Genomic DNA, 56321 nt, shown 5'->3' on the forward strand with positions numbered 1-56321 from the left:
TCGTATAGGCGTGCTGCGGATTGTCGAACACCGCTGCCCGGGGGCCGATCTCAACGATCTCGCCGAGATACATGACGGCAACACGGTGGCTGACCCGCTCGACCACGGCCATGTCGTGGGAGATGAACAGGAAGGCCAGATTGAGGCTCTGCTGCAGGTCCAGCAGAAGGTTACAGACCTGAGCCTTGATCGAAACATCGAGCGCTGAAACGGCTTCGTCTGCGACGATGACTTTCGGGTCGAGCATAAGGGCGCGCGCGATCGCCACGCGTTGCCTTTGTCCGCCCGAAAACTCGTGCGGATAGCGCTTCATCATTTCGGTCGAAAGGCCGACCTTTTCCAGAAGTGATGCCGCCTTGTCGCGTGCCTGCGCCTTGCTTCCAAGCCCATGCTGAATGAACGGTTCCATGAGGGCGGATCCGATATTCATACGCGGGTTGAGCGATGCGTATGGATCCTGAAAGATCATCTGGATCGACTGGCGCACCTTGCGTAGCGCGCGCTGATCAAGCTTCATCATCTCGTGGCCGTCGACGGTGACCCTGCCACTCGTCGGATCCGTCAGACGTGTAATCGACCGGCCCGTCGTGGACTTGCCGCATCCTGACTCACCGACGAGCGACAGGGTCTCGCCCTCGTAAAGATTGAACGACACTTTCTCGACAGCGTGCACTGCAGCGGTCGTGCGTCCGAGAATTCCGGAGCGTATCCCGAACCTGGTGATCAGATCCTTGACCTCGACGATCGGCGCCTTGTCCTTTGCGACCGTGTCGCGAACCTCGATCATAGGCTTCAGCTCACCGCTTTCCGGATCGACGATCGGAAAGCGCATTGGAAGACGGCTCTCGCCCATCTCTCCAAGCTTGGGGACCGCCGAGAGCAGGGCGCGCGTGTAGGGATGCTTACCGCGATGGAAAATCTGCTCGGTTGGACCGCTTTCCACCTGATCGCCGCGATACATCACGATCGTCCGGTCGGCGATCTCAGCGACGACCCCCATGTCGTGGGTGATGAAGAGGACCGACATTCCCTCTTCGTCCTGAAGCTCTTTGATGAGATCAAGGATCTGCCCCTGAATCGTTACGTCGAGAGCCGTTGTCGGCTCATCGGCGATCAGCAGCTTGGGGCGCGACGCGAGCGCCATGGCGATCATGACGCGCTGGCGCATGCCGCCGGAAAATTGATGCGGATACTCGTCGAAGCGGCCGTTTGCGTTTGGAATCCGCACCTTGTCGAGGAGCGCGAGAACCTTTCGCTTGGCGTCTTCTGCGGAAATATTCTGATGCACAGTCAAGGCTTCAGCGATCTGCTTCCCAACCGGAAGGATCGGGTTAAGCGAGGTCATCGGCTCCTGGAAGATCATCGAGATCTCATTGCCGCGAACCTGCCGCATCTGTTCTTCCGGCAGGGAAAGAAGATCCTTTCCGCAAAGCAGTACCTGGCCTTCGATCCGGCTCGATGCTTCAGACAGCAGGCGCATGATCGAAAGCGAGGTAACGGATTTTCCCGATCCAGACTCGCCGACAATCGCGACGGTTTCTTTGGGCGCTATATCAAACGATATATTGCGAACGACGGGATTCCATTTATCTTCGGCGCGAAAGGAGGTCGTGAGGTTTCTGACCGAAAGGATCGCCGCGCCGGAAGCGTCGTTCTGATTAAATTCATCGGCAATCTGGTTCATCGCTCATTCCTCGTTTTCGGATCGATCGCGTCGCGCAAGGCGTCACCCAGAAGGTTCAGCGCGAGGACCGTGAGAAGGATCGCAAAGGACGGGAAGACAACGAGCCACCAGGCACTGAGGATGTTTTCGAACCCCTCCCGGATCATTCCGCCCCAGGTTGCCGTCGGCGGAGCGACGCCGAGCCCGATGAACGCCAGCGACGCCTCGGTGCGGATCGCGGATGCCATCCAAAGCGATGCCACGACGACGATGTCGGACAGGATATTCGGAAGGATGTGCACGCCCATGATCCTGACAGGCGTGAAGCCGAGGGACTTGCCGGCGTCGATAAAATCGCGCCGCTTTACAGCGATGGTCGGTCCGCGTGCGACACGGGCAAAAGGCGCCGTCTCAGTGATCGCGATGGCGATTATGAGGTTCTCGAAGCTTGCTCCAAGCATGGCCGCGACCATCAGGCCGAGAAGCAACGTCGGAAAAGACAGCATGACGTCTACAAGACCCATGACGATCTGGTCGAACAGTCCGCCGATATAGCCGGCGAGAATTCCGAGTGCCGAACCGACCACCATTGCGATCATCACGGAAAGGAAGCCGATTGCGAGTGAAATCCGGGCGCCATAGAGCAGGCGCGAGAGCACGTCGCGACCGAAACTGTCGGTTCCGAGCCAGAACTGTGCGGAGGGCCCGCTCAGGCGGTGTATGATGTTTTGCTTCAGCGGATCGTAAGGGGCGATCATCGGAGCGAATGCGGCCGCCAGCACGATCAGCAGAAGCAGTCCGACACCGACCCAGGACAGGCGGTTACGGCGAAGCGCGGTTAGCACCGGATTGGGCGCCTTCTCAGACTTGGCGGATGCCAGGGTGATATCGGTCATTTCGCGTAACTCACTCTTGGGTCGGCAGTGGCGTAGATTACGTCGGTCAAAATATTGACGAGGACGACGAAGGTCGCAAATACGACCATCAGGCCCTGCAGCATGGTGTAGTCGCGTGACTGAAGAGCTCCGAGAATGAGCTTGCCGAGACCAGGCCGCGTGAAGACGATTTCGACAAGAACCGAGTTTCCGATCATTGTCCCGAAGTTCAGCCCGACCACAGTCACGATCGGGATAAGAGCGTTGCCGAGGGCATGCCGGATGATGATGCTCTTGGTCTTGACGCCTTTCGCGCGCGCGGTCCGAATGTAGTCCTCACCCATTACGTCCAGCATCGAGGAGCGGGTGACCCGGGCGATATAGGCCGTCATGATCAGGCCGAGATTGAGTGCGGGCAACGCCAGGCTTCGCAGATGATCGATCGGATTGGCGGTGGGCCGGCTCATGACCGGGAACCACTGTAGCCAGACCGCGAATGCGAGCAGCATCAGGATTGCCGAGACGAAGCCTGGAAACGAGAGGCCGACGAGTGAAAGAAGCCGGCTTGTATAGTCCGGCCATTTGTTGCGGCGAATAGCTGCCACAACGCCGAGGGGGATGCCAAACGCGACACCGATGATCATCGCGGCCGCAGTAAGCTCGAGTGTATAAGGCAAGACTATGGCGACTTCGGAAAGCACCGTTCGGCCGCTGACGGCGGAAAGCCCGAAATTACCCGTCACCATGTCACTCATGAAGCGGAGGTATTGAACGGGTAATGGCTGGTCGAGGCCAAGCTGCACGCGCAGTGCGGCGAGCGCTTCGGCACTGGCACGATCTCCAAGCATCGCGACGGCGGCATCGCCAGGCACGAGCCGAACGAGGACGAACACCACCGTCAGCATTGCGAGCAAAGTCGGTATTGCCAAAAGCAGTCTTCGGATTACATAGGTTGTCATATGGCAGCCCTTTCAGCATCGATGCAGCTCACCAAGGGGTCACCAAGGTTTTTGAAAATTGAGCCCGCGTCGATCGAGCCATGGTGATCGCTGGTCGAGGAGGCGAAGAAGCGGAACGTCAGCCCGTGAAGACGCGGCATGGCGCGCGCAGAGCCTGAGCCTGGCGCTGTCCGGCCGACACGTCTGCAATTCAGAAAAGCAAGTGAGATATTGGCAACGGCCAACGCACACCACCCAGAGTCACGGGTACGCGGGCGGTCACTAATTGAGTGATGACGTCGCATTATCATTGCGACCTCACCAACGCCTGTTCTAGGCGGGAGAAGTTCGAGAGGCACGGCAGTAGTTCCCCATATTATTATTGTAACTTCAAACCCTCAGGGGTAGAAAGTCAAAGTCGAAAACTTTGTCTTCATATTCGCGTGGGTTATAGGTATGAGAAATCCAAGCCTTAGGCAGCTGGAAGGGTTAATTGCAGTTGTTGAAACCGGAACGGTTAGCCGCGCTTCGGAAGTCCTCAGGATATCGCAACCCGCTGCGAGCAAGCTCATCCAGGATCTCGAACTGGACAGCGGACTGAAGCTTTTCGAACGAGAGAGCGGCCGGCTTGTCCCCACGGACCGTGGGATGCGGCTTTACGAAGAGATCAAGCGCATCTTCGGTGGTGTCAATCAGGTCGCTCGCGCGGTCGAGGCAATGCGGAGAGAAGAATCCGGCCATCTTGTCATTGGCGTGATGCCTAGTCTGTCGGGGCCTTTTCTCGGTCGGGTCGTGGGGTCGTTTCGCGCCCGCTATCCGGATGTGTTCGTTGAGGTTGAAACGCAAGCCTCCCAGTTCCTGACGGAATCGGTGCTTCTGGGGCGTATCGATCTCGCGCTGGTCAAGAGCGGCCTGGAGCATCCGACAATCATCGTCGAACCGATAGAGAGTCCACCCATGGCCGCTATCCTGCCTCTCGGGCACCATTTGCTCGAAAAGGCTGAGCTCACTCCGGTAGAGTTGGCGTCAGAACCGTTTGTCGCTTTTGGCGATTCAAGCCGATCGCGCACAAAGGTCGATGCGGCATTCGAGGCGCATGGTTTGAAACCAAAAATCACCATGGAAGCAGCGACAGCACCGAATGTCGCGGAGTTCGTTGCTGCGGGCTTGGGAGTGACAGTGTCGGATCCGATTTCGATGGAATGCGCAAAGGGACGTGTTGCGTTGCGTCCGTTTATCCCGAGCATTGATGCTGAGTACAGGCTTTATCGCCCGGCACGGGCTCGGCACACGGATCTGGTGCTGGAATTCTCCAGACAGGTGCATCTGGCGGCAGCCAACAGCACTCTCTCCGTCTGAAACAAGACCCCGGCCAGTAACGTTCCAAGAGGAGGAAGCGCGGGCCGGGGTAAGGTGGGGAGGATTGATCTCGGTTACTGCTTGAGCGTCGTATTTTCCGTAATGGGAGGCGCCAGGTTCAAGGCGCCCTTGAGCTCGTACCCGTAGTCGAGCTGGTTCGTACGGACCCAGACCTGCATCAAGTTGAAGAGTGGGATCCCGCACACCTGATCATATATCTTGTGCTGCGCTTCAGACCATGCCTTCAAACGTTCAGGATCCGCTGCTGCCTTGCGGCCAGCTTCGATTTCCGCATCAGCGGCATCGCAATGCGAGAAATTGGTGACTGCCGTCGGCTTTCCGATCGAGGAGCTAGAGTGATAGAACTGGCTAAGATAGCTGTCGGCAACAGGGTAACGCGCAGCTCCATAGAAAACAATGTCGCTGAGGTCTTTGCGCGATTGCTCTTGATAGGTTGCGTGATCGACAATCTGCATATCCATATTAATGCCGACCTCCGACAGTTGTCCCTGCACGACCTGCATAATGGGCTGTTGCGCGGTGATTGATGAAACGATGGCCTTGATCGTCATTCCCTTACTAAAGCCGGCCTCAGCCAGAAGCTTCTTTGACAGGTCCGGATCGAATTTATATGTCCAGGCGCAGTCCTCGCCAAGAAAACCAGGAGGCACGACCGAGCAGCCCTTTTGGGCAACGGCGGCACCGACAAACTCAACAATTTGATCGACGTTTATAGCATGTGCGATTGCCTGGCGCACTTTGACGTTGTCGAGCGGCTTGTGGGCCTGATTTAGGAACAGAGTGCGGTATTCACCCGGCGCGAAGATATCGATCGTTGAACCGTCCCATGTCTTGGCCTGTTCGACCCAGCGCTGTTCGCGCTTGCCATTGATGAGATCGAGCTCACCTGAGCGAAACGCCAGTTCGCGGCTCGCGTCTGATGGAATAAGATTGTACTGGATGCCATCCAGTTTCGGCTTGCCGCGGAAGTAGTCGGGGAACGCTTTCAGCGTTACTGATTGTTGCGTGACCGCGCTCTCGAACATGAATGGCCCAGTTCCGATCGGACGAAGCTTGAAATCGGCTCCAAGCTTCTCGGCGGCCTTCTTACTGATAATGTTGCCGCCATGATAGTTTGCAATCAGACCCAAGAAACCGGGAACAGGGCTATTCAACGTAATTTTCACGGTCAGCGGGTCGATCGCTTGGATCGATTTGACTTCGCTGAAGTCGTTCGAGAAGGAAGAGGTTTTCGGATTTTTTGCCCGTTCCAGAGAGTAGACGACATCCTCGGAGCTAACCGTCCCATAGTCACCATGGAACTTCACATCCTTTCTCAGACGGAACGTCCAGACCAACCCATCTGCCGATGCTTCCCATTTCTCGGCAAGATCCGGCTCGATCTTCGTCGGATCCGCGCTGCCCGGCGGAAAGCGAACAAGACCGTTGAACATCCACGAGACGATACCGACGTCGACCGTCGCAGTGGCTCTGGTCGGATCGAGGGAGGCGACATTCTCAGCTGCAGCGCCGACTCGAAGAGTGGCGGACTGTGCGGCTTCTGGAAGGACGACGCTCGAAAGAAAGATAGCGGTGAATGCGGAAAGTCTTGATATCCCAGTTTTGTTAGTCATGTTCGCCTCCTTTGTTATTGCGATCACTAAATTTCAAGGTGGTATACGTGTCAAAGTCGCATATTTTCGTGCGGTATTCGTAGAGGTTATACAGATAAGTCCGTGGGGCAGCGCCGTCACCCATCGGGCTTGTATTCAGGCTCCGGATAGCACTGGCAAGCTTCAACGCCGATTCTGCGCGGCGGGCCAGCGTCACTTGGTCGCCGCTCAGCGGAGGCCTGCTCACTGGCAAGTATCACCGGGGAGAGATCGGCCGGAAGGAGGCCATGGGCGGTAACACCTTCCAGCAAGAGAACTCGCCGCAGCCTACGGCGATCTTCGACACCCTGATCGAAGTCGTCAATGAGGCAGGTGGCGCTTCTGGCAAGGTCGCCATCGCGTGCGTAGCCTCGAAAGGCACCCTGCCGTTCATCTGCCCGCACCATCGAGCACCTCAACTCCAACCGGGCGGCCGCGAAGGTCACCCTGTCGGCCGAGCAGATCGTCCGTGCCAGGCCTTCCGAGAATTGCTCGGCTCTTGAGCCTAATGATTCAGAAGGGGCGGTTGGAACGTCACCGAGGGATGATCACAACAGATACTCCAGCGCCGGACCAGTAGACGTGCGTGAAACACGAGTTGTTTGATTTATCGCAGAGACAAAGTACGGACGCTGCCCCAGAGTGATTACGTGACGTCAAGTCATCCCGGATGTGGCAAACTGTCGGCCGTGGATGAATTGACAGAGGGAAATGTGCAGCGAATTTCGGATCTATTAGCGAGAGGATTCCGATAATGATCGCGAAGGCGGCGACATGGCAGAAGGGGGTGCGCATTTTGTGCGCGCTCGCCCTTTTTACCATTGGTTTCGCGCATCGAGTGCCGGTAGCCGGGGTCGGTTTCGCCGAGACTGAAATTTCCGCCTATATGATGCCGGACGGCAGCCTGCCGAATCTTTGCCATACGCTTGATCACGACGGGGAAAAGCCGCATCCCGACCGCCATGCCCTGACACTCGTATGCGAGGTCTGCCGCATCGTTGCGGGCATCCTTTTGCCGCAGCCGGCCGATCTGACGGGCGTAGCGCTGGTCATCAAGACTGCCGAGGGTTTCGTGGCGGATAACACCGCCTCCAGGCCGCCCGTTCTTCTGGCGGCTGCCGCACCCCGGGCTCCGCCCTTTTCCGTCTGACCGCATGAAAAACGTGTCCCTGCGATAGCCCTGGGCCTGCGGATTGGCAGACGGGTTTCTCTCCTTCCCTCACCGATCTCCGCCAAAGGCTAGCCATGGCAGCCGTTTTTCCGGAACAGCGCCGGGATTGGCTGGGCTCGCAGGCGACACGCATATTCCAGCCATTGGCAGCATCATCGATTGCCTCACCGGTACCGGGCGGCGCTTCGGGATCGGCTGCCTGCTCAAAGGACCAGACAATGCATAAATTTCTCTGGCTGGCGTTCGCCGGCCTGCTTTCCGGGCTCGCCTTTCCGGCATTGGCCGATATCACCGTAAAAGACCTGCGCGACCGCGAAGTGACAATCCACGAGCCGGCAAGGCGCATCCTCCTCGGCTTCAACTACGAGGATTACATCGCCGTTGCCGGGACAGGGGCGATGGAGAGGGTCGTGGCGCTCTCGCTAACGCCGTGGAAAGACTGGCGGCCCGAACAATATGCGGCCTATGTGAAAGCCATTCCCTCCATTTCCAGCCTGACCGATGTCGGCGACACTGAAACCGGCACATTCTCGGTGGAGAGGGCGATTGCGGCAAGGCCCGATCTCGTCATTCTGGCGGCCTGGCAATATGACGCTCTGGGAGCCAATGCGGACCAGCTGGAAGCTGCCGGCATTCCCGTTGTCGTTATCGACTACAATGCGCAGACCGTCGACAAACATGTGCGCTCCACCCTGCTTCTCGGCAAGGTGACGGGGCAGGAGGAGCGGGCAAAGGAGCTTGCCAACGGCTACCGCGCCGCCATGGACGATATTCTCGCGCGGGCGGCGAAGGCGGGACCCTCCCCGAAAAAAATCTACGTGGAACTCGGCAAGAAAGGCCCGAACGAGATCGGCAACACCTATGGCAAGGGCATGTGGGGTGGTGTGATCGACATGCTCGGCGGCGTCAATATCGCCAAGGGGCAGATCGAGAACTGGGGGCCTCTCAGCCCGGAATATACGCTTTCGGCAAAGCCGGACATCGTCGTTATCGCCGGCTCGGAATGGACAGGCTCGCCCGCCGCCGTGCTTCTCGGTTTTAACGCAGACAAAACACTGGCGAACGACCGTCTCGGCGCCTACTTCAAGCGGCCGGGTTGGGCCGATCTGCCTGCGGTCAAAAACGATGAGGTCCATGCCATCTATCACGGCGGGACGCGCACACTGTCCGACTTCATCTATGTGCAATATATCGCCAAGCTCCTTTATCCAGAGGCCTTCAGCGACATCGACCCCGGTGGGGAGATCGAACGGTTTTATGAAAAATGGCTGCCGGTTCGCGCCGAAGGCGTGTTTGTGCTGCGACATCAACCGGCGGGACAATGATCATGGCCGCGACGATGACAGGGGAAGGGCCTCACCCCGCTTATGCGCGCGAAACAAGACGGCGGCTGGCAGCAGCCGTCGGCTGCGCCGCAGGCCTTGCGCTTCTCGTCATACTGGACCTGACAAGCGGCCCGTCCGGAATGCCGCTTGCCGATCTCTGGCGCGCGCTGATGGCAGGGCCTTTCGGCGAGGACCGCATGGCGGCCACCATTCTTTGGCAATTGCGTATGCCGCAAACCGTCATGGGCATGCTTGTCGGCATGTGCCTCGGCCTTGCCGGCCTACAGATGCAGACCATCCTCGCCAACCCGCTCGCCAGCCCCTTCACGCTCGGCTTTTCCGCCGCGGCGGGTTTCGGGGCGGCCCTTGCCATCATGTTCGGCGCGTGGATTCCCGCGCCGGGATTTCTAATCACCCCAATCTCGGCTTTCCTCATGACGCTGCTGGCCTGCGGACTGGTTTATTCCATCGCGATTCTGCGCGGTTCACGGCCGGAAATCCTGGTGCTGGCCGGCATTGCCGTCCTGTTCTTCTTCCAGTCCATGCAGTCGCTGATGCAGTTTATGGCCTCGCCTGAGGTGCTGCAGCAGATTGTCTTCTGGCTGTTCGGCAGCCTGCTAAAGGCGACCTGGACCAGCGTGCTGGTGGTCTCGATCATCCTTCTCGGCTGCCTGCCGCTCCTGATGCGCGACGCCTGGCATCTGACGACGCTGCGCCTTGGTGATGCCAATGCCGCCAGCCTCGGCATGAATGTCGACAGGTTTCGCCGCCGTAGCTTCATGCTTGTAGCGGTGCTAACCGCAGCCGCCGTCTCCTTCGTCGGCACCATCGGCTTTGTGGGGCTGATCGCCCCGCACGCCGCCCGCGCCCTGGTCGGTGAGGATCACCGTTTCTCCCTCCCCGTCTCGGCAATGACCGGTGCAATCATCCTCATCGGCGCTTCGGTCTTCGGCAAGATCATCTCGCCGGCGGCGGTCATTCCCGTTGGCATCATCACGGCAGTGGCCGGTGTGCCGATCCTGTTTGCGGTCATCGCAAGGCGCAGTAACGGAGACCTGAAATGACGGAAGGACTTGTTCTGGCAGCGGTTGGTGTCCACCGTGGAGGAACGCAGATCATTCATTCGGTATCCGCCACCATCGCGCGCGGACAGATCGCAGCCCTGATCGGACCGAACGGCACCGGCAAATCAACCCTGCTCGGCGCTGTTGCCGGTCACATCGCCTTCACCGGCGCCATTACATGGCACGGCAACCGAACAGATGGCAACAGGGTCGGCTTCATGCCGCAATATTGCACCGTACAATCCTCGCTTTCAGTACTGGAAGTGCTGTTGCTGGGCAGGCGCGAAAAACTCGGCTGGCATGTGAACCGGCGTGATCTCGACGCCGCTTCCGCCATGCTCGACTCCTTCGGCCTGCATTCCCTCGCCAACCGGCCGATGAACGCGCTTTCCGGCGGCCAGCAGCAGCTTGTCCTTCTGGCGCAGCGCCTGATGCGCGAACCGGAATTGCTAATCCTCGATGAAGCCACCAGCGCGCTAGACCTGCGCCATCAGATGCGCGTGCTGGAAATGCTAACGGGCTACGTGGAAAAAACCGGCGCGCTCGTTATCATGGCCATGCACGACCTCAATCTCGCCGCGCGCCACGCGCAAAGTCTGCTTCTGCTGGAAAACGGCAGGCTGGTGGCCTGTGGATCGCATGACGTGGTGCTCAGCGGCGAAAACATCCGCAACACCTACCGCATAGAGGCGACTATCGTCCATTCGGACGGCTTCCCCGTCATCGTACCAATTGCGGCGCGGTAAAACCGACGACAACTATCTGCGCGCTCAAACGCGCAGATAGACCTGTACATCGCGCAACGAACGGCGTAGCGTCTCGATCTGCGGCTCATCCATCAGGCTAAAGGCGGTCGACAGGGCGTCGGCAGTCGCCGCATCGTCAGCCACCACAGACATACGGGCATAACGGCGAGCCGTCAGGCCGGTGCGCGGATCGAGAATATGGCTGAAATGCCCGGCTCGGTCGAAATGGAAGCCCGCGCCCGCCGAAGTGGCCACCGCCCGGTCGATGATATCAAGAACCATATCGGGTCGGGTGGCATCTTCCGATTGCGCAAGGCCGATACGCCATGGCGCACCCTGCGCATTGGCGCCGATAGCGCGATTTTCTCCCATGTCCACCAGGCTGCTCGTCACGCCCGCATCGCGCAGCAGTGCGACAATCCTGTCTGTCACATATCCCTGGGCGACACCATTCAGCGTCAAACCCATGCCGCGCTGCGGCAGCGAGATGCGGTTCCGGTCGAAATGCACCCTGTCGAAACCCACCAGCGCCAGCGCCTTGCGCCTATCCCTTGCCGACGGGCCGGCGGGATCGGCACCATCGCGTGAAAAATGCCGGGCATGCAGCAGCCAGAGCGGCTGTATCGTCGGATCGAACGCGCCCTCCGCGAGCCCGTGGAACCTGCGGCACAGGTCCAGCAGTTCCACCATCTCGGAAGGTGGCGCGGCCAGCACGCCGGTGCGGTTGAGTTCAGCCAGCGCCGACCCTTCGCGGAACAGGCTGAAAATATCTTCGAGACGCAAAACCTCGGCCACAACCCGGCGCAGCAGGCGCCCGGCTTCGGCGCGGTCCTCATGGTTCAGCACCAGCGTTGCCGGCGCGCCAAGCGCCTGCCCCCGCCAGATGACCGGCGATGCCCCGGTAAACCCCTTGCCGGGCAGAAGCGGCAGACCGGCGAAGGCGGCCATGAGCGTGATGAAGCGGCGACGGCCCGGCCTGCCATTCCCGTATCCGTCATGATGTCTGTCATCCATGGTCATGCGCTCCCCCGGCCGGCGCATCATCCGCCGCCTCACCGCCCGCACCGAGAATGTAGCTCTCCGGCAGATCGTCAAATTTCACCACTTCGCCACCATTGCTGCCGGCAAAGTCCCTGGCGGCGGCCTCTTCGGAAAAGGGCACGGCTTCCTCCGCGCCCATGCCACCGCGACGCGCGCTGCCGATCACGAAGAAGGCCTTGCGGGCATCGACCCAGTTCTCCGCACCGGGCTTGTCCCAGCTTGGAGCCCGCCCCATGTCCGAGACATAGATTGCCGCGATCTCCTTCGGCTCGTCCGGCAGCATGGTGAAGGCCACCGTGTCGCGCGCCGAGGAGAACCATATGGCTTCCGGTATCTGCCGCAGGATGATCTGCCCTTTCGGCCCGGCATGTTCCAACACATTCATGCCGCAATATCGACCCATGGCCTCGGCGGTGAGCGAAAATGGCGGCGGCATTTCCGCCTGCTGTTCATTTTCGCAGGCCGCAAGCAGCAGCGAAGCCACAAAAACAAGGGCAAAACGGACCGTTTTCATACGTCCCTCCTTGAGAAAAGCAGCGAAGCGAGGCCGAGCGGAACAACCGTCCAGGCGCAAAGGGCGGCAAGCAGCACGCCACTGGTGAGGATGGAGTTTTTGGCAAGCCCGCCCATGCCGGAAAGGGCCGCCGCCCCGCCACTGCCGAGATTGAGGAGCCGGTAGGCATCCGTCGGATTGGCGAGCAGCAGGAAATCCAGTAATCCGCCGGGCAGAGAACGGCCCTGTGCCGCCACCAGTCCGCCAAGCAGAGCCATGTCGTAGATCAGCACGAAGAACAGCCAGATGCCAATCGTCACGCCGCCGGCCGTGCTGCGCTCCGAAGATAGCGCACTGACGAGATAACCGATGGCGACAAAGACCGCACCAAGCAGCACGGACGATGCCGTCATGGAAATAAACGACAGCCAGCCCCCAAGACCGGTGGCGCCACCCATCAGCGCCAGCGCAAGCGCCGCCGTGCCATATCCGCAGGTGGTGGCGAAGCAGAGGATGGCGATGTGGCCGAGAAACTTGCCCAGAACGATCTGGCTGCGCCCCACCGGATAGGCGAGCAGCAGCAGCATGGTGCCACGCTCCACCTCACCCACGATGGCATCATGGGAAATCAGCAGCGCAATCAGTGGCACAAGGAAGATCGTCAGGCTGGAGAGACTGACGATGACCACATCCATGCGGCTGGCGCCGACATTGCCGGTCGGCGCGCTGCCGAGAAACGTCAGCGTCAGGGCCAGCATTGCCAGCAGCAATGTCGTGGCCAGCACCCAGCGATTGCGCATGCCTTCGCGAATTTCCTTCCCCGCAATGATCAGGATATTGTTCACGACGCGGCCTCCTGGCTGTTCAGGAAATGGGCATAGAGATCATCGAGCGTCGGCTCGATAAGGCTCAGGGCTTCGATACCGGCGGCAGCCGCAGTGAGGCGGTGCAGCAGTGGCAGCCTTGCGGCATGCGCCACCTCCGTCTCGTAAGCGCCGTCTCCGGTCGGTGTCCATTGCACCGCGGGATCGGCGGGTGCTGAGGCTCCACCCCCGCCAGTCGGGCGGATACGGATACGCGACGGCAGGCTGGCAATCCGTCTGAGATCATCCAGCGTGCCATCGGCAATGCGCACACCACGATTGACAATGATGACGCGTCCGGCCCGGTCTTCCAGTTCCCCCAGCGCATGGGACGACAGGAGGATCGTCGCGCCGCCTGCCCGCAATTCATCAACGAGGTTGTAGAAATTGCGCCGCAGGGCCGGGTCGAGGCCGCTGGTCGGTTCATCGAGCAGCAGAACCCTTGGTGCACCGAGCAATGCCTGGGCAAGGCCAAGCCTTTGCCGCATACCCTTGGAATAGGTGCGAATGGGCCTGTCGGCGGCCGCGGCGGCAAGGCCGACACGCTCGAACAGGCTGTCGGCGGATTGCATGGGCACGCGTTTGAGGCGGGCGTAAAAGGCAAGCGTTTCCCGCCCCGTCAACGCCAGATGGAAAGACACGCTTTCCGGCAGATAGCCGAGCGCCTGACGCACGGCGAAATCGCCATTCGCCGGGTTCTCGCCCAGCACCTCCACATGCCCCGACGTCGGGCGTATAAGCCCGAGCAGCAATTTGATCAGCGTGGTTTTTCCCGCGCCATTATGGCCAACCAGCGCCACGGTCTCCCCTTCATGGAGATCGAAGCTCAGCTCGCGCAGGGCATTGACCTTGCCGCCATAGGTCTTGGTTACATCGTGAACGCTTACGGTCGGGCTCATGAGCGTGGCTCCCTGGGAGGCTGCGGCGGCGACATCAAGGGATGACTGTCGGTGACCCCGCCGGGCAGAAGGGCTGGAAACCGCGCCTGCGCCCAGCGCACCACCTGCACCGCCGGACTGCTGGTCAGCACGCGCGCCTGCGGCGCGGTCCACAGCACGCGGTCAATCAGGTCGTTCGGGCGATAGGGATTATCGGCGATGCCGTCGCCATCCAAATCGAAGGCGGGATTATCGCTCCAGTAATTGCCGCGCCCCTTTTCCGACCAGTCGACATAACGTGTGCCGACATATTTGACCTGATTGCGGTTCGCGATGAAAGCATTGCCGCTCATCATGTTGCCTTCCGAACCGGCGGTGAAATGAATGCCGATATCGCACCCTTCGAAACGATTGTCGCGCAGGCGGTTGCGGTTGGCATTGTAGATGAAGACGCATTTTTCCGGGCCGGGCCGCATTCCCGAGGTATCCGCGGCGGTCTCGTCATCGGCGGCCGGCACACCATGTTCCTGTGAGCGGATGCCGCGTTCGCTCCAGCGCGATGCGGGCTGCATATGGCCGCGCACCGTATTGCCGGTGATGGTGGAACTGTTGGCGTAATTCAGCAGCAGGCCGTGATCCCGGTCGCCATCGGAGACGTTGCCGGTGATCTTCAGGCGGCTGGAAAACATGATGGCATATCCCACCGAATTGCCGGTGGAGACATTGTCGCTGATCTCGCTGTCGTCGGTATACATATAATGGATGGCAAATCGGAGATTGCTGAACCTGTTGCCGCTGAACACGTTGCGTTTGCTGGCATTGGTGGCGATGCCGTCGCGGCCGAAGCTGATATCGTTGCCGGTGACGCGCGCGCCGGGGGCATTCCAGACCGTCACGCCATTGCCGGTTTCGCTGAGCCGGCCTTCACCGGTGCCGATGATGACGTTGTCGCGCGCCATGGAATCGTCGGCGCCATGCAGATAAATTCCGTAGAGATTGCCTTCGATGCGGTTCTTCTCGACGATTGCCCGTTTTGCGGTGCGGGCAACGAACACGCCGGAATTCATGTCCTCGAGCGACCCACCGGCCCCGGTGACGGTCATGCCGCTGAAGATCACATCCTCGGCCGTAATCGTGACGACGCTGCCCTGACCGTTGCCGCGGATCGCCGCTTCCGGCTTGCCGCGCATGGCGATGGAGGTGCCGACGGTGATCGGGCCTGAAAATTCGCCGCTTTCCAGAACCAGTTCGTCACCCGGCCGGGCATGGTCAATGACCTGTTGAAGCGAGGGGGTCGCGGCGGCGGCAAGACGGATGGTTTCGGCATCCGCCAGGCTGGGGATGGCGGCGACAACCGCCACCATCCCCCATCTCGCCGCATCTTTTGGATGCCTCATGCCTTTTTCGGCTCCACCAGCATACGGCCCTTCATTTCCATGTGCATGGCATGGCAGAACCACGAGCAATAATACCACCACACACCGGGCTTATCGGCCTTGAAGGTGACGGATGCCGTGGCCTGCGGCGCCACTTCCATGTTGATGCCGTAATTGATGATCGAGAAACCGTGAGTCAGGTCTTCCACCTCGTCGATGTTGGTGACGTAAATCGTTACCTCGTCGCCCTGCTTGACGGTGAAACTCTCCAGACCAAAGGCAGGCGCCGCCGAGGTCATGTAGACGCGGACCTTGTCGCCATCGCGAATGACCTCCGAGTCGATCAGCAGGTCGATGTTGTCGGCTTTCGCCTGCGTCACCGCATCGGCGAAGAAGCTGTCGTCGCGGCTCCAGATGCTGACCGGGTTGATCTTGGAATTATGGACGATGGTTGCGTCATGCGGTTCGGCAAAGGTGGGGTTGTCGTGCACCAGCACCATCTCGTCGCCGGAAATATCGATCAGTTGATCGTTTTCGGGCTTCAGCGGACCGACATTCAGATAGCGGTCCTTCGAGAACTTGTTGAGCGAGATGAGCCACTTGCCATCGGCGTCCTTGGTCTGGCCCATGGATGTGTGGTTGTGGCCGGGCTGATACTGGACATCCAGCTTCTGGCGGATGGGATTGACCTTCTCGCCCTTGTAGGCGCGTTTGGCATCCTCAAGGTTCCACTTGCAGATCTGGCTGTCGATGAACAGGGTCGTATAGCAATTGCCGCGACCGTCATAGGCGGTGTGAAGCGGGCCAAGACCGAGTTCGGGTTCGGCCACGACGGTATCGCGTGGCTTGATCTTGTCGTCGAAGAGATCGTCGAACAGGCGCACGTCGAAGACCGTGACGGTTGGCGAGAGCTTGCCGTTAGCGACGATATGGATGCCGTCGGGCGCGGTGTTCATGCCGTGCGGGCCGTTCGACACGGGAATATAGCGAGTGAACTTCGAGCCGTGGCGACCATCAAGCACCGGCACGCCGCCCATTTCCTTGAATTCGCCCTTGGTGACCGCTTCCTCGATGCGCTTCAGATTGAACACGACGATCCAGTCCTGATCCTTCGCCATCATCTCCTGGAGGTTCACGCCTTCCTCGGAATTGTAGCAGGTGGCGAAGGCATATTTGCCCTGATAGTCGGCATCGACATTGTCGAGATTGCCGTCGACCATCACCTGCCAGGCAACCTTCATCGTGTCGCCGTCAATGGCCGAGAAGATGGCATGATACTGCTTGTGATCATCGAGAACCGAACCGTCATTGGGGATCGGCACCCGGTCCTCGCCATTGGCGAAGACATAACCGGTGCGCGGATATTTCTGCACGCGCAGGCCATGAACCGTGTGCTGGTTGGGCAGCTGGATGATCTTGTCGCATTTCATGACATCGAGGCGAATGCGGCAGACGCGCGTATTGGCCTTGTCGTTGGCGAAAAGATAACGCCCGTCATAGGTGCCTTCCGTGAACGAAAGATGCGGATGGTGCAGGTCGCCATTGAGATAGATTCCGCCCTTGTCTTTCAGATATTCCGTGGTTTCGGGTAACAACCCTTCCGTCAGGATTTTACGGCTCTCATTGGTCTGGCCCCAGCCCGTCGCACTGTCCCGGTTAAACACGGGAATGCGCATCAGCTCGCGCATCGATGGCAGACCGACAATACGGATCTCCCCGCTCTGTCCGCCCGAAAAAAATACGTAATATTCATCCAGTTCCCCGGGCTTTACCTCGAAGGCTTGCCCACCTGCAGCGAGCGCAGGTGCGGCAGTAATACTGGAAATCGTAACGGCGCCTCCGCCGACTGTCACTGCTCCTGCCAGCGCGGCAGCCGCGGTGGAACCGAAAAGCTGGCGTCTGCTGAGGCCAGTTTCGATATTTCGATCCGACATGTGTTCTCTCCTTTGATGGTGGCTCAGGCCTGTTCGCCCGCCACCCCTTCATCTGTGCCGATCGGTTTGCCCTTGTGGGTAACCACGGTTTTCGGACGCTCTTTTCCCTTTTCCGGAGGGGTGGAGAGCGCCACGAATTTCTCCCGCTTCAGCCGCACCTGAATCATGTGCGGACAGCGGTGGTCGTCCTGATAAAGTTCCTGGCAATGCATGCAGTAGATGCACTCGTTGACGTTGATCTGCCCTTCCGGGTGGATCGACTGCACGGGACATTCCTTGGCACAGCGCTGGCAGGGCGAACCACATTCCGGCCAGCGCTTCAGCCATTCGAACATTCTGATACGGCCGGGAATGGCGAGTGCGGCGCCGAGTGGGCAGAGATACCGGCAATAAAAGCGCTCGACGAAAAGGCCGGCGGCGAGCAGCGTCAGCGCGAAGATCACAAAGGGCCATTCGCGGGCGAATTTCAGGATGATCGCCGTCTTGAAGGGCTCGATTTCGGCAAAGGTCTCCGCCAGCGCCAGCGAATAGAGCGACAGACCGAACAGGCCGAGGAAGATGATGTATTTGACGGGCCAGAGGCGCTCATGCAGGCCCCATGGCAGCTTGACCTGCGGCACCTTCAGCCATTTGGCGACGCCGTTGGTGAGTTCCTGCAGCGCGCCGAAGGGGCAGAGCCAACCGCAGAAAGGTCCGCGTCCCCAAAATAGCAACCCGGCAGCAACAGACGCCCAGAGAATGAAGATCAGCGGCGCCGACAGGAAGAAGTCCCAGTGGAAACCGGAGATCAGCGCATTGATGAAGGTCAGGACATTGACCACCGAAAGCTGCGCATTGGCATACCAGCCGAGCCAGACCAGCGCAAAGAGCAGATAGCCGCGCCGGACCCAGCCGAACAGTTTCGGGTGTTTGACCAGCCAGTCCTGAAAGAAGAAGATGGCGGTGAGAACCAGAAGCCCGGCAAAGGTGATGGCGACGGAGACGCGGTTCATCTCCCAGATGCTGACCCAGAGCGGCGCGCTTTCCTCCCCGAAAACAACGGCGTCCGGCGTCGTTGCGGCCGCCGGCACGGGCGCAGCCGGTACTGCCGCGGCAGGCATCTCGACGCTCACATAGGCGTCCGGCAGCGTATAAACTAGATCATAGGGCATCGTCGCCTTGTCGCGAACGCCGGTGGTGCGCTGCACCAGAAGCTGCAGGTCCCACGGTTCGGTCATGTCGAAGGCGAAGCTGTCGGGGACGACGTAAAGCGCGATTTCCCGCAGATGCGGCGCACCGGCCGCAGCGATCTGCGTCAGCCGTGTATGGTCCCGGTCGCGAAAACGGATGCCCTGCCCGTCCTGGAGAAGCTCGATACGGTCGAAAATGCCGCCGCGCACATAACCCGATCCCTTGAAGGAATAGGCGCCGTCGCCCGCCACCAGAATAGCCGACTGGCCGGGCTTCAGGCGTTTCGCCAGCCGCGCGTAGCCCTCTTCGCCCAGAAGGCTGCGGCCAATGGCCGGCACGCTGACGGGCGCGACGTAGAGATCGATGAACGTATCCTGCGGATCGGGCGTTTCCGGTGTCCGGGCCGCATCCGGCTGTCCGGCTTTGGCGAAAGCGTCCGATACCTCGCCCACCGTCAGGCGCAGGCTGCGGATGGAACCGTCGCCAAGCAGCGTCTGCCAGTCGGATATGTCCTGTTTCGAAAGATCGAGTTTTCTCACCACCTGCGGTGCTGCGGCCACGCCCCCCGCCGCCGTACCGTCTCCGAGCCTGCCGCTGCGAATGAGCTTAACCGCCGAGCGGACCACGCTGTCGCCCATCACCAGCACCGTCACCGTCGCGCCGCTGACGATATCGACCTGGGGCGGGCGTTCCGTGCCATTGGCAACCTTCGCCAAATCGCGGCCGATCACCGAATTCAGCGCCGCCACCACCCGGGCTTCGGGTATGCCGATCAGCACGATCGGTTCCTTGTGATCGACAAGTTTCAGACCGCGTACAACGCCGGCCTTGTCGATACCAACGACGATGTGGATCGGCTTGCCGGAATAGCCGGTCGAATTGGTGAAATCGGAATTGAGATAGGCGTAACCGGCAATATCCTTGCCCTTGTAGACGGGCACGATGGCCGGCTCACCCACCGGCTCACCGAAGCGGTCGGCCGCCGCAAACAGCTCCGTCGGCTGAACCTTCGCGAGATAATCGGAAAGACTGCCGGCTGCGAATGCCTGGCCCGCCAGGATGAAAAGCGCGATCAGAAAAGAAAGAAAAACAGCCAGACCTTGTTTCCCGATATGAGTATTTTTCGGCATTAGGCATTCCATCGGGGTGCGACATGACTTTTTTCCACCCCAGGCCCTGTCGCATCGGTCCGGCTCAGGGGAGCAAGGGCAAAATAATCGCGCCTCCGGAAGCCTCATTGATCCAGGACAAATACGCCGTGGTTTGATGTGGCAGGCTAGGGCCGGAAATCGAAGAGAGCCCCATGCCGAAACTGAATGCCGAACCGCCTGTTCTCACAACCATGCAAGCCGTGCTGGAGACCGCAGCCCGCATGGAGCAGGAAGCAATCGATGGCTATCTGGCTCTTAGACAGCGGATGCTGGATGAAAACCAGCCGGCGCTGGCAGCCGTCTTTGAAAGGCTGATCGCCGAGGAGACATCGCATTTGCACCAGGTTGAAGCATGGGCTGCCGAAACCCTGACTTCCGTTAAGGCGGCTGCCATCGCCCCACCGGATATGTCTCCTATGTTCGATGCCGAAGACGCCGATCTGGTGCCACCGGAAACACTGGATGCCTATCGCGCCTTCTCAACCGCGGTCAGAAACGAAGAAAAGGCTTTTGTTTTCTGGAGCTATGTTGCCGCGCAGGCGCCCGCGCCCGAAGTGCAAAAAGCGGCGGAAAGGATGGCGCGCGAGGAACTCGGCCACGTCGCGACGATGCGTCGGGAAAGGCGTCAGGCGTTTCATTTAGCAAGGGCCGCGGCACCGCCGGGGGACGCACCGGATATTATCCGGCTCGAGGAACACTTCCTCAAACTGATCAAGAGCCTGCCCGTGTGGCAGAACGATAAGACGTTACAAGTATTTGCCGAAGAGACGCAGGAGCGCATCACGACAATTCCCGGAATGGCGTTCCGCCGCAAGCCACGATTGTCCGGCCAGCTCGATCTGGCGCTCGGAAAGCCGGTCACGCTCTGCGGCATTCTGCTGGACTATTACCTCAACCTGATGACTTGCGAGAAAAACGAGGCGGTCCTCGATTTTGCGGCCAATGCCGCATCACAACTCGTGCGTTGCCTTGCCCGTTTGATGGACCTCAACCCGTATCGCGAAGAGAATGATACTTTTAGGTCCTCTATCCAGAATATGCGTTGATCGAATGACAGGACATGTCCTCGCCTACGCCTTGAGCGGATTCGAACTTGGCGCCACTGTTAACTGCGACGCTTATCGCTTTAACTACAGTGGCTTATGTATTTTTTGGGCTACCAATCCTGCGATGACCCGCAGCATCACTTTGAATACCAATTTTACCAAATTTTCTCCTGCTCGCGAATGAGAATTTACGTCCTCAGCCGATTGTGCGACCTCTAATCAGGATCAGGAATTTTCTGAAGGGTGTCGGTGGAAATGAGTGAAATGACTGGTGCAGCGCCATCTGCAGGTGCGGCAGCCGCACTTGCTGGCTTCGAGTACCAACTTGACGTCTCTGTTCTGGCAGCCTTACGTCTCCTCCTTATCAATAAATCTACATCTCAGATCGTCCTCGAACCTGCCGACGAGGAGGATCTCGGTGCAGATATTGGAAAGCATGTACCAGGTCGGCTGACGCCAACCGCCACTGTCGCAGCCGGCTACCGGCTTATTATTCAGGTCAAACTTGTTTCGGGCGAGCCTTGGTCGCTCGAAGACTTCGATGCGCTGCTGAAACACGGTACGAAGAGGACACCTGCATATCAGCGGCTTGAGAACACTGACGCTCATTATCTCTTGGTAACGAGCTGCGGCGTGAAGGGGAAATTGATTGATCTTCGCGTTTCCGCGTTCGAGGAGGAGACTGATCGCAGTAAATTTCCGTCTTCTTTGCGGGCCACCCTGTCAAAAAAGCCTGAGGGCCGCGTCGCGGTGCTTTCCGACCTTAGCCCGCAATTGCTGAAGTTTGAGATCGAGACGTTACTGCGAGATATCCTTCGGGTACCGCAAATAAATCTTGCCAAATGCAAGGAAGAGCTCAGGTCGAACGCTCGAAGAAGAATGCTCGGCGCGTATCAGGGAATCTGGAGCTATGACGACCTCCATGCCACCGTTCGCGCTCACGGTGGTTATCTTGCCAGTGCTCCTCAGCTAGCGTCGTTTGTCGCTCCCGCCAATTTCGACGACATGCTTAGGATGCTGAAGGAGCGCAACGCTGTCGTAATCAAAGGACCATCCGGATCTGGAAAAACGATTGCCGCGCTCGCGCTTTGCGAGAAGGTTCGAGAACAAGACGGCGGTACACAAATCGTCGCTGTGAGCGCCTCTGATGATCCGGCAGCCACCAGGCGCCTAACCGATACAGGGCCGACTCTTTTCTACATTGAAGATCCATGGGGTCAGGTGACCTTACGAGCAGGTGCAGATGCTTGGACGTCACAGCTTCCCAAGCTTCTGGCGGCGGCCCGTCCTGAGCATCGATATATCGTGACTTCACGCAGTGATATGCTTCGCGAAGCGCATGCAACAAGCAAGCTGACAAGGTGGTCGATTGAGCTCGGCTCGGAAGATTATTTGTCGGGAGAGTTGGGCTTAATTTACGACAAGCGCTTAGAGCTTCTCGCCCCATCCCTCCAGACGCTCGCATTATCATTTCGCAAGGATGCGCTCGATGTCCTAACAACCCCGATGGAAATCGACCTCTTCTTCACGAACCTTGCCGATGGTCCAGAGGAAAAAGAGGTTCCGCGCGCGTTTTTCCAACGGTTGCGCGAAATGGCACATCGAGAAGCGGTGGAAGATGTCGTTTCAGACTACCTCCGGCAATACGACACGTGTGGGACATCCGCGCCCATCTGGGCATTGCTGACTGCCAAAGGCCAGTTCGACCGCAATCAATTAACGGCCTTCCAGCGCGAATTGCGCGGTATCAATGCTGATATCGGCTCAGGCCTCGAAAAGTTGGTCGATCGTCTTGAAGCAACACGGCATTTGAGGCAGCCAGGTCGGATCGTATCATTCGCTCATCCAGGGGTGCGGGCTGGTTTCGAGGCGTTTCTGGCGGAAGACTGGAGCCAGTCGGAGAACGCCCTTGCTGCGACGGTAGACTCTCTTTTAAACGTCAAGGGGAATTACTCGGAATGGGCTATCGAGACGGCCGCACGGATCGTAAGTACTGCACAAGCACTCGCGATTTCGCTTCATGGCAGTAAGTATCAGGTTCCTTTCGACGATCAAAGCCGCGACCGGATTGATGCTTGGCTTGAAGAGGCCCTATGCGACAGGTCCACTGACTTTGTCGCATTGTTGCGCCTGGCGGCCGAGGTCGGTAGCAAAAAGTCGCCTCTCTGCGAGCTCGGCCGTTGGTTCCACCACGGGTTCCGGCGGGGTGGCAATTGGTTCAACACCAAATGGGAGGCGCCGGTCTTCGAAGATGCCTGGTACGAATGGATCGCAGGGGATGCTAGGACGCCCATTGTTGTGGACCGCTTTATTCGAGAGCAGCTCGTTCAGGATCACCACGCATCTTTCGGGCGAGACTTCGCCGAAAAGCTCGACAGATTTACTACCGACACCACGGCTGCATTCATCGCCACGGCATTTAGTCTCGTCCGCAGCGGGTATTCAGATGTCGTCAAGACAGTCGTGGGCGGTGCAGTTCGTGATCTGACCGCTTACGAGCCTTTGCTCGTGGAAGCACTCGATGAGCTCCGGTCGATCGAGGATGGATATACAGATCAGGGTGAGCAATGGCGCCAGATCGAGGATGGCGAACTTGACGCAGCGTATGAAGACTATCTCTCCAGCGCTCATGAAGACGATGGGTACGGCGCCTCAACTATAGTCGAGTACTATATCGCCGCTAAGCGCTTGACCGGCGCGTGGTTCGATCTCGCCTCTCATACCAGAGTTCAAGAGTTGCTGGGACAGTGGATCAGGCAGGTTCGCAACGATTCAAAATCAGGGGCCGCCGAAATGCTTGCTGTCCTGCAGCGTGCAAAGGAGACAGGTGACGAGGAAGACGCTTGGGAGATGTCGCGCACTCATTGGTCCCACCAATTTGAGCCACTCTTGGTGGAGCGGTTCCTTCAGACCAATGACGACAGAATACGTGCAGCGGTTTCACAGTGTTTGCCCAAGGCGTCGGCCGCCACGGCGGAACAATGTCTCGCTTCCGCCCGTCAGTCAGCTGTATCCCAAATAAAACTGGTAGTCGCGCTCCGGGACGGATGCCAACACTATGACGATACAAGTCTGCGGTTGGAATCGGCTTCCTTGATCCTGAACGGCGAGGAGCGAGACATTTTGAATGCATTACGCTCCCCAGATCAGCCGGCGGGAATAGTTGGGCCGTCAGCAAGGTCGCTTCTTGAAGCGGCCGCTAAAGAAGCCTTGCCTCCCCTCCTTGATCGAATTGTACCTATCATTTCAGCAAGCGGGGGACAGGTTGCAGAGATGATGAGGCGATGGTTGCTGGGAACAGCCGACCATAAGGTTGCGGCGCGAGCTGCTGCTTTCGCAGCCGAACGGCGAGACGATCTCTTGTTGCGAGGATGTCTTTCGCACACACGCGCCGATGCGCGCGGCATCGCACTTGAATATTTTCTCGCCACGTTACCGGATCCCTTGCCGCCCGAGATTCTGGCGACGGCAATTGATAGAGGCAGCCGGGTTAAGAAATCTCTGGTAAAAGCGCTCAAATCCCGCGTGCACACCGCATACCTACCAGCCCTCGTGCGTATGGCACGGGACACGTGGTCTGACGCAGAGCCGCACCACGATGATCCAGCTTCCTATCCAATTGCTCGCGGAGCTGTTAGCGCGCTCGCATCCTACCAGAATTTGCCCGTTGATCTGGCTGACCACCTTCTCGAAATTGCCAGCACGTCGAAAGACCGTGAATTGTCGAGGCTTTGCTTGAAGGTCGCGGCTGCGAAGTTCTCGCACGAAGTACATGTGCGTCTGTGGGACACCGTTCACGATCAAAAACTCGGCATCATCAGGCTCGACGCAATCGATGCACTGGCATTCGCCCCTTCCCTCAAACCGGAGATCCTCGAAGGTTTGACAGCGGAAGCGATCGCCGAAGCCCATGTCGCGTTTGCTCCTGGTTTGACACGACTGATCTCTTCTCATCTGCCGGTAGAGGAAGCAGCACATGCGCTTGCGGTCTTATCCAGTCGGCCGTCACGCAGATCATTGGCGCTGGTTGGTGCTGTTGCACTCCATATGCGAGACCCTCATCGGGCGAAATCAGCTCTGTCGTTCTTGCCGGAAGGCCATCAAGCTTGGTGTCTTCTCGGTCCACCAACGGGCAAAAAGCTTCCGATGAGCATTCTGGACGGCCTAGGAGATATCCATCTGAGGCAATGGATCGGCTTTGCCCTGGAAGATTGGATTAAGGTAGAGTGATTGTAGCACTCAGACCGATAGTCCTACAACCTCCTTCAGAAACCTAGATGTAGGCTTTGAAGGGTAAAGGCGGCGTGTCCTCCAAAGGCGCGGCCGTTAGAATCTCGCCTACGAGATCGGCAAAGCGCAGCGTAACTGGCAGCCCATCGCCGAATGTGGCGCTATTGAAATTTAGCTTGGTCAAAGACATCAAGTCCGCCAGAACAGTTCGGATTTCGGCATCACCTTTGACAATGTCTACCGTAAGCGGATTTGGGACCTCCCGTCCCGGATACGTATTCAATCTCGGGACAAAGCCTGTCGTCCAAAGGTAAGCGCTTCGGTTGCTAGTAATAATAGCAGTGCCACGAAGAACCGGATTTTTTCCGAATCGAAAAAGCTTTATCTCGGTTTGTCGTCGAATTCTTATACCAGTAAGACGTGTTCCCTCGGGAACGGCTTGGCTAAAACCAGACCACTCATCATCATCAAACCAAGTCTTGCCGTGGATAAACAGTTCCAACGGTGCCTTGCCATGCATTTCGGTATAAGCGCCCACTATCATCTTCATGAGGTCAAAGGCTTTCGCGCTGCCGAGGTGAAACGAATTATCAGCCTCGGAAAACCAAGGACCGACCGCACCCTTAAACACAACTCCTTCTCCGGTGTTCAAGAACATCTGGGCGCCACAGCAGGCGTTTTCAGTCCGCCCCGGAATGTTCATTTTCTTGAACACCAGGCCAATGTAGCAAACGCCTTCTCGAACATCGGCGACCTTCCACGGCGTGCCACCAGCTTTGTAGAACGAGGTGGTCGAGAGATTCCAAGCCACCGACGCAGGATCCTGAAGCCGCCGCTTTGTATCGCCGAGATCCCCTCCCGCTAAGGTCGTTTCGCGAACGACTTGGAGGATTTGTCTCGTATCGAGCAGCCTTGCCTTCAACTGATTGTGAAAGTTCTCCTCATACTTATAGATCTCCGTGTCTTTAAGGTCTTCTTCAAACAGCCAACCGCCAGTGAGCATTCTGTTTGCTTGGCGCTTTCCAATCGCACGAGACTGGACTTGCTCGCTTTTTGGGACTTTAGATTGTGGTCGGCCGTATTTGAAAACGATTTCCGGCACGATGACGAACCAAAGCGCTGGGCGTTCCTCCTCCTGCAGCAAATGACGCCGCAGAGCGTCCTCGTACACACTCACCGCTGAATGGATACCCTCACTGCGGTCGCTCGATCGAATGCGGTTAAGGAGCACCTCCGCCGCAATCGTGCAGGTCACGAACGGTTGTTCTGGCCAGTCGATTCCGAACGTGGCCTGAAAACCTGGCCACATCATTTTGTTTTCTGGTCTTCCCGCCTCCGGTGCGCCGATATTGCTTCTGATCGACCGCACCCATCCCTTGAAAAGTTCGATTCCTGCGGGTGTTCCAATAACCCCGACGTCCATTCGTGCTGGGTTGCGGTTCGACGCGGGTGGACCGTAAAGAAACAGACCATCTTTGGGATGTTGAGTCCTTTGCCCATGCCCAAACGCTAGATTGGGTTCTTCGATGTGCACGACTTCCCATTTCATTCTTCGTCGCCCTCTCCGTTCAGGCTGTCCGCATCAAGGTCTTCGACATCATCATCGGGCTCTTCCTGCGGCGGGTCGGGCTCGTCATAGAGAAGAAGATCGGTCGGCATCCGACGCGCCAGATCGATGGAGAAGAGAACACGATCAAGCGAGAATGCTTCCACAGCTCCAAGCTCAATCTCGATCGTGGGTTTATCGTCGGCGAGAAATGCTGTGAATGCCTCCTGAAGCCCTCTCCATTGCGGGTTCCACCAGTTTTTACAAAAGCGCTTCCTCATTGCAGAAGTTCGCTTGGGATCGGTGATCGGCGTGAGCCCGTCTTCAGACCAACAGATATAAGGTTTGAAACGAACCAGGGGGTCTTCACCGATCGTCACATTCACCTTCATGGCCAGATGCCAGAAGACGCCCATCTTTTCACTTCGTCCAACCACCGCTTTCCAAGTGCGCTTTCCTTGGGCAAGTTGATAGAAAACCTTGTTGCTCGGCAGCAAATCCTTTGGAAAAAAGTAAGCAGCTTGTTTGCCGGAGAACTCTCGCAAACCGCGCGAGGACAAGTGCCGTTCGATGTTCGCGCGGAGCATGGCCGTTGCCATGTTTCTCGCATCTGCCTTTTTAGGTCGCGTTGCTCCCTTGTCCGTTCCGTCGATGAATTCCTCGAACCCATAGGACGAATGTTCGCTCAGCCTAAAGTGTTCTGGCAATCTTTCCTGAAGAGAAACGATGTCGGAGAAGGTGATGACGAGCCTATAGAACTGGGTGCAGGGCACGTCAGTCTTTCTGAGAGCAGCCGAAAACTTGTCTTGGTCTCCCTGAAACGAAAAGACATTCACAGTCCTAGGCAGTTTGACGATCTGTACGAGGTTGGTAAGGGCGGGCTCGCTTGCCACCTCAACGAGGTTTGATGCGGATTCTGATATCCTCCGCCAGTCTTCGAAAAGGGTGCTGTCAGCAGACGCATCCTTCGTGACGCCCATCTTTTCAAGCGAGCGTATCAGATCTAGGTAGCCTTCTCCCCAATTGCTTGAAAAGTCGATGTGATGGAGTTGGTGAAGCTGAGCTGGAAATTCGTCTAGAGTAACGTCATCCAGCCTTATCGGGATAATGAAACGGCTATCCTTGAGGGTTCTGCCGCGTGAGTCGGCGATGGAAAGCTCATTGCGGAAACCCCTTCTGTCTGATGCAACGCTTGCCTTTGAGACCACGCTGATGAATTTTACGCTATGCTCCCTTATCGCCACCTCTATGTCTGCCCAGAAAGGGCTCCCACCCGCAGAATCAATCAGCTCTGCCCAGACCTTGTAGCCCGCGCCCGTCAGGCGAGCGCTGAGCCATCTGACGAAATCATTGTCTTCAGGTTTGGCGTGACTAATGAAGATTGTTTGCAAAGACATTGAAAGTTCCGCGATTCTACTTCCTCAATATGTGCATCGACCAATATTGCTATCAAGCACGGCGGCACGTTATACACGCATGGTTGCACAGATCAGCCATGCTATGCCGCTTGCGACGCCAAAAGTACCTAGCTCAGGCACCTGATTGATTGATTAAGCACCCGTAGGAATTCAGCGGAGGACCACAGAGTGTGACGTTTGGGCTCGGCGGCTACCAACAACAGAAGAAGAGGCGCGTCTTTTTCTCTTTCCACTACAAAGATATTATGAGGGTCAACAACGTGCGGAATTCGGGCGAGTTCGCTCGATCCTCAGGTGATGCTGGCCGCAATATCGAGGGTTACTATGACGCCAGCTTGTGGGAATCACGTAAGCTGGACGGCGATGACTCGTTGAAGCGCCTCATCCGCGACGGCGTGAAGAATACGTCAGCGGTTTGCGTATTGGTGGGGTCGCAAACATGGCATCGGCGCTGGGTACGCTACGAGATAGCCCGCAGTGTGGTGGATGGGAAAGGTCTTCTCGCAGTCCACATCAACAGCATCAATCACCATGAGCGAAGACTCCCCGACGACAGGGGCGATAATCCCTGCCGGTACTTAGGAATTGCCGCAGCCGAGAGCGGGCAATACTACCTGTGTGAGCGGTTTAATCACAACGGCACCTGGAGCTGGCGATGGTATCCAGATTACACCCAGCCAGTGAATCTTCCCCAATATTTCCACTCCGCTCCAAACAGGGGAGCGCCCGTACGCCTGTCGGAGATGACACGCGAGTATGACTGGAGTCAGAACGGGTTCAAAAACATCGGGAGTTGGATCGACATGGCAGCGTCAGCAGCGGGGCTCTAACGCCCGTCACCAAGCATCGTTGCCTCGCAATAGCAGGCCCAATAGGAAGTTGCGCAGGACTATATCCCGTAAGGAAGTTTTAGTTCCGCCGCTCGCAATGAATCTGATAGAGAATTGAGGAAGCGCGACGGTCCGGGACGGCCGCCTTGCAGACGTCAATACACGCTGTGGTTTTCTTGGAAAAGAAAAACGTTATGAAACTTAAGGTCAAGCAGTTCGTCGAACGTTACCTGAAGGAAATTGTGGAGGGTAACGCTGCGGTGTTCGCAGGAGCGGGTCTATCGGCTCCGGCCGGTTTCGTAGATTGGCGAGAGCTCCTTCGCCCGATCGCGGAAGAGCTCGACCTAGATGCCGATATTGAAACCGATTTTGTTGCTCTCGCACAGTTCCACCGCAATAAGCATCACGGAAACAAGGGGCAGCAAAACCAGCTTCTCATTGAACGGTTTGGTGTTCCGAAAGACCCGACTGTTAATCATAACACCCTCGCCCGACTGCCGATCGCGACTTATTGGACGACAAACTACGATGACTTGATCGAAAAATCCCTTTCAGCGCAGGGTAAGACACCCGACGTAAAATATACAGAGGCCCATCTTGCCCTGACGCGACGGGGGCGGGATGCGGTCGTTTATAAAATGCATGGTGATGTCTCAAATCCTCAGGATGCCGTCCTGGCAAAAGATGACTACGAGCGCTATCATCTAAAACGCGCAGCCTTTGTGACCGCCCTGTCAGGTGATCTTGTTTCGCAAACGTTCCTGTTCCTTGGGTTCAGTTTTACCGATCCAAACCTCGATTATATACTGAGCAGAGTTCGTCTCAACCTCGAGGACAGTCAGCGGAAGCACTACTGCTTTTTCAAAAAGCGCACAAAATTACCAGGGGAGACGGACGAGGCCTTTAAAAATGCCGTTGTCCGGCAGGAACTGGTAATCGCGGACCTTCTTCGCTTCAACATTGAAGCCGTATTGGTCGACGAGTACGCGGAGATTGATGAGGCCCTTCAATTGCTTCACCGACTCTATCGAAGCAAGTCGGTGTTCGTTTCTGGAAGCGCCGATACTTTTGATCCGTGGGGGCGGACCAAGGTCGACGCGTTCGGTCGAATTCTAGGCTCGGAATTGGTAAAGCAAGGATATCGAGTGGTGACCGGCCTTGGTATAGGCGTTGGGGATGCGTTGCTCAGCGGCGTCGTTGACCAGGTTTATCGGGCCTCCAGCAACCAACTTGACGACGCTGTGCTGGTTCGCCCGTTTCCGCAGCAGATTGCCGAGGGTGATCGGGAAGCCGTATGGAAAAGGTATCGCGAGGAGCTCATCGGTGAGGCAGGAATTGCGATATTCCTTCTTGGCAACAAAAACGAGAACGGCGCCAATATCATCGCTGATGGAATGAAGCAGGAGTTCGAGATCGCGGCAAGAGAAAAGCTTATGGTGATTGCCATGGGTACATCTGGCTATGCTGCCAAAGAGATATTCGACGAAGTTGCCGCAGCCCCGGATACGTTTATGTCCGATTTGTCGGCGGAGGCCAAAGCCGCGGTACTGCGGCTCGGGGAGCTCAACGCCGAGCCGCACGTAATGGTCTCGGAGATAGTGGAAGCAATCGCTACTGCGTTAAAAAAGTGATGGGGTGGGAGTGGCATACCAATGGGACGTTTTCTTGAGTTATCCGCGCACGCCGTACGTGGAGCCATGGCTGGATAATCACTTTTTTCCGCTGTTGCGCGACCATCTCGATGCGCTCTTGCCAGACGAACCGCGGATTTTTCTAGATCGCGCCCAACCAGTCGGTGTTGCTTGGCCAGACAATATCAAGACGGCTCTTAAGCATAGCAGGATAATGGTTGCCGTCTGGACACCGCCCTATTTTCGTTCTCACTGGTGCATTGCAGAATGGGAGAGCATGCTCGCGCGTGAGCAGCGGTATGCTCGTCCTGGCACCGTAAATCAGTCAAGCCTCATCTACCCCATCAAATATTCGGATGGACAAAATTTCGATGAACGCGCCCAAGCTATACAGGTGAAGGACCTCAGCAACTTTGGCTACCCGCTGCCAAATTTTCGCGAAGCCATCGCGTACATTGATTTCTACAACGCCATTCGTGATGTCGCAGAGGATATTCAAGCCCGTCTCGCAGCAGCGCCTGAGTGGGAACCCGATTTCCCCCTTGTAGACGTTGAGCCAATTGTTCAAAAGGGCCCAAGAGTGCGGTTGCCGAGGATATGAGATGAGAGGAACCGTAGTCACATTCTATTCCTATAAAGGCGGGGTTGGGCGTTCTTTCGCGCTCGCGAATATCGCAGCATTGCTTGGTCGATGGGGATTTCGCGTCCTTTGTGTCGACTGGGATCTGGAAGCCCCAGGCCTCGAAGATTTCTTCAAACCCTACAGACGTGACGATCGCTTTCTCGAAGAAAACGGCCTTGTTGAGCTGTTGCTGGATTTTCATAAGAGAGCCCAGGTTCCTTTGCTGTGGCGTGACCTCGTCTTGTCCCTTGATGTTCGCCAACTTCCCGGTGTCGATCTCATCAAATCCGGTCTAGCTGACGACGGCTATACTCGCCGACTGCAACAACTCAACTGGGACAGGCTTTACAAGAAAGGCTTAGGAGACGCGCTCGAAACGATGTTCGATGAAATCAGGGAAACCTACGATTTTGTCCTCATCGACTCGAGAACCGGTGTGACCGATTTTTCAGGCATCGTGACAGCGCAGCTACCTGACATTCTGGCGTTCTTGTTTACAGCAAACGAGCAGAGCATCGGCGGTGCGACGAGGGTAGCAAGACGCGCGGCAACGATTAGGAACGACATTGCGCTCGACCGTTCTCCGTTGTTGACGCTGCCTATTCCGGCGCGGTTCGAAGCGCAGGTCGAGCATCGAATATCGCAAGAATGGCGAGAAAGATTCGTCGTCGAACTGAAAGAGTTCTATTCGGGTTGGGCCAGCCAGGATGCAAAGCTCGAAAAGCTGATCCCAGCTACGACGATTCCATACGTCCCCTTTTGGAGCTTTGGTGAAAAGCTCTCTGTCGTCGAAGATGCAATTGGCGATCAGTCAAGTATCAATTTCGCGATGGAAAACCTGGCCGCGCTTCTCGCGCACAATCTGAGCAAGACACATCTCCTCGTTGGGTCACGCGATGAATTCGTCGGGGCAGCTCGAAGAATTGGTCGTGATCCCGAGAAAAGCTCGGTGTTCATAAGCTTCTCATCTGGACATCGAGCCATCGGGGAGAAGCTCGCTTCAGAGCTGAGCCGCAATGGTATTGACGTCAGAATTCCCGATCATGTCATTGCGGGACAGGACTGGGCTCGATCCGTTTCGGATGAATTGGAAAATGTCGATCACTTCGTTCTGCTATTTGGCGAGGGCGATGATCGAAACCGTGCAGTGGAAACTGACGTTCGCATGTTTCTCCGGCAATCTGCCTCTGATGACAGACCACGTCTCCTTATGCCGTTTATATTGCAAGATGCAGATACGGAGCGCCTCCCGTCTTACCTTCAGCATTTGAAAACTTACGGCCTTGCTAAGGACGACGTTGACGCTGCCGCACGACAAGTGCTGAAACTGATACGTCCTCATGAGGTGGCCGCGACCAGTGAACAGACGAGCATTCGTGTGCGTATTTCCAGCGATGGGAATCGTCCCATCGACGGTGCGATGATTTCGGCGATAGCGGAAAACGGCACGACAATCGATGCAGTAAGTGACAGCGAAGGACGAGCGATACTGCCGGTCGTGAACTCGCGGACTTATCGAGTGCTTGTCGCGCACCCCCGTTACTGCCCCAAAATATTGACGAACCTGAATACACCAGAACAGCTGGAAGTCCGCCTGGAAAAGCGAGGCGATGTCGGCTCAATCATCATTCAGTCTACAGGTCATATCGAAGGGCTGAGCGGGCGGCTAAATCCCATTCTCGATACAAGCGGACGAACCTACTTGTATGCAGAGAATATTGCGATCGATGGCGGAAAGCGTCAGCCTACCACTTTCTCTGTCGATGAACCCTTCGTTCTAGAGGATGCTTATGGGCACGTTTTTCGCTCGATTGTCCGCTTCATTGAAGGCCGGACCGCCTTGATCGAATATGAGCAGGTTGCATCACAGCTGGAAAAACTCGTGTCACTTCGAAATAGGATCGACCGTGCTATCGGGATTCTGGCAGACCAAGCAGTTAAGAATGGGGACCTCAAGATAGCCGGCAGGAAGCCGCCACCACGCCAACTGGCGGACATTGTCGTTCGCTCTGATCCAAGCCTATCACCGTCGTATGGCATGCTCGTCGAATTCTGGGCCGTCGCAAACTCAGCGATCCACGGACAGGATGTTACCGTTACGAAAATTAATGAAGCACTTGATCTTGGCAAAAAGGCACTTCAAATCCTCAGGTCAAATTAATCGGAGTTTGGTCCGATGATCGTGGCGGAGTAATTTGAATTGCCTACGTATGTTACGGAAGCTCAAGTCCGTGCAAAAATTACCGGAGTTGACCAACAGGCAGCACGCCTATTTCTTGCCTTTCATAACGCTCTTACAGCATTTCGTGACGAGTTTGATATTTTCCTATCTCACTCAATCAAAGACGCGAGCTTAATTCTCGGCGTAAAGCGATTGCTCGAAGAGGCCGGGAAGTCGGTTTACATCGACTGGATCGATGATCGGGACCTGGAGCGAGAACATGTCAGCGGTGAAACCGCGCGCAAATTGCGAATACGGATGGGCCAATGCTCGACGCTCATCTACGCTTATTCACAAAGTTCGCAACGCTCGCGGTGGATGCCATGGGAATTGGGTTATTTCGATGGGGTGAACGGCAATGTCGCAATACTGCCAATCATCCCAGACCAAGGCGAACTCGATTTCCAAAAAGAAGAGTATCTCCAACTCTATCCGAAGATCGACCTCGTAGGAACTAGCCTTTTCGTCAATCAGTCTCAGAAAACCGAGAGAGCTCCCTTTAAGTCTTTTGACGATTGGCGTAAGGGGTGCGACAAGATGAGACTTGGAGAATAGTCGACGATGATGACTAGCTCGCCGCTGGTCAGCGAGCGTCAGCCTCTTTAGCTCTCTACAATATTCCCCACGCCCGAAACCTCCCCCTCCCCGTCATCTCTCTGAGGCCCAGTTCCAAAACAATCCGCCGCGCCGCCTGCGGCGTCACCTCGAGCGTGTTTGCGATCACGCCGGCCGACACCAATGGCTTTGCCATCACCAGATCAACCAGCTCCGGTAGTTTTGACGACGTCCGCCGTCCCTCCAGTTTCCGGTCCATCATCGTTTTCGCCAACGTCAGCCGGTCATGTTCCTTCATGCCGATCTCGGCGGCCGCAAGCAAACCGTGCGAGATGGCGAGCAGTCGGGTTTCCCGATCGCGATGCCGGCGCCGATCGACGGGGATGGTCTTGAGGCCAACATTGATGGCGGCGAGATGGGCACCGGTCGTGATGCCGGCCTGGCGCAGGATGGAGGCGGTAAACAGTCGGCCGATCCAGGGCGCGTGCTGCAGGACCGAAATCTCGTTCCAGGCATCGAGGGCGACGATCGCCTGCAGCACTGCCGGCAAGTGTTGGGCCTGGCGCAGCGCGCCACGCCATTCGTCGAGCCGGGCATCCTCGTCCCAGTCGAGATCATAGATCATCGGATCCTTTTCCGATGTCCGGCTGCCGCCGGCGTGGCCGGGCCGTGTCGCGTCCTCGATCGCGGCCGACGATCGGGCCAGCGTCGCATCGATGGCAGCAAGGTCGACGCCGGGAAGCCCCTCGGCTTCATCGTTTTCTTTCCCCTCCCCTTCCGCATCGACGGCGACCGCGGGCCGTATGACGCCGGTTGGCTCCGCGGCCTCGGTCGCGCCGGTGGAAGTGATTTCCGAGGTCTGTCGCAAAGTTCGGATACCCTCTGACGACAGCGCCCAATCTGACGACTGCGCGGCAATGCGCCGGCGGGTGCGCAACACATCGCGGGAAATGGTGAGTTCATGGGTGGGGGTGCGAATATCGCGGGTGGCGTCATGGAGGACGAGATCTTCGAGATGCACAAGTTCGCCGTCGATCCACAGCGAGGCGCAGGCATCGGCGAAATTTTGGCGTTCGAGGAAGCCTGATCCGACCGGCGACCGGGCGATGCGCTCGTCGAGACGGGTGAGCGCGACACCGGCGTCGAAAGCCGGCCGCATCAGGGGTGTCATGCTGATTTTCGCGAGATCGTAAGCCATTGATTTTATGGTAAACGATTTCCTAAACGAACTCTATATCAATATTACCATTCCTCACATGGTATGATTGCCGGTTGGCGTTCTAACCATCGATAAGTATCCCTGATCGGAAGTGAGCCATCTCGTCGTACCTTGCCATTGTCGGCCGCCCTAGATGAGCGGAAATGCTTATACTTCCGGTCTTCAGGTATATTTCGGCGAGGATCGGTGGAATAGCTGCGGCTGCGATCTCTCCCCTTTGGCGGCGCGTCTTACCCCTCCCCTCCCCCGAACTCCTTATTTCCAGCCATTTCCGCCGCAGATGGCCACCAGAGTGCATTTCACGCAGGATATATCCTGACGCCGATTCGCAGTCGCACTTCGAGTCTGACGAGGCTGTATTTGAGCCATAAAACACGCTTGCAACTGGTCGTTTATCGCGGCATTGCTTATATATCTGAACCGCACCGGGTTTGCCAGAAGCCATCTCGTTAAGTTGTGCTGTCAAGGCCGTTACGTCCAGAATGGCGTAGTAGCGTTCTTCAGCCTCCGCTGGCGGTGTGCTGCCGATGGGCTCCAGAAGGCGACAGTTGTTGAACCAGTCAACCCATTCGCGAATGATGCCGCTGCCCTGCAGCCCCATTGCCCTCATAACCCGAGCAACAGTGGAGCGGGCGATGTCATAGCCTTCTAGCTGCAACTGCCGCCAGGCCTTGCGCACGTCATAGACCTTGAAGTTCTCGTAGTAGGTTGACAGGGCAATCGGCAAAAGCCTGCGGATCGGCTCGACACCGAACGCACCGCGATGTTCGTCGACGAACGAGATTATCGTTTGAAGGGGCGGTCGAGATCCGCCCGGGCGAAATAGACCGACACGTTGCGCAATATCTCGTTGGCTTGAGGAAGCTCGTGGTTCTTACGCTCCAAAGCCTTCATCTTCTCGGCCACATCACTCGGCAAGCTCGCTCGTTTGCCGCTGTCGATCTCGGTCTTCTTCACCCATTCATGCAGCATGGCTGGCGAGCAGCCGCATCTTGACCGCCGCCAGTTTCGCTTTGCTGAACCTGATTTTGACTGTCTTTCCGAGAACTGAACTGCCCTTCGGATGGCCGCTTTACCTTTAGCAACTCTGACCAACGAAGTCCCGACAATCAATCCAATGTTAATTCCCCTCGACCGAGTCGAGACCGCAATTTCCGTACCACGAAATTGCGTATCCTGCCAAACTTGATCCTAAGAATCGATCAAGTATTTCTCGACTTCCGGCCGATTTTGGAACTTGCTGGGTTCACGACCAAGCAGAAGTAGCGGTTTCTGTGATGAACCAAAATAAGCAAGGAGGGTACGTTTCAACAGCTTTCACATACAATATTGTTGTATGGTTTTTATGCGCTGTGTTGTGAAGCGTTTACACCGTGTAAGAGAATAGTAGCCTACCAATGTGTGCGAATATGGCATGATCATCCGTTGGCTTGATATCTAATTAATATGCTTGAGTGTGCAGCGACGATGGGCCCTAGATCTAGTGCCAGGATAGGTGGCAAAGTTTGTCTGAACAGCTCTGGCGTTTTGTTAAGTGATTTCCGCCTGATTATGCTGACACTATCATCGGCGCCAGTGCGTTAATATAGGCCCTATACGTCGTGTGCCGGCCAAGCAATGAATGTGGCGTCGCCGGAGGGACGGAACACCCACGGACCGAGGTTCGGAGACTCCAATATTCCATGGCACCCTCGGTCTGGTGGAGAAGAGGTCTGCCGCTCCGCCGTCTCTCATAGCCAAAAACGCCTGCCGCGCCCTCAAGGAGCTGGTCATTCCACTGTTTGATCTCGTCGGCATACACGTTGGACTGCTCGGATAATTCCACTTATTCGGGCTGTGTAGATTTCCGTACCGAGCTCTGTGGAGTCACATCTGGATATCCCTTAGTGAATATGGGAATATCTCAGAAGGAGTATCCTATATGGCAAAGGGATGTTTCTGCAGCAGGATGGCTTGCCAAGCATAGGTGTAGCGATTTTCCTCGCAACAGTCCCGCCGCCACTCGGCGGCGCCAATGAGTAGGCAGAACTAAAATCTGTATCAAAGGTTCCCCCCCAGACGCTGAATCGATTACTCATGCAGCGCCCTTCGTGCGGGGCGCCAGCATTGAATAGACCTCGCTTGCGAACTCCTCGGCATTTGCGATGATTTTCTCGACACAGGGTACCTTTGTCGAATCCAGCTGATGAACCGCTACCCGTTCCAGAAAATGGTGCCACAGGCCTCGGGGTACGGAATTGGGTTTGTAACATCTGCACGCCTTCGTCCTTAGCAAACTGTCTGAGCTCGGAGCTCTGCTTGTCGCTACATCGCTATTGACCTGCGCATTTTCGGTAGACCAATTGAAAGGTTCCCCGCGGGGAATCGATATTGATCGGTTTGAAAAATTCGTACGCAAGCCCGCTCACTATGGCAACCGCAAACGCAACGGCGGCACAGTTAAGAGGTCAGCCTCTGCACACAGACGTACGCATTTCTTTGCTTCACCGGTAGGTTTCATCCAAGTGAGTTGAACCTATCATGCGGGTTAGCAACAAAAGTTCCCCGCGGGGAACCGCCCTTTCCCTCGTGATGGAAATCCTCACTTGGGCGAGCCATCCTCTTTTGGTAGTGAGAACCATTTGCCCTCAACAAGGCCATCAGCATTGGGCCAAGCGAAAATTCGCCGCGTTTAGCCTTGGCCGTGAGATCTCTAAGATATCCGCCGGGGCAATTTATGGTTTCGACTTTTTGCAGAATACAGGCCACCACAGCCCCTACGTTTTCTATACCCATCACCGCACATGCTGTCTGATAGGCCGATGGTGTTATCCCAAGTACTGCTACTACGGTCGAAGCGGCAATGGTTAGATCCCGCCAGCTTGTGATTGATCCCTGTGGCCCATAATCCAATATGTTCGGGCATGCCTTCAGCACCATTTCTAAGGGATATGCTTTTATGGGCCTGACATCGTTCGGGGTTAAATGATCCTCTGATTTTTCTAGCGGCGCTTCAAATTCAATATAAGATTCAGTTTTTGTATTCTGTATGTGGCGACGGATTTCGCTAGCATTGGTGACGGTTTTTTCGGAAATAACCTGAACTTTCAGCTTGTTAAGCACATCCGTGCGAAGCTGCTCAAGGTTGTTCAGGACGATTGTGATGAGTGCGGGTTTTTTTGCGCGACTTATAGTGCTCACTATTTCATTGTACCGGCTCTGAACTGCAACCCAATCGCCGGCCACGCCTTCATCGATAGCTGTAGAAATGAGCAAGCGTATATCGCGCCTGCAAAGGGTAATCCGCTCTTTAAGTGCTTTGATCCTCTGGGTAGTTGCCGCAACCTCCGCAGCGGTCAGCGCAAATTCTTCCGCACGGACGAGTAGGGGAGAGAGGTCAAAACCGTAGGCAGTTTCGATATCTCCGGAATGGTTCTTCCGCGCGTAACGTTTGCCGTTGGGGCTATCCTTACGGTGTATCAGGCCCTTGGTGACGAGGATTGCAAGATTTTCTCGCAAAGTCGTTCCGGCAATTCCGTTTGCTCGTGCGGCTAGCTGTTCATTCGAAGGGAAGACGATCAAGTTCGAGCCACCGGCCAACTCCGACGAGGGATGGAAAGACAGGAGAGCCCTGAGGACGGCAAGCGCTCGATCGCGCAGGCCTAAAGTGGAGCGGGCAGCACACACATCCCGGTAGATTTTCCATTTGTCTATAGCATGCCCAGCTGGGGCCTCGGAAAGTACCAGCTGGCTTTTTATCATGGCAAGCGGCACCGCCCGTCGCCCGAAAGGCGTCGTCACTTCAATATGCATCTTTTCACCTATCAATAGGCAAAAGAAATTCGATCACCAAAACGATGCCAAAGACTCTTGACTGAAATACGTGAAAATGCGATTCTCTGTCTTGCTTAAGGATGTGAGAAGGGCTTCCACGACGGAAACGTTTGGGGGCCTTTTTCTTTTGCGGGTTATCCCTCTTCGTTGGTTTTCTTTCGCATCAGGAATTCTTGATGCAATGAAGTTAGTCTTTCTCCGACAAAATCAACAAATTCGGACGGAACGACTTTCGAAAATGCCAATTTTACGCCGGATTTTGCATAAGTTATAGTTGCCAATGCCGGACCATCCAAAACGATCTCGTTCCTGATCGTTGGCTCCGCAGCGTGGGCAGATTTGCCTTTAAGCGCGGCCAGCGCGAGAGCAAAACGCTCCCCACCGGCGGCATCGCTTGTCTCAAGGGCTGATTTGATAATGTTGGCACCGTCCTTCCGCGCGATCCAGCACTTGTGAAATTCAATCCACCTGCGTCGCCCGATATCGGGGGAGCGTCCTACAAGCATCAGCGTTTCGCGAGGGATCGAGTCGGCGATTTGAAGCATTTCCGAGACATGTGACTTGCCCGTGGAGAGGGAGGCAGCAATTGTATCCCGCTTGTATCCTGCTCGTTCCTGAAGCAAGGCAAAGGCACATTTTTCAATGAAGGAAAGATCGTTGCGATTGGTATTTTCTTCGCCTTGGAAGATAATCGCCTGTTCGTCGGTTAGATCGCGTAATATTGCCCGAAACTTGATGCCAAGCTTCAGTGCAGCAGCCAATCGTCGACGGCCAAATACGATCTGATAGGGTTTTCCTCCAGTTTTTGAAGGACGGACAAGGCCAGGCACGATCTGGCCGCTTTCCTTCATCGAACGGGTGATTTCTTCAATTGCCGTATCATCGTAGGATCCCTCGAAGCGATCCTGCAAGGAGGAGGGGGCAACCTCATTGGGCTCAACTTCGATAATGCGGTCGCCTTCAGCCAGTAGCTTTTCGAGCGCTTCACCCTTCTCGTGGATCTGGCGAACGCCAGCCGCAACCTTCAGAAGGTGAGGTGAGGTGGTCTTTTGTGCCGCATTGGGACTTTGGCGATCTTGCTGTGCGAGGAGGTTGGTGAACAGCTCGCGGGAATTTTTTCTGCTCATTCGCGTCCCCATGCCATCCAGAGTAGCTTCTCAATTTCATTATTCGCGGCGTTCAAAGATTCCATCGCACGGTCATAAGTTTTCGGAGACGAAAATCGCGAGCGCTGAACTTCATAGAGGCTTTGTTTCCAAGTCAAGGCATCTGCCACAGCTGTGGACTTCATCACCATGTTCAACAATAGGTCCTCGCCAAAAACCTGGCGCATCAGCGCTGTCATATTCGCTTGCGGGTGGTCATTGGGTTCAAACTTGGTGACAAGGAATTTTGCAAAGTCCCAATGGGCCGCCGCTCCCATGTCACTCAGTATCTTCATGTAGGAACCGGCGAGTTCCAGAAACTTGCCCGTCGAATCGACATCCAGCATATGCGCCGGCACCGGGATCAAGACGCCGGTGGCTGCGGTCAGCGATGACAGGGTGAGGAAATTTAATGATGGGGCGGAATCGATCAGGATGACATCATAGTCCTCCGCCACCTGTTCCAAAGCCTGGGAAACCCTGAGCAGAAAACTGGTTCCGCCGTTCTTGCGCATTTCCAATGCGACAGCGGTTTCAAATTCCGTCAGTTCAAGGCCGGCACAGATGACGTCAAAGCCGGGAATATGAGTTTTATTAATCAGCTCAGCCGTGGGCCTTTGTTCCTCGAAGCGGATTGCTGCGTGCAAGGTGCCGTCCTGACGGGAATCAAAATTTGGCAAATTGCCATGCAAACTGGTCAGTGATGCTTGTGGATCGAGGTCTACGGCGAGCACACGATAGCCCTTTAGGGCAAGATAGTGTCCCAGATGGATGGTTGTGGAGGTTTTGCTCGAACCTCCTTTGAAGTTTGTCACTGCAATTATCTGACATTCTTCCCCGGAGACGCGCCGGGGGTTCATCCACTTCTTGCGCCCCTTTTCAGCCAGCATCAGTCTCAGTTCAAGAATCTGCTCCAGTGAATACATACGACGACCATTAACAGTGACCTCCGGTGCTGGGCCTTTCTCTTTAAGAACGATCTGGCGAATATAAGCTTCTGAGACATCCAGCAGCGCAGCGACTTCGGCCGACGAGAATTTTCGCATTTCCCGCCTTGCGTCTGGCGGATATTGGGCAAAAGTCAGATTTTGCAGCGCAAGATCAAGCTTGCTCGCGAAATTTTGCATAAAATCAAGGCTGCTTAGATGTCGATTCACGATTCTATCCTCATCCGTTTGGAGGAACTAAGCGCCAACAGTGTTAACGAATCCTTAATTCTCGCATTGTTTCGCAAAAAAACGATACTTCCTCTTTTTTGCGTAGTTACAGAGATACATCGATTCGCATTTCGTGACAAACAGCATCGCGTTTCATCTGTCATAATCGGGAATATCTCGGGTAGATGTGTAAGGACGGCAGAGGTCTGTCCAAAACCTCGGACGGCTCGGTTATTATGCCGAAAAAGGGGTGTCGAATGCCGATGACGACGAGTAAACGACAAGAATGTTGAAAGCTGGTAACTCCTCAATGGGAGTTATCGGCTGACCAAAAAAATCAGTTTGATTGCCTCCGCCGCGCGTACGGTATCAGAGAGCTACCCTATATCTCGACATACTGGACAAGCTACGCGGTTGGAGTTCAAGGACACGGCCTCCTTGGAAAAGAAGGTCAACCCGACGCGTTACCCACCGAGTACGGGGAGAACGTCCGCTCGCTGGAAATATCGGCAATCTGTTATTTTGCTCGGAGAGCTGGCCAATGCGTGCATATTAGCGATTGTGATAGCGATTCTACAAGTTCGGCAACCATTCATCACCGATAAACTCAAGCACTCTGATGCACCCAAGAGCTTGCCGTGGTATCTGACCAGGAGCGCCAGATTTTGGCGGTTATCTTGCGCGGGGCAAGAGACCTGCGGATAGGCAACATCCATATGTGGAGGTCGATCCCACCTTGCGGACATGTAGCCCCAGCGCAGCCATTGGACTGAACTTGTAGGTAATTGAAGGCGTGCGGCGTCCAGTTCCAGTGAAGCAGTTGCTCCAGCTTGTAGTCGGCGTGCCGGCGAGAATGTCAGCAAGCCATGCCTAGGGGACGATGTCGTTAGGCTTGGCGTTCATTATCAGCGTGGCGATGAAGATAGGCCGTACAAAAATCACAGGCCGCGTCCGCTTGAACGGTCACCACGGGTGAAGTCCCGTTCCGAACCGCCAACCATTGCTCTAAGCATCATTTCGCGACGAACTGGATCTTTTTCTTTCTGCAGATCCCGGTTTACCCGCGCGTCATCGGCTACGTCGGCAAATTCCTCTATTTTATCGAAAAGTTTTTCCCCGACTATTCCCTTGATTTTTTCTCCTAGCCTTTCTGCTTTGTCTGGATCGGCAGAGGCAACCCTTTCAATAACAGATCCGGCCTTCGCCAGCGCACGTTCGGCGAGCGTCATTATTTTACCCACTCGATTCTCCCTTATTCCTTGACCATTTCCGTAGGACATTCTCGTGAACATCCAGATCGCGGGCGCCTGCGCAACACTCACGCCGCGCTCATACACCAATTTAATCGCCTCAAGGTTGTATTCGCGGCTGAGCTTTCTTCGTTGCATTCCGTCACTCCAGTTTCATTGGGAACACTTTAACTCGGTGCCCATGAAACCGGCAGCAGCCCGTCTCTTATGCCTCTGGAGGAATCAATTGTTTGTCTGCGCCTGGTCCCCGCTTTGCAGAACTTATCTAACCGCCATCTTGCTGCCCACAAAGCCTTAAAAGGTTGCATTTGTAGGCAAAGGAATAAGACAAAATTAGAGGTGGCTCGGGAAATCTGGACAGTGGTATAAGTGGAATTTCTGCCTGACTTCGGCTTAGATGGCGGGAACAGGAGTTACCCGGATTGACGAACTGCATCTGGAATACCCCTTTGATCGAACAGTTCGTCGCCGAGGTGGATGCATATATTCGATGGTACAATGAGAAGCGTATCAACATATCGCTGGGATCGCTCAGCCCGGTCGAGTATCGTCAGAGCCTCGGCCTGAACTTATGAAGCAGTCCAACTTTTTATCCGCACCCCCGAAACGCAAACAGGTCAGAAACGGAATGCTCTCTCCGGTCGCGACGGGGCAGGTCCATCGCGGCGCCCAGAAAATTTGGAAACGCGGCGGACTTTGAAGGGGGACCGCTATCAAACACTGTTCTCGTCTTCTGCTCCTGCTATCTGCTTAATCCAGGCCCCCGAGACCGGGCAAGCTGCCGTTTCAGCGCGTGGTCATGGCTCAGCTCGGCGGAGCGTATACGATCCACCATGTGGGCGATCGTCCTGATCTGCTCGGCCTGTTTTGCGAGCTCCGGGCGTGCAGCGATCTCCTCAGCAATCCTGCGAGGATCGGAACTATCAAACCGCCGCGTGAGTGCTTCGGCTACCAGCTTGGCCTCATCGAGTGCGGCTCGGCCCTCAGGTGACGATCGCAGCTCTGTGATGAACTTGCTTCGCCTCTCGACCGGCATCTTCTCCATCTTCGCAAGGATCTCGGCGCTGCACGAGGTGAGGCCGGGCACTTCGACCCCATCGCGCTTTTCGCGTTGCCATTGTTCGCTCTGACGTTCTTCGCCAAGCCGACGCTCCCATGCCTCGGAGACATAGCCGATATGGGCCGACAGAGACCTGGCATATTGCAGCGCCTCTTTCCGTTCCCTGTTGTTTCCGAGCAGACCCGACTTGCCGCGCAGCTCCCCGAACCGCTCTGGCTGCCCGGCCATGGCGCTCGCCATGATGGTCCCGTTGCCTTCCTTCCCGGTCATCGCGGTGCGCAGTCTCGCGGCGACCTCGGCCGGGTCACGGAACACGTGCCGCGCCACAGACTCAACTGTATCGAATCTCTGATCGATAACGGACATCGCCCTTTGCCGGGCCACCTCTTCGATGCTGCATTCGTAGCAGGTAATCGCCGGCACCAGCGGAGCTGGCTTACCGCGTTCCAGAGGCGATTGCTGGCCGGCAGTTTCTGCGGGGGCAGGGACGGCGCCGTCTTGCGACATGAGATCGGACCACCGGATGCGGCGATATCCTTTATCGTCCTCTGTCCGGTCGTCCCGCCGTCCGTCATCAAGTTTCCGGGCAAACTCATTGCGACGATGCTGGCGGCGAACAGGGCCGGCCAGATCGCCGGCACGTTCCTCGTAAACCTGCTGACGCTCTGATGGCCGGTCCTGTTGCTCCCGCACCGGATGGGCCGCACGGGCCAAAACCTCTTGACGCTCTTTTTGGGCGGTAGCAAGGTCAATCTCGCTCCTGACCCCGAGCTGCTCCGCGATCCATGGGGCGCTTGCGATCCCGCGCCGCTCGGAAAAGTCCCTGATGTAGTCCAGCGTGGTTTCCTTCACGCCGGAACGCGACAGGCGGTTTTCTAACTGCTGGTAGGCCAGTTCATCCCCCTTGACGACGCGCCACGCATTGCGCTCGGCCTGCGTGCCGTCCGGAAGCGTAACAGGCGTCGCGCCTTCATGCTGCAGTCCGATCCTGTCCCCGATCTGCGGTGAGGCATCTCGCATGGCCCGCTTGAGATCAACGCCCCACACCGTGCGCCGCTCGCCCTTGTCATTTTCCAGCGTCACAAAATAGTTTTCGCGCGCCTGGCGGTTATGCTCGTAGGGCGCAACGCCGTGGTTAACCAGCCGGCCCGCATTGGCGAACTCCTTGATGTCGGCATAGAGCTGCACGCTGTCGCGATGCCTTGTCATGGCAACATAGGCCAGATGCCGGTCCATGGTGCCGGACGCCAGCACAAAGGCGCGATCGACCGTCGCGCCCTGGTTTTTATGGATCGTCGTCGCATAGCCGTGGTCGATCGCCTGGTAGCTGTCTGTTGGAATGCTGACACTGTCGCCGCCCCGGCCATCGAGCCGGGCGAGGATCTTGTTTGGCTCGACATGCTCGACGGTGCCAAGCATGCCGTTTTTTACAGCGAGGTCGCGGTTGTTTTCGAGGAAGATGATCCGGTCACCGGCGGCAAAGGCGCGTTTGCCGTTATTGGTCTGGAAGGTTAGTTCACGACCGTCCTCACCATTCCCACGGTCCGCACCGGCGCTCAGCCCGTGGCTGCGCTCCAGCCTTTGTCTGTTCTGAAGTTCGGAGCGGATGGCGGCATTGAGGGCACGTACATCGGCACGGCGATGCGCCATGGCAACCCGGGTGCCATCCGGATGCTCGGCACTGTCGGCGACATAATCACGCACGATCTTTGCCATTGCCGCGTCGCGGCTTTCCGCAAAGTGAATGTCGCCGTGGTCCCGGTAGGCGGCTAGGCCCTCGGCCGTCTTGTGGGTCGCAAAGGCAACCGATGCCTGTCTCTGCCAGTCATGGCGCTGGCGGCGAATGTCGGAAAGTTCGACATGGCCAATCTGCCCGGCAATCGCCCTGAAGGGTGCACCGGCCCCGATCGCCTGCAGCTGCTCATGGTCGCCAACAAGAACGATCTTTGCACCGCGCTCTTCAGCCTCGCCGATGAAGCGGGCGAGCTGGCGGCTCCCGACCATGCCGGCCTCGTCGATGACGAACACGTCACTGCTGCCGATCATGCCCCGGTCGTGGTTCCAACTATAAGACCATGACGCAAGGGTGCGACTCTGGATGCCAGAACTTTCTTCAAGACCCTCGGCCGCCTTTCCGGCCAGCGCCGCACCATGAACCTGATAGCCTTGAGCCTCCCACGCCTTGCGCGCGGCTGCCAGCATGGTGGACTTTCCCGCACCAGCGAACCCGACCACAGCGGCGATGCCTTCGGGGCCCGTAACATGTTTGATCGCATGACGCTGTTCGTCCGACAATCCCGCTGACGGATCGCTCGCAGCAAACGTTCCGCCGGAGCTTTTCCGGATTGAGCGATCCTGCCTCTCCATTGCACGCTCGACATGGCGAGGATCGACCCCGTGGCAATGCGCCTGATGCAACCGCTCCGCCGATCGCGCCATGCGCAGTTCCAGATCGATCATGTCCCGCGTCGAATAGCGCGCATTGGAGACGTCGCCTGTCTCAGGATCGATGCGCTCAGCCTGAAGCTCGACAAGCGCTGGCGACGCCATGACAGCCGCAAAGGCGTTCCGGAACATTTGCGCGTCATCGTTGATGTAGCGGTGCAAGGTTTTGGCAATATCGTGCCGATCGAACACGCTCTTCTCATTGCTGACCAGCGATAAAACCTGTTCCGGTTTTTGACGGATCAGTTCGGCATTTTGCCGTGCTGCCTCGTCATCCAGCCGGCCACGCTCGACTGCCATTCCTTGCCGTTCCATCTGCGACGCATGCACGCCCATATGCCCGGTGGGCGACAATTCGAGGCCGCGCTCCGCATGCGAGCGATGATCGATGCGGATATCCAGACCTTCACGTTGAAGCGCACGGTTGGCGATGCCTTCCCAAGCCTGCCTGATGTTTTGAAGCTGCATGTCGGTTGTCGCCATACCGTTTGCCAACAGCCTTGCGTTCTTGTGCTCAAGACGGGTCTTCTCGCCAAGGCCACGTTCGCCAACCTCTCGCGTCGTCATCAGCACATGCGCATGGCAGTTCCTGATATCACCGTGTTCACCTGGCGAATGGACGGCAAAATCCACGGCCGCGCCATAGCGGTTCGCCAGATCCCGGGCAAAGGCGCGTGCAGCCTCCAGTCGCCCCTCTGACGAAAGCTCATGCGGAAGCGCGATTTCGAATTCGCGGGCAACGCGGGCATCCTTGCGCTTTTCTGCAAACTCGGCAGCGTTCCACAAAGCCGAACGATCCAAAGCCCAGTCGGCAGAAAGACCTTCCGGCAGTACGATCTCTACATGCTCCACACCCTCCTTCCGGGTGAAGTCATGCACAAGGCCATCGCGATGATTGGTGAGGAGAACCGCACAACGGTAGGCGGCAGATGCCACAGCGCTGCGGCCGGATGACCGCGAGACAGGTTTGGTGCTGAGATGATAAATCGCCAAACGAAATCTCCGGTCCTCAACGGGGAAATTCAGCGCTCCACTGCGCCGCAAGTCGTAAGTGCGCCCTTGTCTGTTTACCGGTGGCGACGCTAGCAACAACGAATGGGCATTTCGACTACTAAAAGTAGTAGTCGCCAATCGGCCATTGCTCGTGTTTGAATAGGGAAACAAACGCATCAATCCGGGGAGGGTGATAGGCGCAGGCTGATCGCACGACGGACAAGGGAGCGGGCGCAGGCAACGCGCAGTGGATAGTCCGGCAAGACAGGCAATCGATTGGTGGCTGCCAAAAATCGGAGTTTCAAAGAAGTTTACAATGGCCCATACAGGATACCGTCCAGAAGCGGAGCAGACATGAAGACCAGCCTTGAACATTTGCCGGAACGAAAGCAACGCGAGCTCGCACGCGTCGTCGGAATTATCCAGGAAGAGTTTGCTGATCTGGTGGAGCGTTCGAAGTCCGATGCCAAGAAGGACGGACGGATCTATAAAATCATCCTGTTCGGTTCCTACGCTCGGGGCACATGGGTTGATGAGCCGCATACGTCGAAAGGCTATCGATCGGATTTCGATATCCTCGTCATCGTCAGCAACAAGGAACTGGCCGACCCCAAATACTGGGACAAGGCGACCGACCGGCTGATGTGGGACAAGGAGATCGAGACGCCAGTGAGCCTCATTGTCCATGGCGCTCGCGAAATCAGCAATTTCTTGCAGGAAGGGCAATACTTCTTCAACGATATCCGACGTGATGGCATTGCGCTTTATGAGCTTGATGACCGAGAACTTGCCGAGCCCAAAAGCCTTACGGCGCAACAGGCATATGAGGTTGCCAAAAAGCATTTTTCGGCTCGCTCTCGCACTGCTGAATTCTTCGTCAAGCACGTCCTGTACGGGCTTAAAGATGGAGATTGGAAAGAGACAGCTTTCATGCTGCACCAATCCATAGAGCAGGCCTATTCCACGCTGCTTTTGACCCTGACCAACTACAGCCCTGCGAGCCATAATCTGAAGTTTTTGCGTGGACTGGCTGAAGGGCAGGATATCCGCCTTGCCGAGGCTTGGCCGCGGGATCACCATCGGTTTCAGTCGTGGTTCAATACGCTAAACGAAGCCTATGTGAAGGCTCGCTACTCCGACCATTACGAAATCACCGAGGAGGCTCTGACCTGGCTGACTGCCAGAACGTCCATCCTCTACGATCTCGTCAACACGGTTTGCCGCGAGCACATCGAAAAGCTCAAACAGGCCGCGGGACAAGCGGCAGATTCCAGCGACTGAGATTCACCGCTGGCACAACAACCCTGAGCGCAGGTAGCAGCCACCGCAGCGTCGTGAACCACAGGGTCCAACCTGCTCTTTCAATCGCTCTGTCGATCTCCTCATAGAAACTGGTCTGTCTTCCAGGGCAAAGCCGCGGTCAACAGCGGCAGCTCCGGTGCGACCGCAATCGAAAGGAATAATCGTGGCAAGGAAAACCATCGAACAGCGCCTGGCCGAACTGGAGGCGCAACGTTCCGCACTCAAGGCGCGTCTCTCGAAAACCGAGCGCAACAACGATATGCGCCGCAAGGTCCTGATCGGCTCGCTCGTTCTGCATCACCTCGAAACCTCGGATGATCAGGATTTTAAGCAGCAACTCGGTGACTGGCTGCGCCGCGAACTGCCGGGCTTTCTGAAACGCGACAATGACAAGGCGCTGTTTGACGATCTGATCGGACCAGGACAGCCGGGCACAGGAGAGGGTGGTGACAGCGGGCAGGGTGCTCCATGAACCGGTTGCGACTTGCCCGGGACGCATTCAAAAACATGATGCGAGCCGCCGCGCGGGATCCGCTTTGGGCATCTCTGGCTTTGATCACCATGCCCTTCCGGATCTGGAAACGGCTCCTCGGATTTATGTTCATCCTGTTCAACGTCACGTTTGTGATCGGCATGGGTGGCCGTCATTTCCTGGAGCAAACGGGTTTCGGTCGTGGCTCGCTTGTCTACATCATCCCCGATTTCGTCACCCTGCTGGCGCTCGCCGCGATCACCTTCCGGTTCATCACCAGTGCGCTGATTTTGCATTTCGGGGATAGTGACGATGAGACCCATGGCTCCGCCCGCTTTGCCACAGACAAGGAAACAGCCGCTCTTACCTCATCCGGTTCCGGCCTGTTGATTGGTCGTGATACGAAAACGGCCAAGCCTCTGCGCTATGATGGCTCGGCCCATCTCCTCACAATGGCACCGACCCGTACCGGCAAGGGTGTGGGCACGATCATCCCGAACCTGCTGACCGCCGACCGTTCCGTGATCTGCGTCGATCCAAAAGGCGAAAATGCCAGGATCACCGGCCGTGCGCGCCAGAAATTCGGCCCGGTTCATGTGCTCGATCCTTTCGGGGTCACCGGCAGACCCTCGTCAGCCTTCAATCCCCTGGCCATGCTTGATCCCCAAAACCTCGATGTCGCGGAAGACGCCAGTACCCTTGCCGACGCTCTCGTGTTCGACGAACCGGGAATGGCGGGAGAGGCGCATTGGAACGAGGAGGCAAAAGCGCTGATTGCCGGATTGCTGCTCGAGATCGTTGCAGCGGAGCCTTTGAGACGCAGGCACCTCGCAACACTTCGCGACTATCTCACCCTTGCTCCGGAACAGTTTGCAGCACTGCTCAAGCGTATGCAGGACAGCGATGCGGCAGGCGGTCTTGTGGCGCGTGCCGCAAACCGCCATCTCGGAAAATCCGACCGCGAAGCCGCAGGCGTTCTCTCCGCAGCCCAGCGCCATACGCATTTTCTCGATTCACCGCGCATGACGGTCGTCCTCAGTCGCTCAGATTTCCGGTTTGCCGATCTCAAGCACAACAACGTAACGGTGTTCCTCGTCCTTCCGCCTGATCGCCTTTCGACCTATTCGCGCTGGCTGCGTCTGCTTGTCTCACAAAGCCTGCTTGAGATGGCCCGCGATCCGACAAAGCCAACGACATCGGTTCTTTATCTTCTCGATGAGTTCGCATCCCTTGGGCATCTGGCTCCTGTCGAACGCGCGATGGGTCTGATGGCGGGCTATGGTGTCCAGCTTTGGCCCATCCTCCAGGACATCCATCAGCTGCGTGCCACATACGGCCACCGCGCCGGAACCTTCCTGTCAAACGCCGGCGTGCTGCAGGTCTTCGGCGTCAACGATCATGACAGCGCCCGCCTCATCTCTGATTTGCTCGGACAGGAAACGGTCGTGTTCCAGACCATGGCCAGAGCGCTCGATTCTGATAAGACCGGGATCTCCTATAGCCAACAACATACCGGCCGACCGCTACTCACCCCTGATGAGGTGCGCAATCTGCCGGCGAACGGACAACTTCTATTTCTGGCCGGGCAACGACCAATTTTTGCTGAGAAGCTTGCCTATTTTGCTGATCCGGAGTTCAGGGAGATGTTCGATCCAGTTTGACGGGAACGAGACAAAAGGCAGTTCGGCTAAGTTCAACGCCGTCGATCCGCTGGCCTACTTGACCGCCACGCTCACTGCCATCGTCAACGGCCACAAGCAGAGTCGCATCGATGAGCTGCTACCTTGGTGCTGCACGCAAGACCACAGGCCGCCACAGAGGAGACAAAACGTTTCAAATTTAGTGGTTGAAGTTATCGATTTTGAACAGGCTTGAGGTGTATTTAAACGGGGCTCGGCCGCGACTATTATCGCCACTATATCGAGGACATGATTTGGGAAATTGGTTTCGAAAGTGGGCAGCAGTCGTAGGTTTCTCTCTTCTAGGCCCGACATTTCTTGCCTATTCTATTACCTCTTTCCTTCATGGAGAGCTGCCCGGCAGACGTGGATCAGCCATCACAAGCGCGGATTCCCCATACCTCTTCTATCCCCTTGCATTAGCACTGGTGTGCGGTTCGGCGCTCATGGCATACCTGAGTGTTATGTTTGTTATCGGGTATGTTCGCGGGCGATCACACCGCGAGAAATGAACATCCGCCAATGCCCCGGAGTTGCCATCCGCGCAACGTCTCCAGCCTTCGACAGGCATCACACGCCGCCGTCAAGGTGAAGGCAAACAGCGCTTGCAGATAGGCCGACTAGGACAACGTGGGAGCAGAACACCGGTTACCGTGCTCAGAGGGGTGCGCCGATTGGCATGACGAAACGGTAACGTTTAACGATGCCGGTCTCATTCCAACTATGGTAATGCCGATGGTCAAACTTCACAAAACGCAAAGCCGTTGGCAGCGAGGGTTATCCCGTCACGTGCCGGCATCTTGCCGGGTGTCGGGCTTTGATCCATACCGTTTCTACGCTGCATTCTTACAATAAAGGGGAAAATGATGTCACAAACTGGCAAGAAACAGCCCAATCCGATTGACGTGCATGTGGGAAACCGCATCAGGCTGCGCCGAACCATGAGCGGCATGAGCCAGGAACGGCTCGGAGCCAACCTCGGCATTACGTTCCAGCAAATCCAGAAATACGAGCGTGGAACCAATCGTGTCGGGGCCAGCCGCCTTCAAAACATCGCCAGCATTTTGAGTGTCCCGGTCTCGTTTTTCTTTGAAAACGCCCCCGGACAGGGCTTGTCTCTTGATGACGTTGACCCGTCACATGCTTTGCCGCGCGATGACTTTCAGACATTCCTGTCGTCACCGGAAGGATTCCGGCTTAACCGCGAGTTCGTAAGGATTACTGACCCGAAGGTACGCCAACGCATCATCGAGATGATCAAGGCAATAGCCGCAGATCAAGACGAGAGGTCGGCAGAGCAATAAAAGCGCGTCGATGCCAGCCGTGCTACGCGAACGCAAGAGCCACGCCTTTCGGTGCCTTCAAAGAAATACGACTTCTTCTGTGGCTCGAAGCAAAGAACTAGATGGCCTGGCAATAGCGGAAAGTGGCGACCGGTCAGTTGGGATTATGGCTGCCGGGGGTAATGTCCCCACTTTCCGCGATGTATTGATTATGGTCTATAATTTTAAATGGCAAGTATAAAGCCCTTTTCGAAGACCCTGTCCTTCTTCCTGCGGGTTATCTTTTGTCGATTGCGGCCAGCATATCGTTGTAGGCATCCTCATCCACATAGGCCACGCCTTCGATCAGCATCCTGAGCAGTTTACTCGTCGGGCGAACATTATCCGGATCGAGGACGACAACGATCCGACCGGATGTCATGTTCTTCTCATTGACGGGATAAAGGTCACGAAACGGATCATATCCGTCATCGTGAGCAATATACCGCCCTGTGTCCATGGTGGTCGGGATTGCAACTTGCCCTGTGCGGACTGAGGTGCCAGCAACGTACTGTGCGTTGACGATATTGATCGCCCACACGTTGCTTTGCGAAATGATCTTGTGATGATCGTTGGCGTCAGGCGCATAAAGTGCTTGTGTTACCGTAACGTGATTGATCAGGAAACTGCCCTCGACACGCTCATGGGAGCCTTCACCCGACAGATTGATTGTATTCGACATAGTCTCACCATTCTGGATTACGGGCGCAAATATGGCGGCAATGTTCTCCTCGCAGTGCAGGGACAAAGATTTTTCGCGTTTACTGGAAAACCTGGATGCCGCCGGGATTCGATTTAAAAACTACGACAAAAATTGTTTGACGATGTTGTAGTTGGCGTTTGCCATGTATCGATGCCCTTCTTGCGGTTTACAGCTATCCAATGCCTTGATCTCGTTGAGACGCGTGACGACCGCATATTTCGGAGAATAGTTTTTGTCACGAGTTTCAGGTCGGGCATTGATCTCTCGGGAGCCGCAGTCAAAAAGATAGTACTGACATCGATATGTACTAGCGGGATGCCGGGTTGGTATTGCCGCAGCGATGTCCTGAAGTTTCCCCCCGAACTGTAGATATGCTGGAACGATGTAGATTGGGAAACACCTTGTTTTCCCGGAGGTCAGAAGTGATTCATGCTCAGCTTCGCTCAATAGCCTGCGGAACAACAGGACAGTCTGATCCCTTGCCGACAACCCAAAGAGACTGGTTACGTTTTCGTATCCAGTAGCCAGATCGTTGACGTTGAATGACATTTCGACCCACCACTGTGACCTGTTCATCTAGTATGGTTATCTCTATAGGAAGCTGAAATTCCAAAAATGTACCCGACGAACAGCGCCGGAATTTATTTATACCGAAATTCCCCTATCGGGTTCAAGCAACCTTGAACAAAGACGTGCGCTCCGCGAAACAGGACTGGGGCGAATTGGGAAAATGCGGCACGCCCGAGCGTGGATGTACCCCTTACAGTCTCAACTATTGTCTTCGGTAGGTGCGCCAGGCCCATATTTCTTGATCGAAGCAATTGCGTTCTGTGCATTCACCTTGGAGGAATAACCCTCCGTCGCAAAGATCACTTCATTGTTGTATTTAAAGCGGACACGAAATTCGCCCGCCTTGTCTTTGTAGATTTCGAACTTATGCGCCATGTTACTTTCCTCGATATGGGCGGTGATTCGTACAATCAAAGCGTGCAATTGGCAAAGACCAGTCGCAAATTTGTTGCTGATCCCCTTTTCGACGCTGGCTTAGGCCCTGTCCAGATCGAGATATTTTGCCCTGAATTCCGCCGACCGCGTTCTCCGTAAAAAAGCCCATCACAGGAGATGCTCGCTCTTGGATTCGACGCCAAATTGCGTATGGTAGCGCACCGATTTTTGACCTCGAGAGGGACCCATGCAGGTTCTAGTACGCGACAATAACGTCGATCAGGCGCTGCGCATTCTCAAGAAGAAGCTCCAGCGAGAGGGCATTTTCCGCGAAATGCGTCTGCGTGAAGCTTTTGAGAAGCCATCCATCAAGAAGGCGCGGGAAAAAGCTGAGGCAGTCAGTCGCCAGCGAAAACTCGCCCGTAAGCAGATGCAGCGCGAAGGCCTTCTTCCGTCAAAGCCCAAAAAGGGTACGTGATCGCGGTCGCGGTGTTGCGCTAGGGGATCATCTGTACCCAACTCTTGGTCCCCGCCGCGATCGGCAGGCTATTGCTACTCCACATTCTTGCAGGGGTTGTGAGGCCGTGCCTCGCGCATGCCGGTCTTCTGTGCCGGTTCCTCTATCGATGGTCTCTCCTTAGCATGATTGATCAGGTCCCGTGTCTTAGGCTGGAATGATGATTTCTCGCCGCATGGCTCGGTGAATAATTTGCGCGGTCTTTTCGGCTACACCGGCCTGTTCCGCGAAGGCTGGCCAGTTTTCGACCTGTGTATGCATTTCGCGGATAATTTCTTCGGCCTTTTTGGGCTTGAGGTCGCAGAAAATGCCGAACTGGATAAGATCGGACAGCTCGAAATGGTCGCGTTTACCATTCAGGCTCATCTGGTGCTGATGGGTCCAGCTTCCATCCGGATTGTAGGCGTAGCTGACGTCGAACGCTGGTGATAGCCGCCATTCGCCCTTTCGATTCATGAGGAAGGCGATGTTCTTGACGTGGTCGTCCTGATTTCGGACAAGAATGTTGAAAACCGCTCGGCGAAACTGCTGCTCGATGTCGTAAGCGGGAAGGCCGAGGAGCCGGATCGTCTCTACCGCCTGTTCGTAGGAATAAGCTCCCGCCGCGTTGAAATCATAATGGCGCAAGGCTGCGAACGACTGCATGTGGAGCTTCTGGCCGTTGGCGGTGCGATCGAAGCGTTGTGTCATGAAATGCGATCGGCCGCCTTCATGGTGGACGCGGCATTCAGTCATGTCGATGCCGGCGGCGCGGGCCAGGAGAAAGAATCCGTACTCGATAAGGCCAAAGCCCTGTGGATCGGCCAGCTCCTTGTCACGATTGTTGGAGATACCGTCGAACTTCATGAGCCAATAGGTGAAACCTTCACCGGCTTTGACCTGACCGGATCGGAACTCCCCGGTTTTTTCATTCCATGCAAGGATAGCCTTGGCGCGTGCGCCGCCTGCGGATGTCCCGACGCGCAGGATCTCCTGCAGGGTTTCGTGGTCGTCATCGCCCTTGAGGATACCCGCAAGGTTGGCACGATTGTTGAGGACTTCGTTGGCGAGTTTGGTCAGCGCATCGATCTCAAGGCGTTGGGATTTGCGCGGCCCTTTGAGGATCGTGGGATGGAACTCGAGCGCGCCCATGCCGCGCGTACCGATATAACAAAGGCGCTCGACCGGATTGAAACTGCCGGCCGAACGTCCCTGGGTCGCGAGCCATGTATCGATCAGAGCGTTGCCGAATTTGTCTGGGAGGGAGTCGGCGATCATGCCGGGCAAACCCTTGAAGGCGTCACGGGGCAAACCGGGGAATTCGTATGGGTCGGGGCGCAGCGGCATCATGATCGGCGCCAGTTCTATGGTGCTTTGGACGAACTCAGGCATGTATTGGAATACGCCGATCGCTCTGTCGTCGAGCCAACTAACGGCACCGATATCTCTACCCCATAGCCGGACGGTCGCATCCGTCATTGCTCATCCTCCTCGGCCCATGCCCAATCGCTGGCTTTTGGGGCTTCTGTCTGCGTTCGTGCGCGCCGCCGCTCGTGGCCGTCATGCTGGACTCGCTCGACCGGTCGAACGTCCGGGTTGGGGAGGATGTCGAGAATGCGATCGCCCAGGTTAAGTGCTCTCAATACACGGAGAAGGGTATCGAGCGAGCTGTTCCGGCCAGCCTCCAGCCGCTTGATGCTCGGAAGCGAAGCTCCGGCCTCCTGCGCCAGTCGTGCTTGGGTCAGGTTGCGACTAAGGCGAACCCGAGCCAATCTGGTGCCTAGATCGCGCATAGTTGTCTCGATGTTACCTGTTGGAGGCTTTTGATTAGGAATCATAGGTGATCCTTTATGGCGAAATTTTTAGCAACAGTATCACATATGATCCGTTATTGCTAGACAGCATATCATGGAATCATAGGGTCAAAAATGATCCCTAATCGATGGATATTACAAATAAAGAATCATTTGTGATCCCTTATTTTTGGATATTGAAGTTAGAAGATCGATAAACCCGAGCGGCGATGGGCTGTAGGCAGGCAACTGGCGGAATGTTCGCCCGCCCGATCTTCTGTTTGACGCACACTGTCCGTAGGCGCGGATTTCCTCAGGTATGGATGCATTGAAAGATATTCACGTCGGAATATTTTACCTATATAATTGAAATTAATACATATGTTTTTTATATTTATACTTTTTAGGTGGAATAAATTACCTTTTGGTGATTGAGTGGGGCGAGGAAGGCGCCGACAAAACATATAATTTAATTAGAACGAAGCCTGAAACATATAAATTAATTGTAAATGTATCCTTGTTTGCGGAGGTGCGGGATTTGACTGGTAGAGTTTACTGGTTTGCGCGCAGACAATTTACTGCTGTATAAGCAGGTGATTTTATATAGGTTTTTGCAGTGATGTGGATTTATTTATAGGTGAATCCGGAAGGGATGTAATTGGGAAGTGGATTGAAAAGGCGACAGAAATTGATGGCGGGCGATCATAATAACAATATCATGAAATTGTT

The 56321-nt window shown here is 56.3% G+C and carries 41 protein-coding genes, 5 pseudogenes and 1 other annotated feature (1 of these 47 only partly in view); of the genes and pseudogenes, 20 read left to right on the forward strand and 26 right to left on the reverse strand.

What is annotated here, in order from left to right; translation table 11 throughout:
• The 3 genes in view from O3S81_RS24930 to O3S81_RS24940 are tightly spaced (each overlapping or abutting the next) and all read right to left on the reverse strand, a layout consistent with a single transcriptional unit that may run on beyond the window.
• Window positions 1-1684, reverse strand: partial view of an ABC transporter ATP-binding protein gene (locus O3S81_RS24930; RefSeq protein ID WP_111794413.1) — the 5' portion only. 173 nt of this gene lie to the left of the window's left edge; the window shows 1684 of its 1857 coding nt (coding positions 1-1684); the start codon lies at window positions 1682-1684; the stop codon falls past the left edge of the window.
• Entirely contained in the window at window positions 1681-2559 is an 879-nt protein-coding gene (locus O3S81_RS24935; protein ID WP_269347511.1) for an ABC transporter permease, read from the reverse strand. The genes O3S81_RS24930 and O3S81_RS24935 overlap by 4 nt, the downstream gene beginning before the upstream one ends.
• Window positions 2556-3497 carry an ABC transporter permease gene (locus O3S81_RS24940; RefSeq protein ID WP_111794411.1) on the reverse strand — a complete coding sequence of 314 codons (942 nt, stop codon included), beginning with the start codon at window positions 3495-3497 and terminating at the stop codon, window positions 2556-2558. Before O3S81_RS24940 ends, O3S81_RS24935 begins: the two co-directional genes overlap by 4 nt.
• Window positions 3498-3932: 435 nt before the next feature.
• Between O3S81_RS24940 and O3S81_RS24945 the strand changes: the two genes are divergently transcribed.
• Window positions 3933-4835, forward strand: a complete 903-nt coding sequence (locus O3S81_RS24945; protein ID WP_269347512.1) for a LysR substrate-binding domain-containing protein — start codon at window positions 3933-3935, stop codon at window positions 4833-4835.
• Between the two features lie 74 nt (window positions 4836-4909).
• Here O3S81_RS24945 and O3S81_RS24950 read toward each other — a convergent pair whose 3' ends face one another.
• Window positions 4910-6469 (reverse strand): ABC transporter substrate-binding protein, encoded by a 1560-nt coding sequence (locus O3S81_RS24950; protein WP_269347513.1) that lies wholly within the window; start codon window positions 6467-6469, stop codon window positions 4910-4912.
• A 266-nt stretch (window positions 6470-6735) separates the two neighbouring features.
• Here O3S81_RS24950 and O3S81_RS24955 point away from each other — a divergent pair, with 266 nt between their 5' ends.
• The 5 genes from O3S81_RS24955 to O3S81_RS24975 all read left to right on the forward strand — a co-directional run bounded on the left by O3S81_RS24955 (window position 6736) and on the right by O3S81_RS24975 (window position 10793).
• Window positions 6736-6990, forward strand: a complete 255-nt coding sequence (locus O3S81_RS24955; RefSeq protein ID WP_269347514.1) for a hypothetical protein — start codon at window positions 6736-6738, stop codon at window positions 6988-6990.
• Between the two features lie 251 nt (window positions 6991-7241).
• The gene (locus O3S81_RS24960; protein WP_269347515.1) at window positions 7242-7637 is read left to right on the forward strand and encodes a hypothetical protein; all 396 of its coding nucleotides are present in this window, start codon (window positions 7242-7244) and stop codon (window positions 7635-7637) included.
• A 239-nt stretch (window positions 7638-7876) separates the two neighbouring features.
• Entirely contained in the window at window positions 7877-8983 is a 1107-nt protein-coding gene (locus tag O3S81_RS24965) for an ABC transporter substrate-binding protein (RefSeq protein ID WP_269347516.1), read from the forward strand.
• Between the two features lie 2 nt (window positions 8984-8985).
• Complete coding sequence (locus O3S81_RS24970) at window positions 8986-10047, forward strand: FecCD family ABC transporter permease (protein ID WP_269347517.1); 1062 nt, start codon at window positions 8986-8988, stop codon at window positions 10045-10047.
• Window positions 10044-10793, forward strand: a complete 750-nt coding sequence (locus tag O3S81_RS24975) for an ABC transporter ATP-binding protein (RefSeq protein WP_269347518.1) — start codon at window positions 10044-10046, stop codon at window positions 10791-10793. The genes O3S81_RS24970 and O3S81_RS24975 overlap by 4 nt, the downstream gene beginning before the upstream one ends.
• A 24-nt stretch (window positions 10794-10817) precedes the next feature.
• On the opposite strand, the gene O3S81_RS24980 is transcribed toward O3S81_RS24975, so the two are convergent.
• From O3S81_RS24980 to O3S81_RS25010, 7 genes are read right to left on the reverse strand one after another with little or no spacing between them, the layout of a single operon-like run.
• The gene (locus O3S81_RS24980) at window positions 10818-11807 is read right to left on the reverse strand and encodes an FAD:protein FMN transferase (RefSeq protein ID WP_269347519.1); all 990 of its coding nucleotides are present in this window, start codon (window positions 11805-11807) and stop codon (window positions 10818-10820) included.
• Window positions 11800-12348 (reverse strand): nitrous oxide reductase accessory protein NosL, encoded by a 549-nt coding sequence (locus O3S81_RS24985; RefSeq protein WP_269347520.1) that lies wholly within the window; start codon window positions 12346-12348, stop codon window positions 11800-11802. Before O3S81_RS24985 ends, O3S81_RS24980 begins: the two co-directional genes overlap by 8 nt.
• Window positions 12345-13172: an ABC transporter permease gene (locus tag O3S81_RS24990; RefSeq protein WP_269347521.1), complete on the reverse strand. Its 828-nt coding sequence runs from the start codon at window positions 13170-13172 to the stop codon at window positions 12345-12347. The genes O3S81_RS24985 and O3S81_RS24990 overlap by 4 nt, the downstream gene beginning before the upstream one ends.
• A complete protein-coding gene (locus O3S81_RS24995) occupies window positions 13169-14089 on the reverse strand; it encodes an ABC transporter ATP-binding protein (protein ID WP_137454866.1) in 921 nt (306 codons plus the stop codon). The genes O3S81_RS24990 and O3S81_RS24995 overlap by 4 nt, the downstream gene beginning before the upstream one ends.
• The gene (locus O3S81_RS25000; RefSeq protein ID WP_269347522.1) at window positions 14086-15465 is read right to left on the reverse strand and encodes a nitrous oxide reductase family maturation protein NosD; all 1380 of its coding nucleotides are present in this window, start codon (window positions 15463-15465) and stop codon (window positions 14086-14088) included. Before O3S81_RS25000 ends, O3S81_RS24995 begins: the two co-directional genes overlap by 4 nt.
• Window positions 15462-17378 (reverse strand): TAT-dependent nitrous-oxide reductase, encoded by a 1917-nt coding sequence (gene nosZ, locus O3S81_RS25005; RefSeq protein ID WP_269347523.1) that lies wholly within the window; start codon window positions 17376-17378, stop codon window positions 15462-15464. Before nosZ ends, O3S81_RS25000 begins: the two co-directional genes overlap by 4 nt.
• A gap of 23 nt (window positions 17379-17401) precedes the next feature.
• Window positions 17402-19678 carry a NosR/NirI family protein gene (locus tag O3S81_RS25010; RefSeq protein WP_269347524.1) on the reverse strand — a complete coding sequence of 759 codons (2277 nt, stop codon included), beginning with the start codon at window positions 19676-19678 and terminating at the stop codon, window positions 17402-17404.
• Window positions 19679-19851: 173 nt separating this feature from the next.
• On the opposite strand from O3S81_RS25010, the gene O3S81_RS25015 reads away from it, so the two are divergent.
• Window positions 19852-20745, forward strand: a complete 894-nt coding sequence (locus O3S81_RS25015; RefSeq protein WP_269347525.1) for a ferritin-like domain-containing protein — start codon at window positions 19852-19854, stop codon at window positions 20743-20745.
• A 255-nt stretch (window positions 20746-21000) separates the two neighbouring features.
• Entirely contained in the window at window positions 21001-24975 is a 3975-nt protein-coding gene (locus tag O3S81_RS25020) for a hypothetical protein (protein WP_269347526.1), read from the forward strand.
• Window positions 24976-25018: 43 nt separating this feature from the next.
• On the opposite strand, the gene O3S81_RS25025 is transcribed toward O3S81_RS25020, so the two are convergent.
• Both O3S81_RS25025 and O3S81_RS25030 read right to left on the reverse strand, forming a co-directional pair.
• Entirely contained in the window at window positions 25019-26524 is a 1506-nt protein-coding gene (locus tag O3S81_RS25025; protein WP_269347527.1) for an argonaute/piwi family protein, read from the reverse strand.
• Window positions 26521-27918, reverse strand: a complete 1398-nt coding sequence (locus O3S81_RS25030) for a toll/interleukin-1 receptor domain-containing protein (RefSeq protein ID WP_269347528.1) — start codon at window positions 27916-27918, stop codon at window positions 26521-26523. Before O3S81_RS25030 ends, O3S81_RS25025 begins: the two co-directional genes overlap by 4 nt.
• A gap of 191 nt (window positions 27919-28109) precedes the next feature.
• Here O3S81_RS25030 and O3S81_RS25035 point away from each other — a divergent pair, with 191 nt between their 5' ends.
• The 5 genes from O3S81_RS25035 (at window position 28110) to O3S81_RS25055 (ending at window position 33798) form a co-directional block, all read left to right on the forward strand.
• Window positions 28110-28769, forward strand: a complete 660-nt coding sequence (locus O3S81_RS25035) for a TIR domain-containing protein (protein ID WP_269347529.1) — start codon at window positions 28110-28112, stop codon at window positions 28767-28769.
• 194 nt (window positions 28770-28963) lie between these two features.
• Window positions 28964-30400: an SIR2 family protein gene (locus O3S81_RS25040; RefSeq protein ID WP_269347530.1), complete on the forward strand. Its 1437-nt coding sequence runs from the start codon at window positions 28964-28966 to the stop codon at window positions 30398-30400.
• A 34-nt stretch (window positions 30401-30434) separates the two neighbouring features.
• A complete protein-coding gene (locus O3S81_RS25045) occupies window positions 30435-31001 on the forward strand; it encodes a toll/interleukin-1 receptor domain-containing protein (protein ID WP_269347532.1) in 567 nt (188 codons plus the stop codon).
• 1 nt (window position 31002) lies between these two features.
• The gene (locus O3S81_RS25050; RefSeq protein WP_269347533.1) at window positions 31003-33183 is read left to right on the forward strand and encodes a KGGVGR-motif variant AAA ATPase; all 2181 of its coding nucleotides are present in this window, start codon (window positions 31003-31005) and stop codon (window positions 33181-33183) included.
• A 39-nt stretch (window positions 33184-33222) separates the two neighbouring features.
• Entirely contained in the window at window positions 33223-33798 is a 576-nt protein-coding gene (locus O3S81_RS25055) for a toll/interleukin-1 receptor domain-containing protein (RefSeq protein WP_269347534.1), read from the forward strand.
• Between the two features lie 55 nt (window positions 33799-33853).
• Here O3S81_RS25055 and O3S81_RS25060 read toward each other — a convergent pair whose 3' ends face one another.
• The 7 genes and pseudogenes from O3S81_RS25060 to O3S81_RS25090 form a co-directional block, all read right to left on the reverse strand.
• On the reverse strand, window positions 33854-34996 hold the full coding sequence (locus tag O3S81_RS25060; RefSeq protein WP_269347535.1) for an RHE_PE00001 family protein: 1143 nt from the start codon (window positions 34994-34996) through the stop codon (window positions 33854-33856).
• Between the two features lie 607 nt (window positions 34997-35603).
• Window positions 35604-36013 (reverse strand): annotated as a pseudogene (locus O3S81_RS26675) (IS3 family transposase); the annotation flags it as partial.
• Window positions 35730-35846: a sequence feature (AL1L pseudoknot), on the reverse strand. Its footprint overlaps the pseudogene before it by 117 nt.
• Before the next feature lie 1500 nt (window positions 36014-37513).
• Window positions 37514-38809 (reverse strand): plasmid replication protein RepC, encoded by a 1296-nt coding sequence (repC, locus tag O3S81_RS25070; RefSeq protein WP_269347536.1) that lies wholly within the window; start codon window positions 38807-38809, stop codon window positions 37514-37516.
• Window positions 38810-38964: 155 nt separating this feature from the next.
• Entirely contained in the window at window positions 38965-39957 is a 993-nt protein-coding gene (gene repB, locus O3S81_RS25075) for a plasmid partitioning protein RepB (protein WP_269347537.1), read from the reverse strand.
• Window positions 39954-41132, reverse strand: a complete 1179-nt coding sequence (gene repA / locus O3S81_RS25080; protein ID WP_111794403.1) for a plasmid partitioning protein RepA — start codon at window positions 41130-41132, stop codon at window positions 39954-39956. Before repA ends, repB begins: the two co-directional genes overlap by 4 nt.
• Before the next feature lie 938 nt (window positions 41133-42070).
• Window positions 42071-42361: a hypothetical protein gene (locus O3S81_RS25085; RefSeq protein WP_269347538.1), complete on the reverse strand. Its 291-nt coding sequence runs from the start codon at window positions 42359-42361 to the stop codon at window positions 42071-42073.
• A gap of 28 nt (window positions 42362-42389) precedes the next feature.
• Window positions 42390-42520, reverse strand: a pseudogene (locus tag O3S81_RS25090) (transposase); the annotation flags it as partial.
• Between the two features lie 299 nt (window positions 42521-42819).
• Between O3S81_RS25090 and O3S81_RS25095 the strand changes: the two are divergent.
• Window positions 42820-42957 (forward strand): annotated as a pseudogene (locus O3S81_RS25095) (IS3 family transposase); the annotation flags it as partial.
• A 167-nt stretch (window positions 42958-43124) separates the two neighbouring features.
• Here the strand turns inward: O3S81_RS25095 and traA are convergent.
• The gene (gene traA / locus O3S81_RS25100) at window positions 43125-46880 is read right to left on the reverse strand and encodes a Ti-type conjugative transfer relaxase TraA (protein ID WP_269347549.1); all 3756 of its coding nucleotides are present in this window, start codon (window positions 46878-46880) and stop codon (window positions 43125-43127) included.
• 354 nt (window positions 46881-47234) lie between these two features.
• On the opposite strand from traA, the gene O3S81_RS25105 reads away from it, so the two are divergent.
• The 5 genes and pseudogenes from O3S81_RS25105 (at window position 47235) to O3S81_RS25125 (ending at window position 51637) form a co-directional block, all read left to right on the forward strand.
• The gene (locus tag O3S81_RS25105) at window positions 47235-48161 is read left to right on the forward strand and encodes a nucleotidyltransferase and HEPN domain-containing protein (RefSeq protein WP_269347539.1); all 927 of its coding nucleotides are present in this window, start codon (window positions 47235-47237) and stop codon (window positions 48159-48161) included.
• Between the two features lie 184 nt (window positions 48162-48345).
• Window positions 48346-48654 (forward strand): mobilization protein, encoded by a 309-nt coding sequence (locus O3S81_RS25110; RefSeq protein ID WP_269347540.1) that lies wholly within the window; start codon window positions 48346-48348, stop codon window positions 48652-48654.
• Window positions 48651-50315, forward strand: coding sequence for a type IV secretory system conjugative DNA transfer family protein (locus O3S81_RS25115; RefSeq protein WP_269347541.1), 1665 nt, complete (start codon window positions 48651-48653; stop codon window positions 50313-50315). Before O3S81_RS25110 ends, O3S81_RS25115 begins: the two co-directional genes overlap by 4 nt.
• Before the next feature lie 22 nt (window positions 50316-50337).
• A pseudogene (locus tag O3S81_RS25120) lies at window positions 50338-50529 on the forward strand (transposase domain-containing protein); the annotation flags it as partial.
• A gap of 670 nt (window positions 50530-51199) precedes the next feature.
• Window positions 51200-51637: a helix-turn-helix domain-containing protein gene (locus O3S81_RS25125; protein WP_269347542.1), complete on the forward strand. Its 438-nt coding sequence runs from the start codon at window positions 51200-51202 to the stop codon at window positions 51635-51637.
• Between the two features lie 256 nt (window positions 51638-51893).
• Here the strand turns inward: O3S81_RS25125 and O3S81_RS25130 are convergent, their stop codons facing one another.
• The 3 genes from O3S81_RS25130 to O3S81_RS25140 all read right to left on the reverse strand — a co-directional run bounded on the left by O3S81_RS25130 (window position 51894) and on the right by O3S81_RS25140 (window position 53303).
• Window positions 51894-52337, reverse strand: coding sequence for a hypothetical protein (locus tag O3S81_RS25130; RefSeq protein ID WP_269347543.1), 444 nt, complete (start codon window positions 52335-52337; stop codon window positions 51894-51896).
• Between the two features lie 120 nt (window positions 52338-52457).
• Window positions 52458-52907, reverse strand: a complete 450-nt coding sequence (locus tag O3S81_RS25135) for a hypothetical protein (protein ID WP_269347544.1) — start codon at window positions 52905-52907, stop codon at window positions 52458-52460.
• 219 nt (window positions 52908-53126) lie between these two features.
• Window positions 53127-53303, reverse strand: coding sequence for a YegP family protein (locus O3S81_RS25140; RefSeq protein WP_269347545.1), 177 nt, complete (start codon window positions 53301-53303; stop codon window positions 53127-53129).
• 247 nt (window positions 53304-53550) lie between these two features.
• Between O3S81_RS25140 and rpsU the strand changes: the two are divergent.
• A pseudogene (gene rpsU / locus O3S81_RS25145) lies at window positions 53551-53806 on the forward strand (30S ribosomal protein S21); the annotation flags it as partial.
• Window positions 53807-53967: 161 nt separating this feature from the next.
• Here the strand turns inward: rpsU and O3S81_RS25150 are convergent.
• On the reverse strand, window positions 53968-55278 hold the full coding sequence (locus O3S81_RS25150; protein WP_269347547.1) for a type II toxin-antitoxin system HipA family toxin: 1311 nt from the start codon (window positions 55276-55278) through the stop codon (window positions 53968-53970).
• Entirely contained in the window at window positions 55275-55637 is a 363-nt protein-coding gene (locus O3S81_RS25155) for a helix-turn-helix domain-containing protein (protein ID WP_331284206.1), read from the reverse strand. The genes O3S81_RS25150 and O3S81_RS25155 overlap by 4 nt, the downstream gene beginning before the upstream one ends.
• Window positions 55638-56321 lie beyond the last annotated feature (684 nt).

Source organism: Agrobacterium sp. SOY23 (assembly GCF_027212525.1).
In the GTDB taxonomy this organism is placed as follows: domain Bacteria; phylum Pseudomonadota; class Alphaproteobacteria; order Rhizobiales; family Rhizobiaceae; genus Agrobacterium; species Agrobacterium tumefaciens_I.

Bases quoted from the DNA above. Each gene is read 5' to 3' on its own strand.
- O3S81_RS25135 (WP_269347544.1), bottom strand. From the start codon at position 52,907: ATGTCATTCAACGTCAACGATCTGGCTACTGGATACGAAAACGTAACC.
- O3S81_RS25050 (WP_269347533.1), top strand. From the start codon at position 31,003: ATGAGAGGAACCGTAGTCACATTCTATTCCTATAAAGGCGGGGTTGGG.
- O3S81_RS24945 (WP_269347512.1), top strand. From the start codon at position 3,933: ATGAGAAATCCAAGCCTTAGGCAGCTGGAAGGGTTAATTGCAGTTGTT.
- O3S81_RS25060 (WP_269347535.1), bottom strand. From the start codon at position 34,996: ATGGCTTACGATCTCGCGAAAATCAGCATGACACCCCTGATGCGGCCG.
- O3S81_RS24955 (WP_269347514.1), top strand. From the start codon at position 6,736: ATGGGCGGTAACACCTTCCAGCAAGAGAACTCGCCGCAGCCTACGGCG.
- O3S81_RS24960 (WP_269347515.1), top strand. From the start codon at position 7,242: ATGATCGCGAAGGCGGCGACATGGCAGAAGGGGGTGCGCATTTTGTGC.
- O3S81_RS24965 (WP_269347516.1), top strand. From the start codon at position 7,877: ATGCATAAATTTCTCTGGCTGGCGTTCGCCGGCCTGCTTTCCGGGCTC.
- O3S81_RS25130 (WP_269347543.1), bottom strand. From the start codon at position 52,337: ATGTCGAATACAATCAATCTGTCGGGTGAAGGCTCCCATGAGCGTGTC.
- O3S81_RS24950 (WP_269347513.1), bottom strand. From the start codon at position 6,469: ATGACTAACAAAACTGGGATATCAAGACTTTCCGCATTCACCGCTATC.
- O3S81_RS24980 (WP_269347519.1), bottom strand. From the start codon at position 11,807: ATGGATGACAGACATCATGACGGATACGGGAATGGCAGGCCGGGCCGT.
- O3S81_RS25010 (WP_269347524.1), bottom strand. From the start codon at position 19,678: ATGCCGAAAAATACTCATATCGGGAAACAAGGTCTGGCTGTTTTTCTT.
- O3S81_RS25085 (WP_269347538.1), bottom strand. From the start codon at position 42,361: ATGACGCTCGCCGAACGTGCGCTGGCGAAGGCCGGATCTGTTATTGAA.
- repC (WP_269347536.1), bottom strand. From the start codon at position 38,809: ATGCATATTGAAGTGACGACGCCTTTCGGGCGACGGGCGGTGCCGCTT.
- O3S81_RS24985 (WP_269347520.1), bottom strand. From the start codon at position 12,348: ATGAAAACGGTCCGTTTTGCCCTTGTTTTTGTGGCTTCGCTGCTGCTT.
- O3S81_RS24935 (WP_269347511.1), bottom strand. From the start codon at position 2,559: ATGACCGATATCACCCTGGCATCCGCCAAGTCTGAGAAGGCGCCCAAT.
- O3S81_RS25140 (WP_269347545.1), bottom strand. From the start codon at position 53,303: ATGGCGCATAAGTTCGAAATCTACAAAGACAAGGCGGGCGAATTTCGT.
- nosZ (WP_269347523.1), bottom strand. From the start codon at position 17,378: ATGTCGGATCGAAATATCGAAACTGGCCTCAGCAGACGCCAGCTTTTC.
- O3S81_RS25150 (WP_269347547.1), bottom strand. From the start codon at position 55,278: ATGACGGATGCGACCGTCCGGCTATGGGGTAGAGATATCGGTGCCGTT.
- O3S81_RS24975 (WP_269347518.1), top strand. From the start codon at position 10,044: ATGACGGAAGGACTTGTTCTGGCAGCGGTTGGTGTCCACCGTGGAGGA.
- O3S81_RS25015 (WP_269347525.1), top strand. From the start codon at position 19,852: ATGCCGAAACTGAATGCCGAACCGCCTGTTCTCACAACCATGCAAGCC.
- O3S81_RS24995 (WP_137454866.1), bottom strand. From the start codon at position 14,089: ATGAGCCCGACCGTAAGCGTTCACGATGTAACCAAGACCTATGGCGGC.
- O3S81_RS24970 (WP_269347517.1), top strand. From the start codon at position 8,986: ATGGCCGCGACGATGACAGGGGAAGGGCCTCACCCCGCTTATGCGCGC.
- O3S81_RS25030 (WP_269347528.1), bottom strand. From the start codon at position 27,918: ATGTCTTTGCAAACAATCTTCATTAGTCACGCCAAACCTGAAGACAAT.
- O3S81_RS25040 (WP_269347530.1), top strand. From the start codon at position 28,964: ATGAAACTTAAGGTCAAGCAGTTCGTCGAACGTTACCTGAAGGAAATT.
- O3S81_RS25125 (WP_269347542.1), top strand. From the start codon at position 51,200: ATGTCACAAACTGGCAAGAAACAGCCCAATCCGATTGACGTGCATGTG.
- O3S81_RS25105 (WP_269347539.1), top strand. From the start codon at position 47,235: ATGAAGACCAGCCTTGAACATTTGCCGGAACGAAAGCAACGCGAGCTC.
- O3S81_RS25020 (WP_269347526.1), top strand. From the start codon at position 21,001: ATGAGTGAAATGACTGGTGCAGCGCCATCTGCAGGTGCGGCAGCCGCA.
- repB (WP_269347537.1), bottom strand. From the start codon at position 39,957: ATGAGCAGAAAAAATTCCCGCGAGCTGTTCACCAACCTCCTCGCACAG.
- O3S81_RS25155 (WP_331284206.1), bottom strand. From the start codon at position 55,637: ATGATTCCTAATCAAAAGCCTCCAACAGGTAACATCGAGACAACTATG.
- O3S81_RS25025 (WP_269347527.1), bottom strand. From the start codon at position 26,524: ATGAAATGGGAAGTCGTGCACATCGAAGAACCCAATCTAGCGTTTGGG.
- O3S81_RS24940 (WP_111794411.1), bottom strand. From the start codon at position 3,497: ATGACAACCTATGTAATCCGAAGACTGCTTTTGGCAATACCGACTTTG.
- O3S81_RS25000 (WP_269347522.1), bottom strand. From the start codon at position 15,465: ATGAGGCATCCAAAAGATGCGGCGAGATGGGGGATGGTGGCGGTTGTC.
- O3S81_RS25115 (WP_269347541.1), top strand. From the start codon at position 48,651: ATGAACCGGTTGCGACTTGCCCGGGACGCATTCAAAAACATGATGCGA.